This is a genomic window from Aeromonas sp. A600620, from assembly GCF_029479985.1.
GTDB lineage: Bacteria > Pseudomonadota > Gammaproteobacteria > Enterobacterales > Aeromonadaceae > Aeromonas > Aeromonas veronii_A.
Map to the genome: position 1 here is coordinate 1 of NZ_JAAKXB010000008.1, position 57,320 is coordinate 57,320.

At 57.9% G+C, this 57,320-nt stretch carries 52 protein-coding genes (1 of these 52 running past the window's edge); 35 read left to right on the forward strand and 17 right to left on the reverse strand.

Features of this window, described 5'->3' with window-relative positions; all coding sequences use genetic code 11:
• Positions 1-15 precede the first annotated feature (15 nt).
• The 3 genes from G5533_RS11505 to G5533_RS11515 all read left to right on the forward strand — a co-directional run bounded on the left by G5533_RS11505 (position 16) and on the right by G5533_RS11515 (position 5,010).
• Positions 16-3,591 (forward strand): VWA domain-containing protein, encoded by a 3,576-nt coding sequence (locus tag G5533_RS11505; protein ID WP_441254824.1) that lies wholly within the window; start codon positions 16-18, stop codon positions 3,589-3,591.
• Positions 3,592-3,676: 85 nt separating this feature from the next.
• Positions 3,677-4,237, forward strand: coding sequence for a hypothetical protein (locus G5533_RS11510; protein WP_042056172.1), 561 nt, complete (start codon positions 3,677-3,679; stop codon positions 4,235-4,237).
• Between the two features lie 56 nt (positions 4,238-4,293).
• Complete coding sequence (locus G5533_RS11515; RefSeq protein ID WP_005337338.1) at positions 4,294-5,010, forward strand: SIMPL domain-containing protein; 717 nt, start codon at positions 4,294-4,296, stop codon at positions 5,008-5,010.
• Positions 5,011-5,146: 136 nt separating this feature from the next.
• Here G5533_RS11515 and ahpF read toward each other — a convergent pair whose 3' ends face one another.
• From ahpF to G5533_RS11530, 3 genes are all read right to left on the reverse strand, one after another.
• Entirely contained in the window at positions 5,147-6,727 is a 1,581-nt protein-coding gene (ahpF, locus tag G5533_RS11520; RefSeq protein WP_441254825.1) for an alkyl hydroperoxide reductase subunit F, read from the reverse strand.
• A gap of 123 nt (positions 6,728-6,850) precedes the next feature.
• Positions 6,851-7,417 (reverse strand): alkyl hydroperoxide reductase subunit C, encoded by a 567-nt coding sequence (gene ahpC, locus G5533_RS11525; protein WP_005337335.1) that lies wholly within the window; start codon positions 7,415-7,417, stop codon positions 6,851-6,853.
• Between the two features lie 692 nt (positions 7,418-8,109).
• The gene (locus G5533_RS11530; protein WP_013723842.1) at positions 8,110-8,556 is read right to left on the reverse strand and encodes a CBS domain-containing protein; all 447 of its coding nucleotides are present in this window, start codon (positions 8,554-8,556) and stop codon (positions 8,110-8,112) included.
• Positions 8,557-8,768: 212 nt separating this feature from the next.
• On the opposite strand from G5533_RS11530, the gene queA reads away from it, so the two are divergent.
• The 8 genes from queA (at position 8,769) to G5533_RS11570 (ending at position 17,307) form a co-directional block, all read left to right on the forward strand.
• Positions 8,769-9,821, forward strand: coding sequence for a tRNA preQ1(34) S-adenosylmethionine ribosyltransferase-isomerase QueA (gene queA, locus G5533_RS11535; protein ID WP_005344678.1), 1,053 nt, complete (start codon positions 8,769-8,771; stop codon positions 9,819-9,821).
• A 74-nt stretch (positions 9,822-9,895) separates the two neighbouring features.
• Complete coding sequence (gene tgt, locus G5533_RS11540; protein ID WP_005337329.1) at positions 9,896-11,032, forward strand: tRNA guanosine(34) transglycosylase Tgt; 1,137 nt, start codon at positions 9,896-9,898, stop codon at positions 11,030-11,032.
• A gap of 52 nt (positions 11,033-11,084) precedes the next feature.
• On the forward strand, positions 11,085-11,420 hold the full coding sequence (yajC, locus tag G5533_RS11545; protein WP_005337327.1) for a preprotein translocase subunit YajC: 336 nt from the start codon (positions 11,085-11,087) through the stop codon (positions 11,418-11,420).
• Positions 11,421-11,438: 18 nt separating this feature from the next.
• Positions 11,439-13,292 (forward strand): protein translocase subunit SecD, encoded by a 1,854-nt coding sequence (gene secD / locus G5533_RS11550; protein WP_421258887.1) that lies wholly within the window; start codon positions 11,439-11,441, stop codon positions 13,290-13,292.
• 10 nt (positions 13,293-13,302) lie between these two features.
• Positions 13,303-14,250, forward strand: a complete 948-nt coding sequence (secF, locus tag G5533_RS11555) for a protein translocase subunit SecF (protein ID WP_421173000.1) — start codon at positions 13,303-13,305, stop codon at positions 14,248-14,250.
• Positions 14,251-14,334: 84 nt separating this feature from the next.
• On the forward strand, positions 14,335-14,703 hold the full coding sequence (locus G5533_RS11560) for a rhodanese-like domain-containing protein (protein ID WP_441254826.1): 369 nt from the start codon (positions 14,335-14,337) through the stop codon (positions 14,701-14,703).
• Between the two features lie 90 nt (positions 14,704-14,793).
• Entirely contained in the window at positions 14,794-15,729 is a 936-nt protein-coding gene (gene nlpI, locus G5533_RS11565; protein WP_005344691.1) for a lipoprotein NlpI, read from the forward strand.
• A gap of 600 nt (positions 15,730-16,329) precedes the next feature.
• Positions 16,330-17,307 (forward strand): helix-turn-helix domain-containing protein, encoded by a 978-nt coding sequence (locus tag G5533_RS11570; protein ID WP_441254857.1) that lies wholly within the window; start codon positions 16,330-16,332, stop codon positions 17,305-17,307.
• 95 nt (positions 17,308-17,402) lie between these two features.
• On the opposite strand, the gene G5533_RS11575 is transcribed toward G5533_RS11570, so the two are convergent.
• The 3 genes from G5533_RS11575 to asp form a co-directional block, all read right to left on the reverse strand.
• Complete coding sequence (locus tag G5533_RS11575; protein WP_441254827.1) at positions 17,403-19,784, reverse strand: beta-glucosidase family protein; 2,382 nt, start codon at positions 19,782-19,784, stop codon at positions 17,403-17,405.
• Between the two features lie 420 nt (positions 19,785-20,204).
• On the reverse strand, positions 20,205-20,666 hold the full coding sequence (locus tag G5533_RS11580) for a serine protease chaperone (protein ID WP_216980322.1): 462 nt from the start codon (positions 20,664-20,666) through the stop codon (positions 20,205-20,207).
• 15 nt (positions 20,667-20,681) lie between these two features.
• Positions 20,682-22,556: a serine protease Asp gene (gene asp, locus G5533_RS11585; protein WP_441254828.1), complete on the reverse strand. Its 1,875-nt coding sequence runs from the start codon at positions 22,554-22,556 to the stop codon at positions 20,682-20,684.
• 603 nt (positions 22,557-23,159) lie between these two features.
• On the opposite strand from asp, the gene G5533_RS11590 reads away from it, so the two are divergent.
• On the forward strand, positions 23,160-23,945 hold the full coding sequence (locus tag G5533_RS11590) for a MetQ/NlpA family ABC transporter substrate-binding protein (RefSeq protein ID WP_421249512.1): 786 nt from the start codon (positions 23,160-23,162) through the stop codon (positions 23,943-23,945).
• Between the two features lie 85 nt (positions 23,946-24,030).
• Here G5533_RS11590 and G5533_RS11595 read toward each other — a convergent pair whose 3' ends face one another.
• Together G5533_RS11595 and G5533_RS11600 are read right to left on the reverse strand one after the other, a co-directional pair.
• Positions 24,031-25,881 carry a DUF3413 domain-containing protein gene (locus G5533_RS11595; protein WP_441254829.1) on the reverse strand — a complete coding sequence of 617 codons (1,851 nt, stop codon included), beginning with the start codon at positions 25,879-25,881 and terminating at the stop codon, positions 24,031-24,033.
• 47 nt (positions 25,882-25,928) lie between these two features.
• Positions 25,929-26,156, reverse strand: a complete 228-nt coding sequence (locus tag G5533_RS11600; RefSeq protein WP_005333874.1) for a YejL family protein — start codon at positions 26,154-26,156, stop codon at positions 25,929-25,931.
• A gap of 73 nt (positions 26,157-26,229) precedes the next feature.
• Here G5533_RS11600 and yejK point away from each other — a divergent pair, with 73 nt between their 5' ends.
• From yejK to G5533_RS11625, 5 genes are all read left to right on the forward strand, one after another.
• Positions 26,230-27,279 (forward strand): nucleoid-associated protein YejK, encoded by a 1,050-nt coding sequence (gene yejK / locus G5533_RS11605; RefSeq protein WP_421252392.1) that lies wholly within the window; start codon positions 26,230-26,232, stop codon positions 27,277-27,279.
• Positions 27,280-27,674: 395 nt separating this feature from the next.
• Positions 27,675-28,856 (forward strand): maltose/maltodextrin ABC transporter substrate-binding protein MalE, encoded by a 1,182-nt coding sequence (gene malE / locus G5533_RS11610; RefSeq protein ID WP_005333871.1) that lies wholly within the window; start codon positions 27,675-27,677, stop codon positions 28,854-28,856.
• 75 nt (positions 28,857-28,931) lie between these two features.
• Positions 28,932-30,584 (forward strand): maltose ABC transporter permease MalF, encoded by a 1,653-nt coding sequence (malF, locus tag G5533_RS11615; RefSeq protein ID WP_005333870.1) that lies wholly within the window; start codon positions 28,932-28,934, stop codon positions 30,582-30,584.
• 12 nt (positions 30,585-30,596) lie between these two features.
• On the forward strand, positions 30,597-31,487 hold the full coding sequence (gene malG, locus G5533_RS11620; RefSeq protein ID WP_005333868.1) for a maltose ABC transporter permease MalG: 891 nt from the start codon (positions 30,597-30,599) through the stop codon (positions 31,485-31,487).
• 68 nt (positions 31,488-31,555) lie between these two features.
• On the forward strand, positions 31,556-32,692 hold the full coding sequence (locus G5533_RS11625) for an ABC transporter ATP-binding protein (RefSeq protein WP_005333867.1): 1,137 nt from the start codon (positions 31,556-31,558) through the stop codon (positions 32,690-32,692).
• Between the two features lie 112 nt (positions 32,693-32,804).
• Here the strand turns inward: G5533_RS11625 and ppk2 are convergent, their stop codons facing one another.
• Positions 32,805-33,620, reverse strand: coding sequence for a polyphosphate kinase 2 (gene ppk2 / locus G5533_RS11630; protein ID WP_421255189.1), 816 nt, complete (start codon positions 33,618-33,620; stop codon positions 32,805-32,807).
• A gap of 128 nt (positions 33,621-33,748) precedes the next feature.
• Here ppk2 and G5533_RS11635 point away from each other — a divergent pair, with 128 nt between their 5' ends.
• On the forward strand, positions 33,749-34,549 hold the full coding sequence (locus G5533_RS11635) for an alpha/beta fold hydrolase (protein ID WP_421255190.1): 801 nt from the start codon (positions 33,749-33,751) through the stop codon (positions 34,547-34,549).
• 111 nt (positions 34,550-34,660) lie between these two features.
• Here the strand turns inward: G5533_RS11635 and G5533_RS11640 are convergent, their stop codons facing one another.
• Genes G5533_RS11640 through G5533_RS11650 form a run of 3 tightly spaced genes read right to left on the reverse strand, consistent with a single transcriptional unit; the run spans position 34,661 to position 36,832 of the window.
• Positions 34,661-35,467 (reverse strand): MipA/OmpV family protein, encoded by an 807-nt coding sequence (locus tag G5533_RS11640; protein ID WP_441254830.1) that lies wholly within the window; start codon positions 35,465-35,467, stop codon positions 34,661-34,663.
• 35 nt (positions 35,468-35,502) lie between these two features.
• Positions 35,503-36,573, reverse strand: a complete 1,071-nt coding sequence (locus G5533_RS11645) for an AI-2E family transporter (protein ID WP_421255192.1) — start codon at positions 36,571-36,573, stop codon at positions 35,503-35,505.
• A 25-nt stretch (positions 36,574-36,598) separates the two neighbouring features.
• On the reverse strand, positions 36,599-36,832 hold the full coding sequence (locus G5533_RS11650; protein WP_236354567.1) for a sulfurtransferase TusA family protein: 234 nt from the start codon (positions 36,830-36,832) through the stop codon (positions 36,599-36,601).
• A 121-nt stretch (positions 36,833-36,953) separates the two neighbouring features.
• On the opposite strand from G5533_RS11650, the gene G5533_RS11655 reads away from it, so the two are divergent.
• Positions 36,954-38,408: a beta-barrel assembly-enhancing protease gene (locus G5533_RS11655; RefSeq protein WP_441254831.1), complete on the forward strand. Its 1,455-nt coding sequence runs from the start codon at positions 36,954-36,956 to the stop codon at positions 38,406-38,408.
• Between the two features lie 90 nt (positions 38,409-38,498).
• Here the strand turns inward: G5533_RS11655 and G5533_RS11660 are convergent, their stop codons facing one another.
• Complete coding sequence (locus G5533_RS11660; RefSeq protein WP_421255194.1) at positions 38,499-38,981, reverse strand: TlpA family protein disulfide reductase; 483 nt, start codon at positions 38,979-38,981, stop codon at positions 38,499-38,501.
• 60 nt (positions 38,982-39,041) lie between these two features.
• Between G5533_RS11660 and arsC the strand changes: the two genes are divergently transcribed.
• Entirely contained in the window at positions 39,042-39,392 is a 351-nt protein-coding gene (gene arsC / locus G5533_RS11665; RefSeq protein ID WP_108612511.1) for an arsenate reductase (glutaredoxin), read from the forward strand.
• A complete protein-coding gene (locus G5533_RS11670; protein ID WP_107684428.1) occupies positions 39,389-39,772 on the forward strand; it encodes a DUF2069 domain-containing protein in 384 nt (127 codons plus the stop codon). The genes arsC and G5533_RS11670 overlap by 4 nt, the downstream gene beginning before the upstream one ends.
• 56 nt (positions 39,773-39,828) lie before the next feature.
• On the opposite strand, the gene G5533_RS11675 is transcribed toward G5533_RS11670, so the two are convergent.
• The gene (locus G5533_RS11675) at positions 39,829-40,437 is read right to left on the reverse strand and encodes an acyl carrier protein phosphodiesterase (RefSeq protein ID WP_421255195.1); all 609 of its coding nucleotides are present in this window, start codon (positions 40,435-40,437) and stop codon (positions 39,829-39,831) included.
• Positions 40,438-40,520: 83 nt separating this feature from the next.
• On the reverse strand, positions 40,521-40,826 hold the full coding sequence (locus G5533_RS11680) for a hypothetical protein (RefSeq protein WP_421255196.1): 306 nt from the start codon (positions 40,824-40,826) through the stop codon (positions 40,521-40,523).
• Here G5533_RS11680 and G5533_RS11685 point away from each other — a divergent pair.
• Entirely contained in the window at positions 40,825-41,607 is a 783-nt protein-coding gene (locus tag G5533_RS11685) for an ABC transporter substrate-binding protein (protein ID WP_005344726.1), read from the forward strand. The genes G5533_RS11680 and G5533_RS11685 overlap by 2 nt on opposite strands.
• A gap of 66 nt (positions 41,608-41,673) precedes the next feature.
• Positions 41,674-42,804: a beta-aspartyl-peptidase gene (gene iadA, locus G5533_RS11690; protein WP_421206611.1), complete on the forward strand. Its 1,131-nt coding sequence runs from the start codon at positions 41,674-41,676 to the stop codon at positions 42,802-42,804.
• Between the two features lie 103 nt (positions 42,805-42,907).
• On the opposite strand, the gene G5533_RS11695 is transcribed toward iadA, so the two are convergent.
• Positions 42,908-43,810 (reverse strand): lysine exporter LysO family protein, encoded by a 903-nt coding sequence (locus tag G5533_RS11695; RefSeq protein WP_227343036.1) that lies wholly within the window; start codon positions 43,808-43,810, stop codon positions 42,908-42,910.
• A gap of 533 nt (positions 43,811-44,343) precedes the next feature.
• Here G5533_RS11695 and G5533_RS11700 point away from each other — a divergent pair.
• The 11 genes from G5533_RS11700 to G5533_RS11750 all read left to right on the forward strand — a co-directional run bounded on the left by G5533_RS11700 (position 44,344) and on the right by G5533_RS11750 (position 55,354).
• Positions 44,344-45,114: an ABC transporter ATP-binding protein gene (locus tag G5533_RS11700; protein WP_005337310.1), complete on the forward strand. Its 771-nt coding sequence runs from the start codon at positions 44,344-44,346 to the stop codon at positions 45,112-45,114.
• A 49-nt stretch (positions 45,115-45,163) separates the two neighbouring features.
• Complete coding sequence (locus tag G5533_RS11705) at positions 45,164-45,937, forward strand: ABC transporter substrate-binding protein (RefSeq protein WP_005337307.1); 774 nt, start codon at positions 45,164-45,166, stop codon at positions 45,935-45,937.
• A gap of 211 nt (positions 45,938-46,148) precedes the next feature.
• Entirely contained in the window at positions 46,149-46,889 is a 741-nt protein-coding gene (locus G5533_RS11710) for an ABC transporter permease (protein WP_005352911.1), read from the forward strand.
• A 3-nt stretch (positions 46,890-46,892) separates the two neighbouring features.
• The gene (locus G5533_RS11715) at positions 46,893-47,585 is read left to right on the forward strand and encodes an ABC transporter permease (RefSeq protein WP_005337302.1); all 693 of its coding nucleotides are present in this window, start codon (positions 46,893-46,895) and stop codon (positions 47,583-47,585) included.
• Positions 47,586-47,760: 175 nt separating this feature from the next.
• Positions 47,761-48,420, forward strand: a complete 660-nt coding sequence (locus G5533_RS11720; protein ID WP_106842986.1) for a TIGR01621 family pseudouridine synthase — start codon at positions 47,761-47,763, stop codon at positions 48,418-48,420.
• Positions 48,421-48,446: 26 nt separating this feature from the next.
• A complete protein-coding gene (locus G5533_RS11725) occupies positions 48,447-49,115 on the forward strand; it encodes an HAD family hydrolase (protein ID WP_441254832.1) in 669 nt (222 codons plus the stop codon).
• Positions 49,116-49,339: 224 nt separating this feature from the next.
• On the forward strand, positions 49,340-50,476 hold the full coding sequence (hppD, locus tag G5533_RS11730) for a 4-hydroxyphenylpyruvate dioxygenase (RefSeq protein WP_441254833.1): 1,137 nt from the start codon (positions 49,340-49,342) through the stop codon (positions 50,474-50,476).
• On the forward strand, positions 50,469-51,620 hold the full coding sequence (locus G5533_RS11735; protein ID WP_441254834.1) for a homogentisate 1,2-dioxygenase: 1,152 nt from the start codon (positions 50,469-50,471) through the stop codon (positions 51,618-51,620). The genes hppD and G5533_RS11735 overlap by 8 nt, the downstream gene beginning before the upstream one ends.
• Positions 51,621-51,630: 10 nt before the next feature.
• Positions 51,631-52,626, forward strand: a complete 996-nt coding sequence (locus G5533_RS11740; RefSeq protein WP_139411878.1) for a fumarylacetoacetate hydrolase family protein — start codon at positions 51,631-51,633, stop codon at positions 52,624-52,626.
• A 139-nt stretch (positions 52,627-52,765) separates the two neighbouring features.
• A complete protein-coding gene (maiA, locus tag G5533_RS11745) occupies positions 52,766-53,401 on the forward strand; it encodes a maleylacetoacetate isomerase (RefSeq protein WP_005361400.1) in 636 nt (211 codons plus the stop codon).
• A 456-nt stretch (positions 53,402-53,857) separates the two neighbouring features.
• Positions 53,858-55,354, forward strand: a complete 1,497-nt coding sequence (locus G5533_RS11750; protein ID WP_421323472.1) for a C69 family dipeptidase — start codon at positions 53,858-53,860, stop codon at positions 55,352-55,354.
• A gap of 171 nt (positions 55,355-55,525) precedes the next feature.
• On the opposite strand, the gene G5533_RS11755 is transcribed toward G5533_RS11750, so the two are convergent.
• Positions 55,526-56,050: an acyloxyacyl hydrolase gene (locus G5533_RS11755; RefSeq protein WP_216953357.1), complete on the reverse strand. Its 525-nt coding sequence runs from the start codon at positions 56,048-56,050 to the stop codon at positions 55,526-55,528.
• Positions 56,051-57,220: 1,170 nt separating this feature from the next.
• Between G5533_RS11755 and G5533_RS11760 the strand changes: the two genes are divergently transcribed.
• Positions 57,221-57,320 carry the start of a hypothetical protein gene (locus tag G5533_RS11760; RefSeq protein WP_201996467.1) on the forward strand. The gene runs 275 nt beyond the window's last position, so only the first 100 of its 375 coding nucleotides appear in the window; its start codon is at positions 57,221-57,223; its stop codon lies beyond the right edge, outside the window.

Genomic DNA, 57,320 nt, shown 5'->3' on the forward strand with positions numbered 1-57,320 from the left:
ATGGGGGCAGGCTGGGTGGCTGGCGCGGTGGCGGGCAGCTACAGCTGGAGCGGTGCGAGCACAGCGGGCGTACCTGGCTTTAGCTTGCCGGCGGACTGGAGCGGGGTCGTGAATGGCAATGTGGCGGGGACCACGGACGAGGGTGGGGCAGACAGCAAGCCCTTCACCGTGACCGTCACTGCAACTAATGATGCTCCCATGCTGACTGTCTCGGATCTGCGCATATCCGAGGAGGGATTACCGGGATCCAATCCAGACAATTCACCCAATCCCGGCGATATTACCGATAGCACCTCGACCCATGCGACGGCAAGTGTGACAGATATCGACAGCAATACCTTTACGTTCACTCTTTCTGCTCCATCTGGCCTGAGCTCTGGAGGGGTACCAGTTGTGTGGAGTGGTATAGGGTCTGCGACACTGGTGGGTTCAGCGGGAGGGATCCCAGTCATACAAGTATCTGTAGATCCGGTTGGTAAATATACCGTCACCTTGCTGGGGCCCATCGATCATGAATTTGGAGACAATAAGGAAGGACTGAAGACATTTACCTTCAACCTGTCAGCCAGTGATGGTGACTTGAGTGATACCAAGCAGGTCAGTGTTGTTATTGAAGACGATATGCCCGTGATCACAGGCATCGAAAGTCTGGAAGTGATGAATGTAGCCGACATCACTACCGGTGGATTGTTTGGCGTCTCTTTTGGTGCTGATGGCCCTCTGGGTACTGGTGGACTGAAACTGACTGGATGGCCTGATTTGGCAGGGATCACCGAAACCTTGTCGACTGATGGCAAGACTCTGGTAGCAACCATTGATGGTAGTGGGCAGCCACCTAAAGTGTTCTATACATTGACACTCAATGACGACAATACTTACAGCTTTGAACTGGTTACTCCCCAGCCAACCCAGACTTTCTCGATCGGGGCACAGTTCGGTGCTGGCGGGCCTGTTGAGACGATCGGAGTTACTGCTGGCGGGATTGGTGTACTGTTCGATGGTCTGCTGTTCAATGGCAGCGTCAATAATCCTCAGGATCTGCCGGGGAGTGATGCAGATAATCTCAACCCGAACAACAATGGTTTCGGGATTAAGAACGGCAACCTGGACAATAACGAAGGGTTCAAGGTATCCACGACTGCAGCCGTTGATGGGCTCTCTTTCAACGTCTACGGGGTTGGCAACACCAATACCAGCACCATACAGTGGGTGGCTTATGCTGCCGATGGCGTGACCGTCGTCGATTCCGGAGAGCTTGTTCTGTCAGGACTCAAAGGGTCGATGCAGTTGGCCAGCATAGAACCCGATGGGGAGTTCAGCCAGCTTTATGTCCGCTTTGTGCTGAATGGCAATGACTCGGTGAGGATCGAGAATTTCGGAGTGATCGACAAGATCACGCCTCCTGATATTGACCTTGATTTCAGTGCTACCTTGACTGATGCCGATGGAGATAAAGCCAGCGCCAACTTTACTGTATCGGTCAAGAGCAATGAGCCTCCCGTCGCGTCCAATATTCTGGTTGTGGGCAGCAACACCTCGGATACCCCCGACACTACCGGGACCCCCGGCACGGATGATGATCACAAGGTGCCCAACTCCAACGGTAGTGTGGATGGTCTGGTTGCAGGCGGTGCTGGTCACGATATTGTGGTGGGGGACATCGGCGGCACCAGTACCAATTTCATCCCGGGTGAGAATTACAATATTGCCCTGGTGGTCGATGTGTCTGGAAGTATGGCTGGAGCACGACTGAATATGCTCAAGGCCTCCCTGACCCATTTGGCCAACCAGTTGAAAGATCATGATGGTGAGATCAATGTCACCTTGATTGGTTTTGCGGCGAATGCCAGCGAGAGTGTGACAATAGTAGGGCTTGATGCCAGTAATGTGAGCAACCTGACCAATGCCATTGATGCACTGGTTGCCAATGGTGGCACCAACTATGAAGCCGCGTTCAATCAGGCCGTGCAGTGGTTCAATGATGGTAGCAAGGCTGCTCCCGGTTACCAGAACCTGACATTCTTTGTCACGGATGGTAACCCGACTTACTACCTCAATGACAGCAATCAGGTCGCCGGACCAGGCAACAGCACCACATTTGAGGTGATCAAGGAGTCGGTGGATGCTTTTGTTTCACTCAGTGCCATCAGCCAGGTCAATGCAATCGGGGTGACCAATGATGTTAACAAGGATTTGTTGAAGTTCTTTGATAACACGACTGAAACGGCAGATCAGTTTTACTCGGCAGGCAGCTTCCTTGACTTGGCCACATTTGGTAGTGGTAGCGGCATAAATGCCGCCTCGGGATGGGTGCTCAGTGGTGATGCTCAGGGATCGCATACTGTTACAAATGGAAGCTTGCGGATCCGGGATGATCGAACCGGTTCTGATTCTGACAGGACAATATTGGCGCTCGCCGTGGCCAATGCCATCCAGGTTTCTGCGGCACAAGCCGGAGCAAGTCTGCAGTTCCAGTATGCCTTGAATGGTGTTAATAGCAGCGACAGCTTCACCTGGAAGTTGGTGAAACTCGAGGGTGGCGTCTGGGATATGCTCAATCCAGTGCAAACGGGCACCATTACTGGCGTTAGTTCATCTGTTTTGACGGCTTACAGCACTATCACAACCGATGGACTGCCTGTCGGGCAATACGGGTTTGTGTTCGAACTGCTCGACAGCTCCAATGACCGGAATGCTGAGGTACGGATAGACAATATCCGGATCGAGCAGGGTTTCAATGCCCCGATCGGCGATGCCCAGATTGTGACCAGTGCCGAGCAGTTGACGGCAGCCCTGACCGAGGGGGATCAGATTACTGTGTTGCTGGGGGCCGGCAATGACGTGGCCGATGGTGGTGTTGGCAATGACATCCTGTTTGGCGATGTACTCAATACCGATACGCTGGCCAGCGAGTTGGGACTGGATCTGCCCCAAGGTTCTGGTTGGCTGGTATTTGAAACGCTGGAGTCCAGTCATGGGTGGACACGTGAACAGACGGTGGATTACATCCGGACCCATATTACTGAGCTGAGTGGGGAGAGTAGCCGCAGTGGTGGTAATGACACCCTATATGGTGGCAGTGGCAACGATATCCTTTTTGGCCAGGAAGGGAACGACACCCTTGTTGGAGGTGTCGGTGATGATTATCTGGATGGTGGTTCTGGTAGCGATATACTCACGGGCGACCTTGGTAAGGACATTCTGATCGGCGGCCTTGGCAGCGATACCATGACCGGTGGTGGGGAGAGTGACACCTTCAAGTGGCTGGCGGGGGATGCGGACGGCAGTATCGATACCATTACTGATTTCACTTTAGGTGATACCAACAATGGTGGAGATGTACTGGATCTCTCGGATCTGCTGGTCGGCGTACCTGCAGTGGGGAACAACGAGGATCTGGCAGCCGTGCTGGACAACTATCTGCAGTTCAACACAACGACCAAGACGTTGACGATAGATCCTGCCGGGGCCGGTGGGAGCCCGGAACTGACCATCCAGTTCCAGAACTCACTCGACCTCGCCTCACTGGGCTCCAATCAGGAGATCATCAAGCACTTGCTGGATGACGGTAACTTGAAGGTTGATCCGTAACCCTCTCTCGGGGCCGGGCTTGCCTGGCCCCTGTTTTTTCTTTAGGTGGATGGATAAGATAGCGGCCGTAGAAGAGAGGGTAATCATGCAGTCATTCAACTGGGTCGACATTGATGGCATCCGTTATAGCTGGGATGGACAGGGCAACATTACCTGCGCAGGTCAGTTTGGCTATCAGGCCTCGATCGCCGGTGATCGGCTGGATGGGATGGAGATAGAGAATGAGGCCGGTGATGTCGCGGGCTCGCTCTATGTTGACTTTGCTGCAGCCTCTATCACCTATGTGCCTGTTTTGGATACCGAGTCTGCCCATAACATGATTCTGGTTGGCCATGAGCAGGGTCAGCAGGAGTATCCACTGGTCAGTTTTCACCCTCCGTTGTTGCAAAATTTGCTTGGGCCGTCTGATACCATCCCTTGGTCTGCGATGGAGGAGGCAATTGGTGGCACCGATCTCGGACAGGCGGTGCAAGGACATGTTCTGTCGTGGGACTCGTTCCATTTCGATGATGAGGTGCAGGTCTGCGGTGCGACATCGTCACAAGATAAGGTAGAGCAGAGCCCAGATGTCTGCAGCGTGGTCACCATCAGTCTCGATCTGACCAATCAGATACTGGATCAGTTCCCCCCCTCGCATGATATATGAATCCCGTAACTGCACGGGCATAATGGCCTCAATCTTTCCGATTGAGGTTTTTTTCTATGTGGCGTCCCCTTCTTACTCTTTCCGCTCTGGTTGTCAGTGCTCCGCTGCTGGCGATTGAAGTGCCGCAAGCGCCCCATCTGGTGGTGAGCGGTTATGCCGAGCAGAAGACCGAACCCGATATGCTCACCCTCAATGTGGCGGTGAGTGCACTGGATAAGCAGGGCCTCAAGGCCAAGCAGCAGGTCGATACCAAGGTCGCAGCCTTTTTCAGCCAACTGGAAGGGTTGGGGATCAAGCGCAGCGATGTTGAGGCTGGCAACCTGATGGTCTCGCCGGAATATCAGTATGGCGAAAACAAGAAGCCTGTATTGTTGGGGTATCGTGCTCAGCGGCAATTGGCGGTGAAGCTCTATCAGCTCGACAAGTTGAGCCCCCTGATGGATACCGCACTCAAAGCCGGGCTGGAGTCCGTATCCCAGATTGAGTACGGGTTGAAATCGCCGCAGGTCATCAAGGAGCAGGCCCGTCTGAATGCCGTTGAGGATGCCAAAACCAAGGCTGAATCTCTGGCCAAGGCGTTCGGGATGAAGCTTGGCAAGGTCTACAGTGTGGAGTACCGCAATGCTTCGCCCATTACCGCCTACAGCCGCAACCTGAAAGTGGTGCAGGCCATGGCGATGGCTGCACCTGCGGCGGATATGGCGGACAACAGCTATCAACAACAGCAGATCACGGTAAGTGATAATATCGAGGCTGTTTTCTTGCTGGAGTGATGCCCGTCGTTTAAGTCCAGTCATGAACAACCCCGCCATTTGCTGCGGGGTTTTTATTGCGCATCGATGCAGATATAAAAAAGCCGACGCTCGTGTTTACTTAATCGAGCGTCGGCTTTTTGTTGCGCTGGGTTTATCAGGCGGTCACAGCATCAGCCTGGGTCGCTTCAGGAGCCGGGTTGCGGATGAGGTAATCAAACGCACCCAGTGCGGCGGTGGCGCCAGCACCCATGGAGATGATGATCTGCTTGAACGGTACCGTGGTGGCATCGCCAGCGGCGTAGACGCCGGGCAGGGAGGTCGCCCCTTTGGTATCGATCTCGATCTCGCCAAAGCGGGTCAGGGCAATCTCGCTACCTTTGAGGAACTCGGTATTCGGTACCAGACCGATCTGGACGAAGATGCCCGCTACCGCCAGGTGCTTGATCTCACCGGTGGTGCGATCTTCGTAATCCATACCGACCACCTTGCTGCCATCACCGATCACTTCGGTGGTGCGCGCGCTCATGATGATGTCGATATTGCCCATGGAGCGAGCCTTCTTCTGCAGTACTTCATCGGCACGCAGGGTGTCGGCGAACTCCACCACAGTCACATGCTCGACGATGCCAGCCAAGTCGATCGCTGCCTCGATGCCGGAGTTACCGCCACCGATCACAGCTACTCGCTTGCCCTTGAAGAAGGGACCATCGCAGTGCGGGCAGTAGGCCACGCCCTTGGTGCGGTACTCGATCTCACCCGGCACGTTCAGATCACGCCAGCGGGCACCGGTAGCCAGGATCACGGCACGGCTCTTCAAGGTGGCGCCAGAGGCGAGATCCACGTTCACATATCCATCTTTGCTGATGGCGGCGGCGCGCTGCTCGGTGATCACTTCCACGCCGTACTGTTTGACGTGCTGCTCCAGGCTGGCGGCCAGTTTGGGGCCTTCGGTGTAGGGCACGGAGATAAAGTTCTCGATACCGACGGTGTCCATCACCTGACCACCGAAACGCTCGGCAACGATGGCGGTGCGAATGCCTTTACGGGCGGCATAGATGGCCGCTGCGGCGCCAGCCGGGCCACCGCCCACCACCAGTACGTCGTAGGGATCTTTCTCATTCAGCTCGGCAGCCTTGCGCTCGGCGGCACCGGTGTCGAGTTTGGCGACGATCTCTTCGAGCGAAATACGGCCCTGGCTGAACGGTTGGCCGTTCAGGTAGACATTCGGCACCGCCATGATTTGACGCTCGGCAACCTCTTCCTGGAACAGGGCGCCGTCGATCATGGTGTGAGTTATGCCGGGGTTCAGGGTCGCCATCAGGTTGAGGGCCTGTACTACGTCCGGGCAGTTGTGGCAGGAGAGGGAGATATAGGTCTCGAAGTGGAACTCACCCTTGAGATTGCGGATCTGCTCCTGCACGGCCGCATCGGCCTTGGAGGGGTGGCCGCCGCTTTGCAGTAGGGCGAGCACCAGAGAGGTAAATTCATGACCCATGGGGATGCCGGCAAAGTGAACGCGCGGGGCTTGGCCCTGCGGCGCGACACTCATGGAAGGCTTGCGAGCGGCAGTGCCAGAGGTCTGGGTGATCTTGGGGGACATCTCGGCGATCTCGCTGGCCAGTGCCAGCAGCTCTGCAGATTTGTCGCTGTCGTTGCCGGACACGCTGATCTCGATGGGATTGACGATGTACTGCAGATAGGTGTTCAGCTGTTGTTTGAGGTTGGTATCCAACATGGTCGAATTCCTTCTTGTAATGGCGAGTTGGCATTAAATGTGAGTCGGTCTGCTTTCAGGCCTATTTGGCAATGCCGGAAAGCAGACCGGCCCTTATGCGGGCCGGTCTTGGAAGCGGGAGGCTTAGATCTTGCCTACCAGATCCAGGGACGGGGCCAGAGTGGCTTCGCCTTCTTTCCATTTAGCCGGGCACACTTCACCCGGGTGGGAGGCAACGTACTGGGCTGCTTTGACTTTGCGCAGCAGTTCCAGTGCGTCACGGCCGATGCCGCCAGCGTTGATCTCGACGATCTGGATGATGCCCTGCGGGTCAATCACGAAGGTACCGCGATCAGCCAGACCGGCTTCTTCGATCATCACGCCGAAGTTGCGGGTGATGGTACCAGTCGGGTCACCAATCATCGGGTACTGGATCTTCTGAATGGTGTCAGAAGTGTCGTGCCATGCTTTGTGAGTGAAGTGGGTATCGGTAGAGACAGAGTAGATCTCAACGCCCAGCTTCTGGAATTCAGCGTAGTTGTCAGCCAGGTCGCCCAGCTCGGTCGGGCAAACGAAGGTGAAGTCAGCCGGGTAGAAGAAGACCACGGACCACTTGCCTTTCAGGTCAGCGTCAGACACCTGAACGAATTTGCCATTGTGGTAGGCGGTAGCATTGAACGGCTTGATTTCAGTGTTGATGTAGGTAGACATGTAATTGCTCCTTGGTGATGTACATATGCCGGTCTGGTGTTGAAGAGTCTTGCCAGACGAGGCGCTTAACTTTCGATGGATTCATCTTAGGGGCTTCCGCTAATCGATAAAAGCCGCAATTTTGAATTGCTTAAATCTACTTATTAGATAACTCACTATGGCTGTACCTAACATGAATATCTCTGGCCTACTGAGATAACTCTTTGTCGTGGTTCAATATCTGTGCGCTACATCGCCTTTTCAAGGCATAAGAAGGGGTGTGCAGAGCCACGATGACGCGATGAGATAAACGGTGGTGCAAACAGGTGGCGCAGGAGGTTGAGGCAGCTGCTCGCAGCGATGGGGGATGTGCTGACAAGGGGGAGAGCAGAAAACGCGGATAAAAAAATCCCGGCGCTATCGCAACGACAGGGCCGGGTCATCAAACAAGGAATGGCTATATAAACAAATGCTTTACAGCAAAGACTAACTACGGGGTGTGCAAACTTGCAGACATATGAGAGGAAGATAATGGGTGCACAATCCCTCGTCTCCCCCTCGGCAACTATTGCATGGGAGGGATAATAGTGTGACGCAGATCACAAGGCAAGTGTTTGTTGTAATTTTTCAATCAAAATGAAAGTGTTTCATCATTTCAGCTTATTTAGACGGCTGAAAACGCTTTTATTGTAATTTAATTACAGCTTGATCTATCAAAAGTCGGTAGGTGGTTCCTGCTCTTCCATCAATTCCAGCAGGTTGATGGCCACGGCAATAAAGTCCGACTCGGTGACAATACCGATTAGCTTGCGTCCTTTGAGTACCGGCAGGCAGCCATATCTGTGGCGCTGCAGGTAAAGTGCTGCCTCCTTGATGCCGGCGTGAGGATCTACGCTCGCCACTTGCCGTGTCATGATCTCGTCGAGTTGCACGCTGTCGGTAAATTCGGCTTCCCGCTCTGGGCTGATGAGCAGCAGCTTGGATTCCCGGGTGGCCAGGATATCGGTGAGAGTTACCAACCCCAGCAGGTGATGCTGCTCGTCGACGATGGGAATGTGGCGGATCCGCTCCTGCTGCATCAGGTCCATCGCCTGTTTGACACTGTTTGACGGACCCAGAGTGAAGGGGTGTTCGGTCATGATTTCGGATAGGGTCATCATGGTGGGCCTCCTTGTGTATCTGCTTTCACCCTAGCCCAGTGCCCATTGGCAAAACATGATCAGGGTCAATACAGAACATTAAAGAATCATTAACCGGAGGTGTGTCTCAATATTGCTCGCTACCCCTTGTCTCTCTTGGGTTTTTGGTCTTTTGGGTTGCCTTGGAAGATGGGGATAACTAGACTAGCCGCCGATTCCCCCCGAGGTGAAAGATGCAAGTATCCGATTTTCATTTTGATCTGCCAGACGAGCTGATTGCCCGCTATCCGATGGCAGAGCGTACTGCCAGCCGCCTGTTGCAGCTCGATGGTCAAACTGGCGCCCTGCGCCACGGTCAATTTGTGGATGTGCTGGATCAGCTCAATCCGGGTGACCTGCTGGTATTCAATAACACCCGTGTCATTCCGGCGCGCATGTTTGGCCAGAAGGCCAGCGGTGGCAAGCTGGAGGTACTGGTCGAGCGCATTCTGGACGAGCACAGCGTGCTGGCCCATGTCCGTGCCTCCAAGGCGCCCAAGCCCGGAACCCGGATGATCATGGATGGTGGCGTTGAAGCCGAGATGCGCGCCCGCCACGACGCCCTGTTCGAGATCCACTTCCTCGACCCGCGTCCGGTGCTGGAGATTTTGGAGGCCATCGGCCACATGCCGCTGCCCCCCTATATCGACCGTCCCGACGAGGATGCCGACAAGGAGCGCTACCAGACCGTTTACAATCAAAAGCCGGGCGCCGTCGCGGCTCCGACCGCCGGTCTGCACTTTGATGAGCCGCTGCTTGAGAAAATTCGGGCCAAAGGGGTTGAAACGGCCTTTGTCACCCTGCATGTAGGGGCGGGGACCTTCCAGCCGGTGCGGGTAGAGAAAATTGAAGATCACCACATGCACTCCGAGTATGCGGAAGTGCCGCAAGAGGTGGTGGATGCCATCGCGGCCACCCGTGCCCGTGGTGGTCGGGTGATCGCGGTGGGGACCACGTCGGTCCGTTCGCTGGAGAGCGCGGCCAAGGTCACCCTGGCGCAGGGCAAACCGCTAGCGCCCTTCTTTAGTGACACCGATATCTTCATCTTCCCTGGTTACCAGTTCCAGATTGTCGATGCCATGGTCACCAACTTCCATCTGCCGGAGTCGACCCTGATCATGCTGGTCAGCGCCTTCGCCGGTTATGACAACGTGATGGCGGCCTATCAGGCAGCCGTGGCCGGACAGTACCGTTTCTTCAGCTACGGGGACGCCATGTTCGTCACCCGTCGCCAGGTTGAAGCATAAGCTTCAGCTTATTTACCGGGCCGTGAGCGGCCCTCCTATTGTCAGACTGTTTATCTGACGCAGCCGAGGTAGCAATGAAATTTGAACTGAAAACCACCGACGGCCGTGCCCGTCGCGGTCAACTGGTCTTCGAACGTGGTGTGGTACAAACGCCGGCCTTTATGCCGGTCGGGACGTACGGCACCGTCAAGGGGATGACTCCGGAAGAGGTGCGTGAAACCGGTGCCCAGATCCTGCTGGGTAACACCTTTCACCTTTGGCTGCGCCCGGGTCAGGAAGTGATGCGTGCCCACGGCGATCTGCACGATTTCATGAACTGGCAGGGCCCGATCCTGACCGACTCCGGTGGTTTCCAGGTGTTCAGCCTGGGCCATATTCGCAAGATCACCGAAGCGGGCGTCCACTTCCGTCACCCCATCAATGGCGAGAAGATCTTCCTCGACCCCGAGAAGTCCATGGAGATCCAGTACGATCTGGGCTCCGATATCGTGATGATCTTCGACGAGTGCACCCCGTACCCGGCCACTTATGAAGAAGCGCGCAAGTCCATGGAGATGTCCCTGCGCTGGGGCAAGCGTTCCCGCGACAAGTTTGATGCGCTGGGCAACAAGAATGCCCTGTTCGGCATCATTCAGGGCTCGGTCTACGAAGATTTACGTGATGTCTCCCTCAAGGGGCTGCTGGAGATCGGTTTCGACGGTTATGCGGTCGGTGGTCTGGCCGTAGGTGAACCCAAAGAGGACATGCACCGCATCCTCGAGCACGTCTGCCCGAAAATTCCGGCCGACAAGCCGCGCTACCTGATGGGTGTCGGCAAGCCGGAAGATCTGGTGGAAGGGGTGCGCCGTGGTATCGACATGTTCGACTGCGTCATGCCGACTCGCAACGCCCGCAACGGCCACCTGTTCACCACCGATGGCGTAGTGAAGATCCGCAACGCCCAGCACCGCAACGACACCAGCACCCTGGATGCCGAGTGCGATTGCTACACCTGCAAGAACTACAGCCGCAGCTACCTGCACCATCTGGACAAGTGCAACGAGATCCTCGGTGCCCGTCTGAATACGATTCATAACCTGCGTTATTACCAACGTGTGATGCAGGGTTTGCGGGACGCGATCGAGCAGGGTAAATTAGACGACTTTGTAACAGAGTTTTACCGTCGGCAAGGGAAGCCTGTGCCTCCGTTAGCTGAAAATGACGTTAAATAACAACAACATATAATTTTGTTTTTTTAAATCTACATCAATAAGAGGTTGTTAAATGAGCATTATCTCCAAGGCGTATGCAGAAGGCGCAGCACCGGGTGCACAGGGTGGTGGTATGGAAATGATCATCATGCTGGCCGTATTCGGCCTGATCTTCTACTTCATGATCTATCGTCCCCAGGCCAAACGTGCCAAGGATCACCGCAATCTGATGAGCTCCTTGTCAAAGGGTGATGAAGTGCTCACTTCCGGTGGCCTGGTTGGCAAAATTGCCAAAGTGGCTGCAGACAGCGATTACCTGGTGATCGCCCTGAACGACCAGACTCAAGTCACCATCAAAAAGGACTTCGTCTCTGCCGTTCTGCCCAAGGGTTCTATCCAGTCCCTTTAATCTCCCAAGGAGCACAGCGTGTTGAATCGCTATCCGCTGTGGAAATACCTGATGGTGATCCTGGTGATCGCCATCGGTTTTCTATATGCAGCCCCCAATCTTTACGGCGAAGATCCGGCTTTGCAGGTTTCTGCCAGCCGTGGTGCCGAAGTCAAGCTAGATACTCTTGATCTGGTGAAAGAGACCCTTGATGCGGCCAAGATCCCGGTCAAACATGCTGCATTCGAGCACGGTTTTATCCTGATCCGTTTCAAGAACACCGAAGACCAGCTGAAGGCGCGCGATATCGTTGCCAACAAGCTGGGCGATAACTTCATTACCGCACTCAACCTGGCACCTTCCACTCCCGCCTGGCTCGAAGCCATCGGTGCGGCGCCTCTGAAGCTGGGTCTTGATCTGCGCGGTGGTGTGCACTTCCTGATGGAAGTGGACATGGCCGAAGCACTGACCAAGCAGCAAGAGCAGATGGTGCAGGATTTCCGCTCCGAGCTGCGCACCCAGAAGATCCGTTACTCCGGTGTGCGCCGGGTCGGTGATCAGGTGCAGGTGATCTTCCGTGACGAAGCCGATCAGGAACGTGCCGTTTCTCATCTGCGTCGTCAGAACCCTGATTTGACTTTCACTACCGAGCAGAAAGGGGATGAGTTCATCCTGCTGGCTGGTCTGAGCGAAGCCAAGATCAAGGAAGTGAAGAAGTACGCCCTCGAGCAGAACATCACCATCATCCGTAACCGGGTCAACGAACTGGGCGTGGCCGAGCCGCTGGTACAACAGCAAGGCGCCGAGCGCATTGTCGTTGAACTGCCCGGTATTCAGGATACCGCCCGCGCCAAGGAGATCCTGGGTGCAACCGCGACCCTGGAATTCCACATGGTCGATGAGACTGCCGACATCCAGGCTGCGGCCGATGGCCGTGTCCCGCCCAGCTCCAAGGTCTACAACGATCGCAATGGTCGTCCCGTGGTGCTGCAAAAGCGGGTGATCCTGACCGGTGACCACATCGTGGGTGCCCAGTCCGGTTTCGACGAGTACAGCCGTCCCCAGGTCAACATCAAGCTGGATGGCCAGGGTGGCAACAAGATGGCCAACTTTACCAAGGACAACGTCGGTAAAGGGATGGCGACCGTCTTCATCGAGTACAAGCCGGTCGGTCAACCGGGTCCGGATGGCAAGCGCAAGTTCCGCAAGCAGGAGGAGGTGATCAACGTCGCCACCATCCAGTCGCGTCTTGGCAGCCAGTTCCGTATCACAGGTATCGACAATGCCAACGAAGCCCACAACCTGGCGCTGCTGCTGCGTGCCGGTGCCTTGATCGCCCCGATCCAGATCGTGGAAGAGCGCACCATTGGCCCGAGCCTGGGTCAACAGAACATCGACAGCGGTATGGAAGCCATCGGCTGGGCCATGCTGGTGATCGTGCTGTTCATGGGGATCTACTACCGCGCGTTCGGCTGGGTTGCCAACCTGGCGCTCTGTATGAACTTGGTGTTGATTGTCGGCATCATGTCGATGATCCCTGGGGCCACCATGACATTGCCGGGTATCGCCGGTATCGTCCTGACGCTGGGTATGGCGGTGGATGCCAACGTGCTGATCTACGAGCGTATTCGTGAAGAGATCCGCAACGGTCGTGGTGTTCAGCAAGCCATCCATCTGGGCTTTGATCGGGCATTCTCCACCATCGCCGACTCCAACGTGACCTCGCTGATCACCTGCGTGATCCTGTTCGGTATCGGTACTGGCGCCATTAAGGGCTTTGCCCTGACGCTGGGCATTGGTCTGACCGCCTCCATGTTTACTGCCATCACAGTTTCCCGTGCCATTATCAACCTGGCTTGGGGTGGACGGCGTATCGACAAGCTGCCCATCTGAGGATAGAGAAATGTTTCAGATTCTACATTTTGAAAAACCGATCCCGTTTATGCGCTATGCCAAGCCGGGTGTGGTTTTCTCTTCCGTGCTGATGGTGGTAGCCCTGTTCTTCCTGTTTGATCGGGGGCTGAACTGGGGTCTGGACTTTACTGGTGGTACCACCATCGAGGTGGGATTCCAGCAGTCGGTGAGCCTGGACAAGATCCACGACGTTCTGGAAGAGCAGAAGATTGAAGGGGCCACCCTGCAACACTTTGGCTCCAGCCGTGACGTGCTGTTCCGTTTGGCGCCGAAAGAGGGGGTCAAGGTCGAGCAGCAGGGTAACGAGGTGCTGGCAGCGGCCAAGCTGCTCGATGAGGGCGCTGTACTCAAACGCGTCGAATTCGTCGGCCCTTCAGTCGGTGACGAGCTGGCTACTGACGGGGCGTTGGCGATGCTGGCCTCCATCATCTGTATCCTGATCTACGTGGCGGTGCGCTTTGAATGGCGTCTGGCCATGGGCGGCATCCTCTCGCTGGTGCATGACGTGGTGATCACCCTGGGCGTCTTTGCCTACTTCCAGTACGAGTTCGACCTGACCGTGCTGGCGGCATTGATGACCCTGGTGGGTTACTCCCTGAACGATACCATAGTGGTGTTCGACCGCTTGCGGGAGAACTTCCGCAAGGTGCGCAAAGGGGATACCGACTACATTCTCGATCTCTCCATGACCGAGACCCTGAGCCGTACCATTATCACCTCCGGGCTCACCTTCGTGGTGGTGCTGGCGCTGCTGCTCAAGGGCGGCGCGCTGATCCACGGTTTTGCCGTGGCCATGGTGATCGGTGTGGCGTTCGGTACCTACTCCTCCATCTATGTGGCGAGTGCGTTTGCCATGTTCCTCGGCGTCAAGCGCGAGCACATGCTGCCCACCCAGGTAGAGAAAGAGGGTGCGGACCAACAGGAAATCCTGCCGTAACAGTGAAGAGCGCCTCATGGCGCTCTTTTCTTATCTCTGCGTGTCGTTTGCTGACGCAGATGATTTCAACAAAAGGAGCTTGCCATGCAACACAATCCCCGTTTTTTGGCGCTGGTTGACGGGATCCGCTCCCGCATCACCGAAACCGATGTTCACCAGATCAAGCGCTGGCAGGACGAAGGGCGCACGTTTCACCTGATCGACGTGCGGGAAGAGAGCGAGTGGGCCAAAGGCCATCTGCCCGGAGCCCAATATCTGGGTCGTGGAGTGATTGAGCGGGATATCGAGACCCTGTTCCCGGATCCCGAGACCGAGCTCTACCTCTATTGTGGTGGCGGTTTTCGCTCCGTACTGGCGGCCGACAATTTGCAACAGATGGGTTATCGCAACGTAATCAGTGTTGACGGCGGTTTTCGCGGCTGGCTGGAGGCCGGATACCCTGTCGAATCCTGATTTATTTGATGGAGAGGGGCTCAGCTACATGACAAAGTGGCGGCTGACCTTTACCATATGCGGGGTCAAGCGTAAGCGTCGGAGTGTTCATTGAACGTCAGGAAAGGGATTGGATACCTCCTTGGTATCCTGTTGCTGCTACCCATGTGGGGTTGCAGCAGTAGCAGTCATGTCAACACCCCTAAGGTTCCCAAGGCGCAGCCTGCTTCACTGGTATTGGCGACCCCCCTGCAGGTCTCCTACCAAAGCGAGTTGGCGCTCGCCCGACTCGGGCAGATGCTGAGTGAAATGGAGTTGACCACGGAGCAACGGGCCGAGTTGTTCTATGAACGTGCCGTGGTGTTTGATCGCGTCGGCTTGCGTTCCCTCGCTCGTCTCGATTTCAACAGGGCCCTGCGGGAGAAACCGGATTTCGCTGAAGCCTACAACTTCATCGGTGTCTATTTGGTACAGCAGCAGAACTACGACGAAGCCTATGAGGCATTCGACTCAGCCCTCGAGCTGGCACCCGATTATGACTATGCCTACCTTAACCGCGGTATTGCCCTCTATTACGGTAATCGTCCCGAGCTGGCAGCGGCCGATATGAAGCGTTTCTACGAAGCGCAGCCGGAAGACCCTTATCGGGTGATCTGGCTCTATCTGGCCGAGCAGAAGCTCAATCCCGCTGCGGCCATGAGCCGGATGCGCGAGCGCCTCAACAAGTACGATGACGACGCCTGGAACTGGGATCTGGTTCGCCTCTATACCGGCGAGATCAACGCGTCCCAGCTGATGGGCAACGTGGTGAAAGGGGTGAAGGATAACCGGGAGCTGGCCGAGCGCCTGTGTGAAACCTATTTCTATCTGGGCAAGTTCGAGTTGGGCAAAGGCAACCGCAAGGAAGCCATCAGCTACTTCAAGCTGGCGCTCTCCAACAACGTCTATGACTTCATCGAGCACCGCTATGCTCTGCTCGAACTGGAGTTGATGGCGCGCAAACCCTTGCCGCCGGGTGCCCAGAGCAAAGGCGAACAGCCCTCCTGAATGGAGATGGCGATTACCCGGTGATAAAAAACCTCGGTATGAGGCTAATGCCAGTCAGTAAAGCCTGACTGGCATTGTTTTTATCTGCTTTTTCACACCCACTCCCGTGGCTTGGCTCCATGTCACAGTGAGCTTCGTGTCGCTAATCCACACAACCCTACCAGTTTTTCCAACTCTGCCGCCCGCCTCTGAATAATGAACGGGCACATCTGATCCATGCAGCTCAACAGATGGATGGGGCCGGCTCCGTGTGAAACCCGGTCGGCTCGTCGTATGCCTCCTGATATGGGTGATTCTCTTCCCTATCGCGGTGGGCGGCTGGTTGACTATCGCTGCTCTTGTCCGATTCCTGCCGGACTGCCTCTCTCATAATGGGTGAGGCTGACGATAGGGAGTAAATATGCGTGCTGGCCCGTGCTTTTACACTCCGTTACATCTGCTCGTCCTGTGACCGCCCCATAATGGTCCCTGGTCTCCTAACCCTGTTCGATGGGAGGTGGATCAGTAGTCGATAAAGTGGAGATCACGAGCAATTTCCTGTCAGCACGGAGGCCAGGACGGCAGATGTCACAGAGCGTATCAAGCCAGGTGATCAGACGAATGCTGGGAGCCTGCCAGCAGCAGGGGGGCGATCCCGATGCCATTCTAATGGCGGGCGGTCTCACGTCGTTCGACATCGAGCGGGAACAGGGACGGTTGCCGGCCCACAGCCACTACCGGATGCTGCAACTGATGCAGCCCTATCTGGCCAGTTTTCACGAAACCATTCTCTCCTACGACATCGGGCAGCTCTACCAGCACTATCCACCCCTTATCAGCCTGTGCCTGAATCAGCCCTCGCCGCGGGCTGCGCTTGAGGTGCTGCTGGCCTATCGCCCCATCATCGGCAGTTGTGACGAGCTGCGGGTGCTGCGGGGGGCGCAGGCCAGCCAATACCTGTATGTCAATCAGGGGCCCGCCAGCCTGGGGGCGAGTCAGGCTATCCCCAACTTCATCATGCTCTACCGAATTTTGCGAGTCTATCTGGCGGATCCCCGGGTCTCGGTGGGCTTCACGGGGCGGCCGCCACCGCGCCATCAGTTGCTGGACCAGTTCTTCGCCACCCGCTGCCGCTGGGAGCAGGGGGAAAACACCCTGACCATCGACAACGCCCAACTCGACTGTCCCAGCCAGTGCTACAACGAGCCGCTGGGTCATCTGCAATTGGCTCAGCTGGCGCAGATCTGTGCCGACATCGCCGAGCGGGCCCCCTTTGCCTGTCTGGTGGGGGAGCGGATCCGCCACAAGATCCGGGAAGGGGGGCTGGAGAGCGACGAGAGCCTGCTCAAGGAGGTGTGCACGGCCATGAATGTCAGCCGCTGGACCCTGAATCGCAAATTGCAGGGGGAGGGACGCAGCTTCTCCACCCTGCTCAGGGAGGCGAGGGTGAGCGAAGCCTGCCGCTTGCTGGGGGAGGGTGATCAACCGCTACAGAACATCAGCGATCGGGTCGGCTTCTCGTCCCAGAGCGCCTTCAACCGCTTCTTCAAGGCCAACACCCGGATGACGCCGCTGGCCTATCGCAACGCCCGCCAATAAAAACGGGACCGGCGCAAGGCCGATCCCGTGGTCGGGTCATTGCAGGGCCATTGTCGGGCAAGGCCGGGCTGGGGGCCCGGCCGTGCCTGCCTTTGTTAGCGGGTGATGGTGGTGACGCTGGCGGGATCCACCCCGGTCGGCAGTGACAGTGCCCCCGGCGTGGTGTTGCTCACCACGATCTCCTTGCTCACCGTGAAGCTGACCGGCGTGCTGGCGGAGACATCCGATGAGGGGCTGATGTAGGCGCTGTAGCGGCCCGGCTCCACGATCCACTGGTTGCTGGCCTCATCGAAGCTGGCGAGGATGCTGGCCGGAATGGTGAAGCTCAGCTGTTCGCTGGCCCCCGGTGCCAGCTGCGCCGTCTTGGCAAAGGCCTTGAGCTCGATGAGCGGTTTCTTCAGCTTGACCTCGGGGGCGGTCACATAGACCTGGGCCGCCTCCTTGCCTGCCATGGCGCCGGTATTGGTGATGGTGGCGGTCAGCACCAGGTTGCCGGCGCTGCCGTCCGCTAGGGTATTGCTGGCGATGGCGGGGCTGGTGTAGCTGAAGCTGGTGTAGGAGAGACCGAAGCCGAACGGGTAGGAGACCGCCTGCTCGAAGGTGCTGTAGTAGCGATAGCCCACGTAGATCCCTTCGTTGTAGTAGAGATCGTCCGGTTCGCCGTCCCCGTCGGTGTCCTCGCCCGGGAAGGTGCCGGCGGAGGGTACGCTGGCGTAGCTGTGCGGGAAGCTCTGGGCCAGTTTGCCGCTCGGGTTGACCGCGCCGGAGAGCACGTCCGCCACCGCGTGGCCGGTCTCCTGGCCAGCCATGTAGGCCAGCAGGATGCCATCCACCTTGTCGCTCCACTGGGCGGTATCGATGACGCCGTTGACGTTGAGCACCACCACCACCTTCTTGCCCTGGGCGTGGAAGGCGCTGCTCACCGCGTCGATGAGGGCGCGCTCGTCATCGCCGAGCAGATAGTCCCCCTTGCCACTGCTGCGATCCGCCCCTTCTCCGGCCTGGCGGCCAATGCTGATGACGGCGGCTTGCTGGGTGGCGGCCGCATTGGCGATCAGCGCCGCCAGCTCGCCGCTGATCGGCGCCTCGGCGCAGGTGTAGTAGCCCTTGGCGCCAAATTGCCCCTCGTGATAGACCTTGTTGTTCTCGTAAAAATCGCGGTAGTAGCTCTGCAACGCCTCGTTGACCGGGAAGCGTGCTGCCAGTCCCTGCGCGATGGTGGTGGTGCTGGCGGCGTTCACATCCCCGCTGCCGGTGCCGCCCTTGTAGGTGTTGATCTGATTGATGCCGAAGCTGGCCAGGGTGCTGCTTGCCGCCAGCGGCAGGGCCGCGGCCTCGTTGCGCAGCAGCACCATGCTCTCGGCGCCGGCCTGACGGGCCAGTTTGGCATGGGCGGTCAGATCCGGGCTGTTGCTGATGGCCAACTGGCTGTAAGAGGGGCTCTTCATCACCAGGGTCAGGATGTGGATGGCGGCCTCGTTCACCTTGGCCTCGTCGAGATCGCCGTGCGCGATGGATTGCTGCAACTGCTCCTTGACGTTGCCCGGCTCGATCAAATCTTGCCCCGCCAGCACCTGCTTGTAGGCGTTGTTGGCCACGTCGCCGGCAAACCAGTCGGACATGACTAGGCCGTCAAACTTCCACTCGCCGCGCAGAAGGTCGGTCACCGCATCCTTGCGCTCGTTGACATAGGTGCCGTTGACCTTGTTGTAGGAGGTCATCACCGCCCAGGGCTGGGCCTCGTCTACCGCTATCTGGAAGCCGCGCAGGTAGATCTCGCGGAAGGTTCTCGGTTCGCCGATGTCGTTGATTTGGTTGCGGTTGGTCTCGGAGTTGTTGCCGAAGTAGTGCTTGATGGTGGTGCCCACCCCGTTGCTCTCCACCCCGTTGACCATGGCGGCGCCGATTTTGCCGGTCAGCAGGGGATCTTCCGAGTAGTACTCGAAGTTGCGGCCATTGAGCGGGTTGCGCTGGATGTTCATGCCCGGAGCCAGCAGGATGTCGACCCCGTACTGGCGCACCTCGTCCCCCATGGCTTCGCCGACGGCCTTGACCAGCTTGACGTCCCAGCTGGAGGCGAGCAGCGAGCCGATGGGCCAGGCGGTAGCGTAGTAGCTGGCGCTGTCACCGTCGCGGTTGGCGTTGATCCGCACCCCGGCCGGCCCGTCCGCCAGTTTGAGGGCCGGAATGTCGATGCCGTCCGCGCTGCGCAGCACGCCGTTGATGTAACCCGCCACGCCGGGCACGTCCTGCTTGACGTTGATGGCGCCGTTGGCACTGCCGTAACCGGGGCCGGAGAGCAGGTCCAGCTTCTCGCTCAGGGTCAGCTTGGCCACCATGGCCTCGGCCTGGCCGCGGTAATAGGCATCGTCCTTGACCAGGGGATCCGAGTCATTCTGGTTGCAACCGACCAGCAGGCCGGCCAGCGCCAGGCTGACACCCAGTGAAACCGCTTTCAATTTTGTGGTGATAGGCATGAAGACGTCCTCGTAACTGTCTGAATAAAAATACAAAGGAGATATCGACACCGGGCGCAAGGCATCCGCCCGGGCTGGGCCGCTCTGCTGGCGGCTGCCATTGGATATCGCAAGGAAGGCCGAACGGGCCGGTGGGCCGGCGTTTGGCTGCAGGCAGGTTAACAAGCCGGGCGATGGCTGCCTTGCCCCGAGGGAGCGAGAAATGTGCCGGCGGGAGCAAGGGGGCCGAGTTGTGAGCAAGGTCGCATCGAAAGGCGGTGCCAAAGCAAAGGTGGGGGTGGCAAGAGGGGAAAGGGCAGGGGAGAAGGAGGGAAAACGGATGGCCTGACGGCCAATGAGGATGGCTGCGATCAACACGCGAGGGGGCCGGCGGCCCCCTCGAAGATCAGCTGATATGCCCGGGCAATGGCCCGGGACGGCTCACTTGGGCTGTTTGAGGGCCCCGGCGAGTTCAATCTGTACCTTGACCCCCTCCTGCTTGAGCGCCGTGGCGACGGCGTTCAGATCGGTGCCCGGCTTGGCTTCCAGCAGGGCGATGCCGCCGCTGCTCTGCTTGAAGCGCAGGCCGTGCCGGCTGGCCAGCGCGCTGGCCTGGTTGTCATCGGCTTCCACCAGCAGGGTGCCGCTGACGGTGAGCTCGGGGCTGGCGGCCCCCTGCATCAGCACATCGCCACGGTGCAGGGTCTGCAGCGGTTCCTTGCCATCGAGACTGCGGGTGGTTCGCGACTTGCTGCCATGGTCGGGGATGAGGTAAGTCTGGCCATTTACCTCTATAGTGCGGTACTGCTTGCCCTCCAGAGTCACGGCTTCTGCCGCCACAGCATTAAGGGCGAGGGGGGCCAACAGGCTGGCCAGCAGTAAGGTAACCGGTTTGTTCATGATAAAACTCCTCGCTTGTTAGCTGTGGTTGGCGTCGTGACCCAGGATCCGCAAGGACCACTCGATCAGCTTGCCTGGCTGGCGGTTGTTGCGCTCGGTCAGGGTGGTGCGCTCACGGGTCTCGCGATTGAGCAGAGAGACCTGACGGGTACCGTTGGCAACGTCGGTTACCTCCAGTCGCCATGTGCCTTGCGCCGATTCGCCGTAGAACTTGTTGGATAGCATCCGCATGTCGCGCAATCCCTTGGTACGCACATAACCCAGCTTTTGCAGATCGAGCGACTGGCCAACCAGGCTGTTGAGCGGGTTCAGCAGTATGCTGCGGGTACCGGCGGGGGAAACCAGTTCGATCAGCAGATCGGGCAGGCGCTGATGATCCAGACTCACCATCACCTGAACCGCTTCTACCGTCAATGGTGTGGCAATGCGGGTTGTCGAGCTGGTCGGGCTGTTGCCTACATCCGGGATAGTGGCGGCACTGCCGGTGACATTGATCTTCTGCCATGGCAGCTGTACCAGCGGGGGGAGGGGCTGGTGATTGGCTGCCAGCTCAAGGGCCTTGTTGACGTCGATCAGACCAAAACCGTAAGTCGGGCTGAACCACATGCCGGCGGCATTGCGCTCCCACCCTTCCAGCCCTTTCATATCACGCACCTTGCCGGTGCTGCTGGTGTAGCTGACCATCACAGGTTTCTGTGTGGCATCGACCCGGGTTGCGCTGCGCGCCAGCAGATCCCGCAGGTCACGTACCGACAGATCCGGGTAGGCGGACATCAGCAGCGCCATGGCGCCGGAGGTGCTGGGGGTGGCGGAGGAGGTGCCGTTCATCACACCGTTGTAGTCGCAGCTGGCATCCAGTTGCGGGTTGCCGTGCAGCCGGTTGGTGCTGGGATCGTCGGTGCGGTTGTAACCCATGTCGCAACCGGGTAGATCCGTGGTGACCATGGCGGGGGAGTCGGTGCCATATTCGCCACCGGTGGCGCTCAGGAAGACGTTGCTGCCGACGCTGGAGTAGGAGGATCTGACACCATCTGCGTTGAGCGCACTTACCACCAGGTTCCAGAAGTTACTGTTCGAGGGGTCGATATTGCTGTTTTCAAACGGCAATTTGGGGCCGCTGCCGGTGCGGTTCAGCACATAGCCACCTGCCGCTATTCTGTTGAAGCCGTTGCCGGCAGCCTTGATATAGGCCGCCCCTTGCCGCTTGAGGGTCTGTTGTTCGAACAGACGATCGAGTTGCACCTGATCGAGATCGTTGGCCGGACGGGGATCCACTAGGCTCATGCCGTAGCTCTGGTTGAAGACCCGATTGTCGCTGCTGGCCTCGCTGTCGCCAAGGGCGTAGAGCCAATCCTGCTGCAGCTGTTCACTCTCGTCATCAAGCAGATTGAATCCCTGCAACTGGGCGCGGGGGGCGATCCCCTTGGTGCCTATGGTGTTGTCCACCGCGGCGATAATGCCCGCCACCGAGGTGCCATGGGCGGTATCCGGATTGGTCGGGGTCGGGTCATCGCTGCCGGTTACCACATTTTTTGAACCCGGACGCACGTTGTCCGCCAAATCCGGGTGGCCGATGGCCAAGCCATCATCCACTACCGCGATATTTATACCCTGTCCCAGCACGCCGGTACGGTGTGCCCACCAGAGGTTGAGGTCATTGCCTGCGATTCCTGCCCTGGCACTGAATCCATCCTGGCCGCTGTTGAGCAGATACCACTGTTGCTCCTGCAGGGGATTGGCACCTGGCAGGCAGCGCTCGGTGCTGCTGCGTCCGATATCCATGCCGCTCTCCTTGCCGGTGAGCGGCGCACAACCTTCATTTGCCTGAACGAGCGCACTGGGCAGGGTCGACAGCAGTGCTGTGATCGCCAGTGCTAACGATGTTTGCTTCATTATTTTTTTAACTCCATCTTGGATCGCACCATCCTGAGTGCGACGGAAATCTATACACGGGTGGAGGGGGTTCAAAAAGAGCCATTTTCAAAAAACGCAATGAGGTTCAAAGAAATCCGATCTGGTTTATGGTAGGTATTCCAATGACGCTGGTTATGTGTTTTATTGAGAATGGTTCTCACCGCCCACTACTGATCTTTTTATCTGTAATTCACTCCTCTCGCGACTCTCCTTCGCCGCAGCCATCTCGATTCGGGGCAATCCCGAGGGGAGCTCGTGCGCTCTTGGAAATAAACGGCATGGTGGTGTGTGCCAATGTGAGTGCTGGTATGCGTTCGGGTGAGCCTGCAAGGGTGATGAGGTGGGACCAGAGGTTTATTGCTTGGCGGTAGTGGATGGCTCTGTTATGGTAATTTAAATAGCCGTTTGGATGGCTGGATTGCTGCGGTTTAAGGGGCTTAATCTCTGAGAGCCACCCCGCCGCAGTCCCATAGCTTGATGCGTACCTGACAGGGAGTCCCTATGCCGTTTCGTTCCTTCTTATCTTCTCCTTTGACTGCTTCCTTGCGCGCCACTGCTGGCGCCAGCACCTTTATTGCCGCGATGGCGGTCGGGAGCCTCTCTTTTTCCGCGGTTGCCGCCGATGCGCCCTTGCCGACCAAACAGGAGATCGTGATTGGTACTACGGTGGGGGATTTCGCCGACATGGTAACCGACTCCATCAAGCCGCAGCTGGAGGCCAAGGGGTACAAGGTCAAGCTGGTGGAGTTCACCGACTATGTGACCCCCAATATTGCTCTGGCTGACGGATCACTGGATGTGAACTGCTTCCAGCACAAACCCTATCTGGAGAGTTTTGCCAAAGATCGCGACTTGTCGCTGGCGCCCATTACCCAGGTGCCAACCGGCCCTATGGGGCTCTATTCCGGCAAGCTGGCGGCACTCGACAAGGTGAAAAAGGGGAGCACGGTGGCCATCCCCAACGATCCCACCAATCAGGCCAGGGCGCTGTTGATGCTGCAGGATCTTGGTTGGCTCACTCTCAAGGAGGGGATAAACCCGCTCAAGGCGAGCGAGTTTGATGTGGTGAACAATCCGCACAATCTCAAGCTGGTGTTGCTGGAGGCGGCGCAACTGCCACGCTCGCGCGAGGATGTGGATTTCTCGGTGATCAACGGTAATTTTGCCGCCTCCAGCGGTATCCCGTTTAGTGAAGGACTGTTTCTGGAGCGCAGCTACGATTTCATCAACTGGGTGGTGGTGAAAAGCGCAGATGCGGATCAGCCGTTTGCCAAAGATGTGGCGGCGGCCTACAACTCGGCGGCTTTCAAAGCCTATGCAGCCAAGCGTTTCGTCGGCTACAAGTACCCGCAAGGGTGGGGCGGCTAACTGTCGTGAACGTGGCCCGGCTATACAACGAAAAACGCCCCGAATTCGGGGCGTTTTTTATGGTATCAAGCCATTAACGGGCGCTTCACTGGTTGCGATAGAAGCGGTTCAGCTCGTTCATCACCTGGATCATGGCGCCCATATCCGGGGTGCCGTGCTTGATCGGGCGATAGCTGTTGCGCTCCAGCAGTTCGAAGTCACCCTGCTTGTTGAAGTGGGTGATGGTGTCCCCTTCATAGATGGCGAAGTCGTTCTGATCCCCGGCCAGCAGCCAGTTGCGCGGGCTGGTATCAAACAGCGAGCGGCCAACGCTGTAATCGCGCGTCGGATTGCGCACGCCCAGCATCCCCTGCATCAGGGTCGGCGCCAGATCGAAATGGCTGCTCGGTTGTTCCCGAACGTCACTGCCGCGCCCCGGCCAGGCCAGTACCAGCGGTACCTGCACCTGATAGGGTGAGTAGTTGCTGCCTGCGCCCCAGCTGTTGCTGCGGGTGTCGTTGAACTCCTGACCGTGGTTGGAGGTGATGACGACGATGGTGTTGCTGTCCATCCCCTGCGACTGCAATTTGGTCAGCATCTGCTCAAGCAACTGGTCGGTATAGAAGACCGAGTTCTTGTAGCGGTTCTCCAGTTTTTGCAGGTTCTCCGCCCGATAGGCGGTCGCCGGATTGAAGTTGGCGAGCTCCGGTTGGAACGGCCCCTTCATGGTGGCGGGCAATTGGTAGTCGCCGGGGCTCGAGAGATAGACCAGCGAGAACCAGGGACGCTCGGGAGAGCGCTTCTCCAGCCACTGTTGCCAGTCGGTCAGCAGCTTGCCGTCGTCACTCTGTTCGGAGACAAACACCTGTTTGCGTAGACCGGCGAGGATGCTCTTGCGATACTTCTGGGCATCTTCCATCGCGCCGAACAGCCCGAACTGGTAATCCTGGCGCAGCATCTCGTCGAACAGCACCGGCGGACGCTTGTCGCTGCTGATGTCCTTGTAGTAGTGACCGGGCAACCCGTAGAAGAGGCTGAACATGCCCATCAGGTCGTCGTTGCCGCCACTCAGGTGATTGCGGAACGTCAGATGCTGATCCGCATAGCGCTGCAGATTGGGCATGTTGATGTTGTTGAGCATGTCAAAGCGCAGCGAATCGACCACCACAATCAGCAGATTGTTGTGAGTCAGGGGGGCGTTGACGTTGAGCGGGCGCAGCGGATAGTGCATCCGGCTGTCGCTGTTATCCCCCTGGGAAGCAGCCTGCTTCTCGTACTGATCCAGATCCAGCCAGCCATGTTTGGCCAGGAAGGAGCGGGCCGTCATAGGGTAGGAGAGGGGGAAGTTGGCTCTCTGCATGGTGATCGGCTGATAGAGGGTCGCATCGGCCCAGCTGTTGACCACGTGGGTCAGAATAAAGCAGATCAGCAGGGCCAGTCCCACCTGATTGCCGTACTGGCGGCGCTTGCGCTTGTTGATCTTGCGCCAGACATAGGCCGACAGCAGCAGTTGCAGCAGGAAGATGGTGGGCACGGCAACGAAGATGATGCTCCAGATTGAGCCCTCTTCGGTTTGCGCCTGATCCAGCAGCAACTGCCATACCTGACTGTTGAGGTGGAACTTGAACAGCCGGAATACCTGGGTGTCGATTAGCAGCAGCACCAGCGCCAGGGTGGCGATGATGGCCGAGATGAACCGCAGCGGTTTCTCTTTGGGCAGCACGAAGCTGAGCGGGAAGATCGTCAACAGGTAGGTGACAAAACTCAGAAACGAGAAGTGGCCAATCCAGCTTACAACGAGATAGATCACGCCAAGCGTGGTCGATGGCCAGCTGATGGCACCCAGATAACGGGTGGCGATGAGCATGGCCAGAATAATGTTGAAGAAGGAGAACCAATGCCCCCAGGTGATCAGGCGAGAGACATTATCACGATAGGGGTTACCGGTTTCGACCATAGTGATCCATCTGCGTTGAGAAACGTCAAATCAACAGAGTCGGGGACTCAGTGTGCGTCGTGGCGATTATCGACCGATGCGGTCAGGGCCTGGACAAACTTTTCAGTGATGGCCTGGCGCTGGGCCGGTGCCATACCGTTGATGATATTGGTGGTCAGATTGCCAAGCACCATAAGGCTGAGATCCACCGGCGCTTTATGCTTTTCCAGCGCGGTGATCAGGTCGTTCATCAGGGCGTCAAATTGCTCGTTATTGTACTTTGATACGATAGGCATAATCTTCAGTTCATCTCGGTTCAAAGCGCCTTATAATACTTCACCCTTTCGGCTAACACTATGGCTTTGTGACATGAGTCTCGATATTGACAAGATCATTCTTCACTCCTTGCGCCAGGGCGGCGATGGTCAACCCCACGCCGATACCCGCAGCCAGACCCTGCCCCCTGATGAGGCGGTACAGGGACTGATGGCGGAACTGCATCGGATCTACAACGGCAAGGGCGGCAAGGGCTTTGGCTTCTTTGCCGACCCCGAGGCCGCCGTCGCCGAGCTGGCCGACGGTGAAGAGGCTCCCAAGCAGCCTTCACCCGCGTTTCGTATCGCCCTCGAACAGCTGCTCGACGAGCAGACCGAATTCGTTCCCTTCTCGGTCACCGTGACCCAGATGCTGGTCAAGCAGCTGGTGGAGCACGCCCTCGATGAGCAAGGGGTGCTGCTGTTTGCCAAGTACAACTATGTGGGGGTTGATTACCTGATGATCGCTCTGTTGGAAGGCAAGGAGAGCGTCACCGTCAGCGAAGCGCTGGAATTGCGCCACATCCAGTATCTGGATATCGGCAAACTCAATCTGGTGGCTCGCATCGATTTGACCGAATGGAAAACCCAACCGGATTCGCGCCGCTATATCACCTTCAGCAAGGGGCGTATCGGTCGCAAACTGGGCGACTTCTTTATGGATCTGCTGGGGGCCCGCGAGGGGATGGATGCCAAGGTGCAAAATAAAGGCTTGCTGCAGGCGGTAGAAGATTATTGCGACAGTCGCCAGCTCGAACCGACCGAGCGCAATGACTATAAAAAGCAGGTCTTCAAATATTGCACCGAACAGGCGAGTGCCGGTGAAGAGATCGAAATCAAGGAGCTGTCTGCAGAATTGCCCGGCGACGGTGACCTCGATTTTTACAGCTTTATCGGTCAGGAGTATGAGCTGGAAGAGCGTTTCCCGGCGGATCGCTCTACCCTGCGTGGTTTGACCAAGTTTGTTGGCTCCGGCGGCGGTCTGACTCTGAGTTTTGAGCAGAAGCTGTTGAACAGCCGGATCTTTTACGATCCCCAGACCGACACCCTGACCATCAAGGGTGTGCCGCCCAATCTCAAGGATCAGCTGCTGCGCCAGTCATAATGTGATCCGGCCTTCATTTTTGGCAAAAAGACACCGCAGTTCGCTGCGGTGTCTTTTTATTTAATGGGGCAGGGGGTAGCGAAAGCAACTCGGTGCTTTGTTAACAAATTAAACAGAATTATCCATGTGAAAGGGTTTTCAATGAGGTGAAAACCCTTTCATTCATGTCTTTTTATTTCTATTTGGTAATTAAATTTCTTGTGTTGGCGAGAAATATGCCAATAAATGGCGCTAACCCCCTGAAATAAGAAAATGTTTTCAAAACTTTCTGGAAGGAAATACGTAATTGCATTTCAAAAATGCGAGTTGCGTCATGTGAGCCGTTTGCCGCTTGGGATAATATTCATCTCGCACACAATGCTCTTACAGCGCGGAACTAATACAAGGAAAGGCTCATGAAAAAGAAATTGCTGTCATCCCTGATCGGTCTGGCCACTCTTGGCGTCGCTTGCTCTGCTACTGCTGCCATCGATGAAGGCCAGCTGACCATCTGGATCAACGGTGACAAGGGATACAACGGTCTGGCTGAAGTGGGTAAGAAGTTTGAAGCAGAAACCGGCATCAAGGTTACTGTGGCTCACCCGGATCAGGTTGAAGTGAAATTCCAGCAAGCCGCCGCCACTGGCAACGGCCCGGACATCTTCTTCTGGGCTCACGACCGTTACGGTGAGTGGGTCAAAGCCGGTTTGCTGGTTCCGGTAACGCCGAACGCTGCCACCAAAGGCAAATTTGAACAGCTGGCATGGGATGCCATGACTGTTGATGGCAAAACCTATGGCTACCCGGTTGCCATGGAAGCAGTCAGCCTGATCTATAACAAGGACCTGCTGCCCGAGCCGCCGAAAACCTTCGAAGAGATCGCCAAGATTGACGAGACTCTGAAGAAAAACGGCAAGCGCGCCATCATGTGGGCTTATGACACCCCGTACTTTAGCTATCCGCTGGTGGCTGCCAACGGTGGTTACGCCTTCAAGAAAACCGCTACCGGTTATGACGTCAAAGATACCGGCGTGAACAACGCAGGTGCCAAGATGGGCGTGGGCTACATCTCCGAGATGATCAAGTCCGGTCACCTGGAAAAAGGCATCGACTACGGTGTGATGGACGCCAAGTTCAACAAGGGCGAAGTGGCCATGATGATCAATGGTCCCTGGGCCTGGAGCAACCTGGACAAGAGCGGCATCAAGTACGGCGTAGCGCCGCTGCCGACCCTGAACGGCAAGCCGGCCAAAGCCTTCGTTGGCGTACTGGGTGCCACCATCAACGCTGCCAGCCCGAACAAGGATCTGGCTATCGAGTTCCTGGAAAACTACCTGCTGACCGATGCCGGTCTGGCGCCGGTTAACGCCGACAAGCCGCTGGGTGCTGTTGCGCTGAAATCCTTCCAGAAGACCCTGGAATCCGATCCGCACATCAAGGCCACCATGCTGAACGCCCAGGCTGGCGAGCCGATGCCATCCGTTCCCGAGATGAGCCGTTTCTGGTCTTCCTTCGAAACTGCCCTCAAGAACGTGACCTCCGGTCGTCAGGGTGTTGACGAAGCACTGGATACCGCTGCCAAGCGTATCGTTCAGTAAGCACGCACTACCCGGGAGGCCGTCATGGCCTCCCACTCTCTCAAATCTCTCTTGGCGTTATAAAGGTTAATTGGCATGGAAGTAGTACCTTCTGTTGAGTCCTATGCCGGTCCGAAGGATAAGCACACCTGGCTTAAGTGGACCATAGCGGCCCTGGTTGCCATCCTCAACGGCTACGCAGCCGTGATGATGTACGCCAGTGGCGAGTGGGTATTCGCGCTGCTGGATCTGGTGGTGGTTTCCGTCGGTCTGTATGTCTTCATGAACAAGAAGACCTATGCCCATCGCTACATCTTTCCGGGTGTTGCGGGCATGGTTGTGTTTATCATCTTCCCTCTTGCCTACACCATTGGCATTGCCTTCACCAACTATTCGGGGTCCAACTTGCTCTCCGTGGAGCAGGCGCGGGACTACCACCTGAAGAAAACCTACAAGGTGGCGGGCGGTGAATTCGATTTTACCCTGCTGGGTGGCGACAATGGCCAGTTCCAGCTGCTGCTGACACAGGATGATCAATCCTTTATCAGCCAACCTGTTTCCCTGATGACCAACAAGGCCCGTGAGCTGGCGTCCCGCGAGGGCCGTGTGCAGAACACCCAGCAAGTGGTCGAGCTGCAGCCCTTCACTGGCGAAGCGGCCAGCAAGGCCGCACCGATCCGCGCCATTGTTGAGCATCGTACTCACCTGAGTGACCTTGACCTGGTGCTGCCGGATGGCGGTACCCACCTGACCCTGAGCAGTCTGCGCAAGTTTGCCGCCCAGAAGCAGCACTACACCCGTCTGATGGATGGTGCCGTGCTCAAGTCCGGCGTGGTGATCAAAGACAGCAACCTGCTGCGTGATACCCAGAATGGCGAGCTGATGCTGCCCAATGGCGAGACCGGCTTCTATCAGTACATCGACGAACAGGGTCAGTTTGTCGGCAAGGGTATTGCTCCGGGCTTTGTGGTGAGCGTCGGTTGGAAGAACTTCGCGCGCATCGTCACCGATCCGGGCATCCAGTCACCCTTCCTGCAGATCTTCATCTGGACCGTGATCTTCTCAACCTGCTCCGTCGCTTTCACCTTGGCTATCGGCATGGTGCTGGCCTGTCTGGTGCAGTGGGAAGAGCTCAAGGGGCGCGGTTTCTATCGGGTCATGTTGATCCTGCCCTACGCGATTCCGGCGTTTATCTCCATCCTGGTGTTCAAGGGGTTGTTCAACCAGAACTTCGGTGAGATCAACATGTTCCTGGAAGCGGCGTTTGGCATCAAGCCGGACTGGTATACCAACCCCTTCCTGGCCAAGGTGATGATCCTGATTGTCAACACCTGGCTCGGCTACCCCTACATGATGATCCTCTGCATGGGCCTGCTCAAAGCCATTCCGGAAGATCTCTATGAAGCGTCCGCCATGGACGGTGCCGGCCCGGTACAGAACTTCTTCAAGATCACCGTGCCGCTGCTGATGAAGCCGCTGACACCGCTGTTGATTGCCTCGTTCGCCTTCAACTTCAACAACTTCGTGCTTATCCAGTTGTTGACCAACGGTGCGCCCGACATCATCGGCGCCAGCACCCCGGCCGGTACCACCGACTTGCTGGTGAGTTATACCTACCGGATTGCGTTCCAGGGATCGGGTGGTCAGGACTACGGTCTGGCCAGTGCCATCGCCACAGCTATCTTCCTCATCGTGGGTGCGCTGGCGCTGCTCAACCTGAAATTGTCCAAAGCCGACAAGCAGCTGTAAGGAGGCTTCAACATGGCAATCGTACAACCCAAATCAGTCAAATACCGGGTGTGGGCAACCCACCTGGTCATGTGGGGCTTCCTGGCGCTGATCATCTTCCCGTTGATCATGGTTATCGCCATCTCGTTCCGTAACGGTAACTTCGCGGTAGGGGAGATCATCCCCTCCAATCCGACGCTGGATCACTGGAAGCTGGCGCTGGGCATGTCCATCACCAACGCCGACGGCAGCATCACGCCGCCGCCGTTCCCGGTGCTGACCTGGTTGTGGAACTCCATCAAGATCGCCGGCATCACTGCCCTGATGATCGTGACGCTCTCCACCACCTGTGCTTACGCCTTTGCCCGCCTGCGTTTTCGTGGCAAGTCCACCATCCTGCAGGGCATGCTGATTTTCCAGATGTTCCCGGCGGTGCTGGCACTGGTAGCCATCTACGCGCTCTTTAACAAGATTGGTGACTACATCCCCTGGCTCGGTCTCAACACCCACGGTGGCCTGATCCTGGCGTACATGGGTGGTATCGCCCTGCACGTCTGGACCATCAAGGGCTACTTCGAGACCATCGACTCCTCTCTGGAGGAGGCGGCGGCCATCGACGGGGCGACCCCGTGGCAGGCATTCCGTCTGATCCTGTTGCCTCTGTCGGTGCCCATCCTGGCGGTAGTGTTTATTCTGGCCTTTATCGGTTCCATTACCGAGGTGCCCATGGCCTCCATCCTGCTGCAGGATGTGAACAATCTGACCCTGGCGGTCGGGGCTCAGCAGTACCTCTATCCGCAGAACTATCTGTGGGGTGATTTCGCGGCGGCCGCAGTGCTCTCCGGTTTCCCCATCACTGTGGTGTTCCTGCTGGCACAGCGCTGGTTGGTTGGCGGTCTGACTGCTGGTGGTGTGAAAGGTTAAGTTTATGGCCGGGGGAGCTGACTCCCCCCGCTATCACGATTTGCAAAGATTCAAGAGCGGAGCTCGTCATGGCTGAAGTAGTACTCAACAACGTTCGCAAAAATTACGATCCGGCTGTTCACAAGGACACCCTGCGCAACATCAACCTCTCCATCAAGGAAGGGGAGTTCATTGTCTTCGTCGGCCCGTCCGGCTGTGGCAAATCCACCCTGCTGCGGATGATCGCGGGTCTGGAAGACATCACCAGCGGTGAGCTGACCATCGGCGGTCGCTACATGAACGATGTGCCGCCGGTAGAGCGCAACGTCGGCATGGTGTTCCAGTCCTACGCCCTCTATCCCCACATGAACATCTACGAGAACATGGCCTTTGGTCTGAAGCTCAAGAAGATGGACAAAGAGAATATCCACAAGCGGGTGATGCGCGCCGCCGAGATCCTGGGTCTTGAGCCGCTGCTGGACAGAAAGCCCAAGGCGCTCTCCGGTGGTCAGCGTCAGCGTGTCGCCATCGGTCGCTCCATCGTGCAGCAGCCGCAGGTGTTCCTGTTTGACGAGCCGCTCTCCAACCTGGATGCCGCGCTGCGGGTCAAGATGCGGATCGAGATCGCCAAGCTGCACAAGGAGCTTAACTCCACCATCATCTACGTGACCCACGATCAGGTGGAAGCGATGACTCTGGCCGACAAGATTGTTGTGCTGAGCCCGCTCAAGGCCGAAGCTGCCACCAACCTGGAACAGTTCGGTTCACCGCTGGATCTCTACCACAACCCGGACAACAAGTTCGTGGCGGGCTTTATCGGCTCTCCCAAGATGAACTTCCTGGCGGGCGAGTTGCTGGAGATTGGCGAGCAGGAGTGCCTGGTCAAGTTGACCTCTGGCGATACCGTGCGTGCCCGGGTCGATGCCCGCAGTGGCGCTGTGGGTGACAAGGTGGAGCTGGGCATTCGCCCCGAGCACCTGATGCCGCTGGATCACCCCCATGCACACAGCAAGGTGAGCGGGATCGTGCAGGTGGCCGAGCACCTGGGTGCCGAGTCCTTCGTTTATATGGATGTGGATGGTCACGACTTTACCGTCAAGGCCACCTCGGATGTGGATGTGGCGACCGGTCAAACCTACAGCGTGGGTATCCCGGCCGAAGCCTGCTACCTGTTCGATGCCAAGGAGCAGGCGTTCCCCCGTACTGCCAAATATATCCGTACCTGATTTTTTGTTGTGCCGGTTTTCCTTTCTTAATAATCAATGCCTTTTTGCCGGTCGTCAGACCGGCTTTTTATTGCCTGCGATTTGAACATGCAGATAGGCAAGGTAACCCGGTTCAAGCCTCGAGTTCGGCGGTAATATCGGGCACAAAGGTCTGGCTGGCCAGCGGCGGGCGCTCATACCCTTCGGTCTTGATGGGGGGGAGCTTGATAGGCTCGTAGTGGATCGCCTCGTAGGGCACCTTGCTCAGCAGATGTGCAATGCAGTTGAGGCGAGCACGGCGTTTGTCGTCCGCCTCCACCACGAACCAGGGGCAATCCTCGGTGTCGGTGTAGGTGAACATGTCATCCTTGGCGCGGGAGTACTCCACCCAGCGCGAGCGGGACTGCAAATCCATCAGGCTGAACTTCCAGCGCTTGATGGGGGTGTTGATCCGCTCCTTGAAGCGCTTCTCCTGCTCCTCGTCGCTGACCGAGAACCAGTATTTGATCAAGGTGATGCCGGAGCGGATCAGCATCCGCTCAAACTCGGGGCAGGCGCGCAGAAACTCGCGATACTCGGCGTCGCTGCAAAATCCCATCACTCGCTCGACTCCGGCCCGGTTGTACCAGGATCGGTCAAACAGCACCATCTCGCCAGCGGCGGGCAGGTGGGCCACATAACGCTGAAAGTACCACTGGGAGCGCTCTCGATCGGAGGGGGCGGGCAGCGCCGTGACCCGGCAGACCCGGGGGTTGAGCGGTTCGGTGATCGCCTTGATGACGCCCCCTTTACCGGCGGCGTCCCGTCCTTCGAACAGTACCACTACCTTTAACCCCTCCTGCTTGACCCACTCCTGCAGCTTGACCAGCTCCTCCTGCAGATGGGCAAGGTGGTGCTCGTAGCACTTCTTGTCCAGACGTGGCCGCTTCTTGCTCTTCTCCTTCGCCATGGGCTTCTCCTTTTGGCATCCTTTCATGGGTGACTTCTTTGAGTCACTGCCAGCTTGCACCAGGGAGGCGTCACCTGCCAAGGGGGACGTGATACACTGCCCGCCCATCGCTGGCAACAGGAGATAACATGAAGCATTTTATGGAGATAGCGGGCCGCCGGATGGCCTATCTGGATGAAGGGCAAGGGCCGGTACTGCTGTTTGGCCACAGCTATCTGTGGGACAGCGCCATGTGGGCGCCGCAAATCGAGGCGCTCAAGGGCAGCTATCGCTGCATCGTTCCCGAGCTGTGGGGCCACGGTGATTCTGATCTGCTCCCCGAAGGTGCCTGCACGCTGGCAACCCTGGCGCGGGATCACCTGGCGCTGCTCGATGCCCTCGGCATTGAGGAGTTCGTGTTGGTGGGCCTCTCCATCGGTGGCATGTGGGGTGTGGAGCTGGCGCGCATGGTGCCAAACCGCCTCAAGGGTCTGGTGCTGATGGATAGTTTTGTCGGCCTCGAGCCGCAGATCACTTGCGAGCGCTACCTTGGCATGCTGGCGATGATCGAGCAGCTCGGCACCGTGCCGGCGCCCATCATCGAACAGGTGGCGCCGATCTTCTTTGCCAACCAGCCCGATGCCGACTTGCTGGCCGATTTCAAGGCGCGTCTGGCCGCTTGGCCAAATGAGAAGATCGCCGCCATGGTGGCGGTGGGCCGCAGCTTTGTGACCCGCGAAGATCGCATCGAATGGCTGGAGGAGATCACCACTCCCGCCTTGGTTATGACCGGCTGCGAGGACAAGGCGCGTCCGGTGCTGGAGGGCTATCTGATGGCCGAGATGCTGGGTTGCCCGTTCAGGGAGATCCCGATGGCTGGCCACATCTCGTCGCTGGAAAATCCGGCCTTCGTCAATCAGCAACTGACCGAGTTTCTGGCGGCGCTGTAAGCCTGAATTGGCAGCTTGAGCAGGCTGTACTACCAGCCTGATGGTCGTGAAAAAGGGAGCCGAGGGCTCCCTTTTGTTTGGTCGTGTCTCACGGTTCAAGACTCATAACCGTTACCAGATATAGCCCAGCGCAAAACCCGCATAGAGCTCGCCATCGTGCTGGACGATGGGGCTGTTTTTGATGTCCCGATCATACCATTCGTAGTTCATGGCAAACATGCCAATCCAGTTGGGGCTGAAGCGGTAGCTGGTGATGAGGGCCGCCATCGGGGATAGGGTGGTACCGGTATCCCAAGCGGGCCGCTGGGCAGTCGCCTCGCTCTCGGAGATGCCGCCGAAGTAGTAGTTGGCCATCTTGTCGCTGCGCAGCATCAGCCCCATCCCCGGCATGATCAGCAGGTTGTCGCGCAGGATGGGGAAGTCGGCCCACAGCAGCAGCTCCTGCCCCTTGCTGCGGCCGGTGACATCGCTGTTGGCCCGCACGGTCAGCAGGGCATAGGGGGTGATGATGTTGCCACCGATCCCGCCTTCCAGCTGCCATTTTCGCTGCTCCATGCCGCTGAAGGCGGGCGAATCCTCGGGATCCAGATTGCCAAAACGGACCCGGCCATAGCCGTAGAGGGCCACGTTCTCATCCTTGTGGAAGTAGTAGCGAGCCCGATCCCCCAGAAACATAAAGTCGTCGCCGAAGTAGATAAAGCCCGGGATGGCGTAGAGGCTGTTATCTTGTGCTTCATAACGGGCCTGCCCCCCGATGAGCGCCGCACCGGCGACAAAGCCTTGTGGCACCGGACTGGTTGGGCTGTCGCTGGTGAGCAGATCCATGGCGCCAAGATCGATATCGGCACGCGCTGGGAGGGCTGCAGCGAGGAGCAGGGCCGTCAGCCCTGCCGCTCTGATTTGACGAAAAAAGGTCATGGACACTCCGTTGTCACGATTGCAGGGGAAGCAGGTTATTTTACGGCACTGGACATCTCTTCACGTTTTGGCCAGGCATTGATCACCGCCTTGACCAAGGTGGCGAGGGGAATGGCGAAGAAGACTCCCCAGAATCCCCACAAGCCGCCGAAGACCAGCACGGCGATGATGATGGCCACCGGATGGAGGTTGACCGCTTCCGAGAAAAGCACCGGCACCAGCAGGTTGCCATCGAGAGCCTGAATGACCAGATAGGCCACCATCAGCCAGGCGAACTCGGGGGTGAGCCCCCACTGGAACAGGGCCACCATGGCGACCGGTACCGTCACCACGGCAGCGCCGATATAAGGGATCAGCACCGAGAAGCCGACCGCGACCGCCAGCAGCACAGAGTAGCGCAGTCCCATCAGGGCGAAGGGAACATAGGTGGTGATGCCTACGATGAGGATCTCGATCACCTTGCCGCGGATGTAGTTGATGATCTGGTTGTTCATCTCCACCCACACCCGGTTGACCAGGGTGCGGTTGCGCGGCAGGAAGCGGCGCAGGCTGCCCATCAGTACCCGCTTGTCTTTGAGCATAAAGAAGACCATCAGCGGTACCAGAATGAGGTAGATCATGATGGCGACCACGTTGACCAGCGAACTGAGGGAGGCGCTCACCAGATGCTCGCCGCCACTGAGGATGCGCTGGCGAATATTGTCGATGACGGTCTCCACCAGACTGACGTCGATGAGCTCGGGGTATTTGTCAGGCAGGGTGCGCACATAATCCTGAGCGTGGGTCAGCATGGCCGGCGCCTCTTTGGCCAGATTGATCCCCTGACTGACCAGCGTCGGGATAAGACCCAGCAAGGAGGCGACTGCTACCGCAATAAAGAGGATCAGAATGACGCTGGTGGCCAGGGTGCGCGACAGCCCCGCTTTTTGCAGCCGGGCGACCGGCCACTCCAGCAGATAGGCCATTACCAGCGCCACCAGCAGGGGGGCCAGCAGATCGCCAAACAGCCAGATGATGGTGAAGCAGAACACCAGCAACAGGAAAAGGGTAACGGCATCGGGATCGGAAAAACGGGTCTGATACCAGCGCTTCAATACTTCTAACATGACGGCATCCTTACATCACTGGGGCTCAAGATGGTTGTTTCGCCCCGACAACCAACTGCAAAGAGAGGGTATTGTCCGGTTGTTGCTGCATCTCGACATAGTGGCCCTGACGGTGCAGATAGGCCGGAATATCCTGCCGGGAGCCCGCATCGGCCAGCCGGATGGTGACGGTTTGACCGCTTTTGGCCCCCCTTAACCAGAGCTTGAGCCGGATCAGCGGCTCGGGGCAACGCCAGGGGGTCAGGTCGAGAATTTCCATGGGGGCTCCATCAGGCAGGTGGCCGCTATTATGGCCGTGATAAGAGCATGAAACAACGCTTGTAGCCCTTGATGGGCAAGGGTATTCTGCCGAGGCCCTTTCTGATGGAGATAGAGATAACGTGGCACGTTTTTCCCCCCTGATGGCATCGCTTCCCCTGCTGGCTTCCCTGATGGGCGCCACGTTTCATGCCGAGGCCAACAATCAGCTTCCCGACATCGGCACGGCCGGGGTTGCTGCCCTGCCCATCGAGCAGGAAGTGCGTTACGGCAACGCCTTTATGCGCTTTGCCCGTGCGGGTTTGCCGATCATCGATGATCCGGTGCTGAGCCAGTACATTGACGATCTGGGTCAGCGACTGCTGACCAACGCCGATGGGGTACGTTTCCCGTTTACCTTCTTCCTCATCAATGATCCCAGCATCAACGCGGCCGCCTTCCTCGGCGGGCGAGTCAAGGTACACACAGGCCTCTTCCTCTACGCCGACAGCGAGAGCGAGCTGGCCTCGGTACTGGCCCACGAAATAACCCACGTGACCCAGCGCCACATCGCCCGTTATATGGAGGCGCAGGCGAGCAGCTCGGCGGTGACCCTGGCCGGTCTGGTGGGCTCCATCGCGCTGGCGGTGATCAACCCGACTGCCGGTATCGCCGCGCTGCAGACCACGCTGGGTCTCTCCATGCAGTCGGCCATCAACTACACCCGCGACAACGAATATGAAGCGGATCGCATCGGCATGAAGACCCTCTATGATGCCGGTTTCGATCCCATGGGGATGGCCAACTTCTTCCAGAAACTGGCTGCCGAATACCGTTACGCCAGCAAGCCGCCGGAGATGCTGCTCACTCACCCGCTGCCGGAGACCCGGATCAGCGAGGCCCGCGCTCGGGCGGGCAGCTATGGCCGCCGCGACTTGCCGCCCAGCCTCGACTTCTGGCTGGCCAAGGTGCGGATTCAGGTGCGTTTTGGTACCGATACCCCGCAGGGGCTGCTGAGCTACTTCGATAGCCGGATCCAGAAGGGGGATTACCCGCTCAAGGATGCCGCCATCTATGGCAAGGCGCTGGCGCTGATCCAGCTCAAGCGCACCGACGAGGCGGATACCCTGATGCAGGAGCTGGCGGCCCGTCATCCGGAAGATCTCTTTATCGTCGATGCCCAGATCGATATCGATCTGGCCAAGGGGCGCAGTGCTCAGGCCATCGCGCGCCTCGAGAAGTTCCGCAGCCGGATGCCGGATAACGAAGTGGTGGTGGTCAACCTCGGCAACGCCTACCTCGAGAGCGGCAACTACAAGAAGTCCATCGCCATCCTCGACCCCTATGCCCGTGCGCATGAGGAGAACAATCTAGCCTGGAACCTGCTGGCCGATGCCTATCGCAAGGCGGGCAGAATGACCGAGCTGCATATGGCGCGGGCCGAAATGCTCGCACTGCGCGGGGATTATCAGGCGGCCATCGACGAGCTGATCGTGGCGCGCGGTACCACCAGCGACCGGATGACCCTGGCTCGTCTGGAGGCGCGCATCACCGAGCTGGAGCGGGCCAAGAAGGATCTCGACAGCCTCAAGGGCTAACGAAGCATATCAAACAAGGGCGCACTATGGTGCGCCCTTGTTGTTTATGGCGGTGGCGTTGATGTGGGGGACGGTGATAGCAGCGATGGGCTAGTGACTCATGCTGCTGGCGGTCGCCTTGAGCACCTCGATCTGCTGCTGGTCGAGCTCGCCGACCAGCGTCTGCTTGAGCTTGCCCTCGCTATCGAGCAGATAGCTGGTGGGCAGGCCGCTTGGGCGAGGGAAGGGGAGCCTGGCATCTTCATTGGCAATAAGGAGCGGCACCTTGATGTGATACTGCGCAGCCAGCTTGTCCAGCGCTGCTGGCGTGGTCGGGTCGTAGTTGATGGCCACCACTGTGATCTGGCCTTCTGCCGCCAGCGCGTTGAGGCGCGGCATCTCCCGCAGGCAGGGGGCGCACCAGGGGGCGAAGTAGTTGACCAGCAGCGGCTTGCCGGCAAAGTGGCGCAGGCTGACCGACTGCCCTGTTGCATCGGTAAATTCGGGGACGGGTGTGCAGGCGCCCAGCAGGCCCGCCACAATCAGCCAACAAATTCGTTTCAATTCCTTTCCACTGCCGCTTACCCTGACCATCACTTTCCCCTACAATAGCGCCGTTTCTAGTCCCATCTTGCGATTAATCAGGGAGTTACCATGAGCGAGACCCAAATCTACCACAATCCGCGCTGCTCCAAGAGTCGCGAAACCCTGGCTCTGCTGGAACAGCACGGGATCGCCCCTGATGTGGTGCTCTATCTGGAGCAGGCCCCGAGCGAAGATGAGATCCGCAACCTGCTCTCTCTGCTCGGTTTTAGCGATCCCCGCCAGCTGATGCGCACCAAGGAGGATCTCTACAAGGAGCTGGGCCTCAGCGAAGTGAACGGCGACGCCCTTATTCGTGCCATGCACCAGCATCCCAAGCTGATCGAGCGCCCCATTGTCATCAAGAATGGTCAGGCCCGCATTGGTCGCCCGCCGGAGCAGGTGCTGGAGATCCTCAAGTGAGCACCCGCTTCGCACGTTGGCTGACTCTGGTCGGCTTCTTCGGCCTGCTGGGCTGGGTCATCCTCTGGCATCTGTGGCTGTCACCCCACCCGGACCTCAACCCCTGGCTGCTGCCGGTGATCTGGACGGTGCCGCTGCTCTTTCCCCTCAAGGGGATAGTGCAGGGCAATCCCTACACCCACGCCTGGGGCAACTTCGTGTTGATGCCCTATTTCCTCCACGCCCTCACCCTGATCACCACGGATGAGGGGGAGCGGTGGCTGGCGGTGGTGGAATTGCTGTTCACCACTCTCGCTTTTGTCGGCACCATCTATTACGCCCGACTGCGTGGTCGCGAACTTGGCTTAAGCATTCGCAAAAAGAAAGACGAAGCCAACTGATGACAAATGCCCCGCAAGGGGCGTTTTTTATGGGGAAGCAGGCCTATCCAGAGGGATCACTGTGCCCCTTGCGCTGCCCGATATTGGGCCAGCTGCTGCTGGCTAAAGTCCATCAGCTGGGGATAGAAGCGCAGAAATCCCGCCTCGCATGTTTGCCACTGCGACTCATCGAGGGTCAGCAGCGCCTCTCCCAGTTGTACCGGGCGGCGCAGTCGGCGGCCGATGCCATTCAGCGCTTGCCCCAGCCCCTCCCTGTGGCGGTAGGAGGCGATCCAGTTCTGCTCGGCCATCCGTTTGAGGGGGAGTGGCAGTCCGTCCGGCAGGCGTAGGTGATCCGCCAATAGCTGCTCATAACTGCGTTGCAGGAAGCGGGGCAGGGGCTCGGTACTGAACAGCTCCCAGTGCTGGCTCAGCCAGTGGTCGTAGATCATATCCACCACTATGCCGCCAAAGCGGCGCCAGGGGGCCTCGAAACAGGCGACGGCCGCCTTGTGCTCGGGGTGGCTGTCGGTGAAAGCGTCAATTTTGCGGTGTAGCCAGATCCCCTCATCGAAGTGGGCGGCAAGCCCCGTGGGCAGCGTGCCTTTGACGAAATCGCCGAGCAGATTGCCGGTGAGGGAGCTTCGGGTGTGGGCAGCCAGATGGAGATGGGCCAGAAAATTCATCGGTCGCTGTGGGTCTGTTATGGGATGGCAAGATGCTTCGAGCCTAACGGATCCCGCCCGCCTTGACCATGATCGGGATTTTGCTACTGCTCTGCGGCTGCCTCTTGCCGGGCAAAATTCAGGCGTGCTAAGGTGATTGCCATCTTTGTCACAGGACGCGACAAACCACCATGATGCGCAAAGCCAGAGGCTTTTTTCTGGCCTTCTACTTCAAGCCTTTCTATCTCTCTGAGTGGTTCGACGAATAGATCGAACCTCTGGAGCAGTTCACTGACGTCCGCTCGGGCGTGATCTCGCTCATCCAGATTTTGCCGCTTTTGGTCATCGCATGCATTCGCCTGCGGTGCCTTGTCCGCGCCTGTGCGCTTTTTATGTAATGGAGTACTCATGATGAAGATCAGACTGACCCTCTCAGCCCTGTTTGTTGCCAGCCTGCTGGCCACCCCCGCCATGGCCAAGGAGTGGAAAACCGTGCGCTTCGGGGTGGAGGGGGCCTACCCGCCCTTCTCCTGGACCGATGCGTCGGGCGAGATCAAGGGGTTTGATATTGATCTCGCCAACGCCCTGTGTCAGCAGATGGCGGTCAAGTGCGAGCTGGTGGCGCAGGATTGGGACGGCATGATCCCGGCCCTGCTGTCGCGCAAATACGACGCCATCATCGCCGCCATGTCGATCACCGACGAGCGGCGCCAGAAGGTCGATTTCACCGAGAAATATGCCCATATTCCCAATCGCTTTGTGGCGGCCAAGGGGACCGAGCTGACGCTGACCCCGGAAGGCATGGCGGGCAAGCGCATCGGGGTGCAGCGGGCCACCACCCACGACAAGTACCTGACCGACAATTTTGGCTCGAGTGTTACCATAGTCCGTTACGGCAATGCCGATGAGGCCTATCTCGATCTGAAAGCGGGTCGGGTGCTGGCCCTGCTGGCCGATGCCTCTGCCATTGAGCAGGGGCTCCTTGGCAAAGAGGGGGGCGACAAGTTCGATTATGTAGGGCCCGCCCTGACCGATCGCCAGTGGTTTGGTGATGGCATGGGGATCGCCGTGCGCAAGAGCGATAAGGAGCTCAAGGGCAAGCTGGACGAGGCGATCAAGGCCCTGCGTGCCAATGGCACCTATCAGCAGATCAACCAGAAGTACTTCAAGTACGATATATATGGTGGTTGACGGGGGGAGGGAGCTTGCTCCCTCTCTTTTCATTGGGCAAGCGACTATCGTGCAAGGAGGATCGCCATGTTGACCCTGATCGAGGGGGCCGAGATCTTCAGCCCCACCCACCTTGGCCAGCAGGATCTGCTGGTGGCTGATGGCCGTATCGCCTGGATGGGCAAGGGGTTGACGGTGCCTGCAAACTGGCCGCTGCATCGGGTCGATGGTCGTGGCCGCTATCTGGTACCCGGGTTGGTGGATCCGCTGGCCCATATCACGGGCGGCGGCGGTGAGGGGGGCTTTGCCTTTCGCACCCCTGAACTGGCGGCGAGCGAGGCGCTCAAGGCCGGCGTCACCACCCTGGTGGCGGCGCTTGGCACCGACAGCCTGACCCGCACTCCCGCGCAGGTGCTCGGCAAGGTGCGCGAGTTTCGTGCCGCCGGGGTGAGCGCCTTTATGTATACCGGCTCCTACCATCTGCCGGTCAAGACCCTGACCGGCACGGTGGAGTCGGACATCATCCTGATCCCAGAGGTATTGGGGGTGGGGGAGGTGGCCATCAGTGACCACAGATCCAGTGCGCCGACCCACGACGAGCTGGCCAGGCTTGCCAGCGAGGCGCGGGTGGCCGGGCTGCTTGCGGGCAAGAGCGGGGTCAGCTTCTTCCATGTCGGGGATGGCAAGGGGGCATTGGCCCCCCTTCGGGCCCTGCGCGATGAGACCGATATTCCGCTGCGCCAGCTCTATCCCACCCACTGCAACCGCAATCCCTGGCTCTTTGCCGAGGCCATCGAGTGGGGCAAGGCAGGAGGTTGGGTCGACCTCACCACCTCGAGCTTTCCCGATCTGCTGGAGGATGGCGAGCGGCTTGCCGCCGATGCGCTCGTCGAGCTGCTGGCCGCCAATGTGCCTGCCGAGCGCATCACCTTCAGCTCGGATGCCAACGCCAGCCTGCCGCGCTTTGATGGCGAAGGGCGGCTAATCGAGATGCGCTGCGGCCAGATTGCCAGCCTGTGGCAGCAGTGCGTGCGCGCGACCCGGCTCGGTGTCTCGCTGGAGAAGGCATTGGCCGTGGTGACGAGCAATCCGGCGCAGGCGCTGGGGCTTGGCAGCAAGGGGCGTATCGGGGTTGGGCAGGATGCGGATCTGCTGCTGGTGCACGACCGGACGTTTGCTATCGAGCGAGTGATGAGTGGCGGCCAGTGGCGCGAATAAGGCTGCGGGCAATATCGCAGCCAGTGCGAGTGCGTGGTTGCTCCAAACAGCAAAAGCCCGACAACAAGGTCGGGCTTTTTTATCTGCAATGTGGGAATCAGGCTTAGAGCGCCAGAAACCCGAGGATCAGGATGGGGCCGAGCAGGCTCAGGATAAAGCCGGAGACAATGGCCACCGGCACCACCTGAATACCCCCTGATTTCTGGATGACCGGCAGGGTGAAGTCCAGCGCTGTGGCGCCGCCGTAACCAATGGCCGCCGAGGGGTGGCGACGCATCAGGACCGGGATGATCAGGATGGCGATAAGCTCACGCCCAAGATCGTTGATAAAGGCAGCAGAACCGAGCACCGGCCCCAGTTTGTCGGCCACCAGAATACCGGAGAGCGAATACCAGCCGAAGCTCGAGCTCATCGCCAGACCATGGGCAAAGGGCATCCCCAGCAACTGGGCCGCCAGCAGGCTGCCCAGCCAGCTGCTGAGGATGACGGTGGCGGCGATTTTCATTCCCCAGGGGTTGAGCAGGATCTGGCGCAGCCGCATGCCGGAGTTGCGCATCTGCACCCCGATGAGAAACAGCAGCAGCATCAGGGCCCACTCGCTCCACTTGTCGATGGGCAGGGCGCGCAGATCCACCAGTAGACCCAGCAGCACACCGCCGAGCACCACAAAGCAGAGCTGCAGGGATTCCCACAGCAGGTGCAACTTGCCCGGCATCTTGGCATCGCTCGCCTCGTGGGTCGGCGGCGTGCGCTTGTCGAGCCACCAGAGGGCCAGCAGGTTGCAGACCGTGATCGCGGTGAGCATCACCCCGGCGACCTTGAAGATCACCGCAAGATTGCTGCCCAGGTTCTCCACATAGGCAAGCCCGAGCCCCATCAGAAACAGAATGAGGTAGACCATCTTGCCCAGACTCTGGTTGACCAGCTTGATCAGTCGGGCAGAGGAGAGGGGAACCAGATAGCCGATTGCCAGTGGCAACAGGATCAGCAACACATTGAGCAGCATCGAGGCCTCGATCACAAAAACTGATAAAAACACCACCTTATCATTACTTATTGGCTCTGTGTCACATATCTCTCGCTTTCATGGCCGAAAACAGCCCTTTTGGGGGCAGATTGTTACTTTTTTGCCACAACCTCTCTGTTTGATAAGGTTCTGTGCGAGCCCGAGTGCACCAATGAAATCAAGTTGATCCGATCGGGTGGCCGATATTTCGCTCGGCAAGGGGGTGCATAAAGCCATTTTGGTGCCGGTTTGGCACACATCACGCTTTTCTCTTGCCACTGATATGATTGGGGTATAAAAAGGCGGTATCGGAATAGCCATTGAAACGGCTGTTTATGCAAACAAAGTGCTGAAAAATACGCAAAGAGCGAATAAAAATAGAGCGAATCCCCTGAAGACCCTCGTTCTGTATTGTTTTTTCACTATCCTGGTGATATTTTCGCTGAAGGTTGCCATCGGTTAACTTTTTGTTAAATGGACGATGGTTGAGTCACGCCCCCTGCGGCGTCTAGGGACAGACAAGGTTGTAATGGATGAGCGACGTTGCCGCACTGGAAGTACGTGATCTGCACAAATATTTTGGCACCCACGAAGTGCTCAAGGGCATCGACATGACCGCCCACAAGGGTGATGTGATCTCCCTTATCGGCTCCTCCGGTTCGGGGAAGTCGACCTTTCTTCGCTGTATCAATCTGCTCGAAACCCCCTCATCCGGCACCGTCTCGCTCCATGGCGAGCTGATCCGGATGAAAACCAGCCGCGCCGGCGAGCGGTTGCCGGAAGATATGCGTCAGGTTGAGCGGATCCGCAGCCGACTGGCCATGGTGTTTCAAAGTTTCAATCTCTGGTCACACATGACCATCATGCAGAACATCATCGAAGTGCCAATCCAGGTGCTCAAGGTGCCTCGCGCCGAAGCACTGGCCAAGGCAGAGCAACTGCTCAACCGGGTTGGACTCTGGGAGCGGCGTGACTATTATCCCGGCCACCTCTCCGGTGGTCAGCAGCAGCGGGCCGCCATCGCCCGTGCGCTGGCGGTAGAGCCCGAGGTGATGTTGTTTGACGAACCCACCTCGGCGCTGGATCCCGAGCTGGTGGGGGAGGTGCTCGGCCTGATGCGCGAGCTGGCTGAAGAGGGGCGCACCATGCTGGTGGTGACCCACGAGATGTCGTTTGCCCGGGATGTATCGAACAAGGTGATGTTTCTGCATCAGGGGCGGGTGGAAGAGGAGGGCAACCCCAAGGAGATTTTCGCCCATCCCAAATCCGAGCGGTTCAAGCAATTCATCTCCTCCATCTACTGATGGCGGGATGCCTGGTTACCCAATCAACTGTTTTATCAAGGAGAGATACATGAACAAGCTGATGCTGGCGACAGCCGTAGTTACTGCCCTCGCGTCCGGTAGCCTGATGGCCAAGGAGTGGAAAGAGGTCCGGATCGGGGTTGAGGGTGCCTATCCCCCCTTCTCCTGGACCGAGCCCAGTGGCGAGGTGAAAGGTTTTGATATCGACATCGCCAACGCCCTGTGCGAAGAGATGAAAGTGAAGTGCACCCTGGTCAAGCAGGACTGGGACGGCATCATTCCGGCGCTGCTGTCGCGCAAGTTTGACGCCATCATCGCTACCATGGACATCACCGAAGAGCGCAAGAAGAAAGTGGACTTCACCCAGAAGTACCAGCACATTCCGGCCCGCTTTGCCGCCAAGAAAGGCACTGATGTGCAGCTCGACAAAGCCTTTATGGAAGGCAAGTCCGTCGCGGTGCAGCGTGCAACCTCCATGGATACCTTTATTACCGACAACTTCCCCAACGCCACCATCAAGCGTTACGGCACCGCCGATGAAGCTTATCTCGATCTGAAATCCGGTCGTGTGGACTATGTGCTGGCCGACTCTGCCGCCATCACCGACGGTCTGCTGAAGAAAGAGGGCGGTGATGCCTTTGAATTCGTCGGCCCGAAACTGACCGATCCCAAGTGGTTTGGCGAGGGTGCCGGTATTGCGGTGCGCAAGGCTGACAAGGATCTGAAAGAGAAATTCAACGCCGCCATTCTGGCGCTGCGTGCCAACGGCAAGTACAAGGAAATCAACGACAAGTACTTCGAGTTCGACGTTTACGGAGAGTAAAACAAAGAGACGTTTACGGCGAGTAAGTCCAAAGACGTCTACGGCAAGTAACGACAGGTTGATCCCGTCAGTAGTCATCGGGCCCGTCACCTCCCTGAGGGAGTTTACGGGCCCGCATTGATTGCAATGGAACTGCACATATTTCATTCGGACTGCTATGGAGCCTTCTGGTTAGCAGGTGCGTGAAGATTCAGTGGCGATGGAGCTGCATATGTTTGATTTGAAAGGATACGAAGCCTCGCTGCTGGAGGGCGCCTGGGTCACCCTGGAAGTGGCGCTGGCCTCCTTGCTGCTGGCGTTGCTGCTGGGGATGCTGGGGGCGCTGGCCAAACTCTCTCCCTACAAGTGGGCCAGGGCCATCGCCACCGGCTACACCACCATCATTCGCGGCATCCCCGATCTGGTGCTGATGATGCTGCTCTTCTTTGGCGGCCAGGTGCTGATCAACGGTATCTGCACTTGGGTCAACGAGACTTACAACAGCTGGTTACTGGAGAGCAATCCCAATCAGGAGTGGGTCTCCCTGCTTCCGGACTATATCGACATCAGCCCCTTTGTGGCCGGTGTCGCGACCATCGGCTTTATCTTCGGCGCCTACATGACCGAGACCTTTCGCGGCGCGATTCTGGCAGTGGACAAAGGCGAACTGGAGGCCGCACGGGCCTTTGGCATGCGGGCAACCCAGGTGTTTGTGCGGATCCTCTTCCCCCAGATGATGCGCCACGCTTTGCCGGGGTTTGGCAACAACTGGCTGGTGCTGCTGAAAACCACCGCGCTGGTCTCCATCATCGGCCTTGATGACATGGTGCGCAAAGCCTCGCTGGCGGCGGGCTCGACCCAGCAACCCTTCACCTTCTACATGGCGGTGGCGTTGATCTTCCTGATCTTCACCGCAGTCTCCACCTCGGCGCTCAAGTGGGCCGAGCGTCATTACGCCATCAAGACGAGGTAAGCCATGGATTTCTCAATCATTCTCAAAGAGTGGCCCACCTACTGGGAGGGGCTCTATACCACCGTCTGGCTGGTGGCCCTCTCTCTGATCCTTGGGTTGATGCTGGCGGTGCCCATGGGCATCCTGCGCAATAGCCGCAACTGGCTGATCAAGGGGCCAATCTGGGCCTATATCTACTTCTTTCGCGGCACCCCGCTGCTGGTGCAGCTCTTTATCATCTACTACGGCGCCGCCCAGTGGGAGTGGCTGAAGAACAGTGCCGCCTGGTCGCTCTTCTCCGAAGCCTGGTTCTGTGCGCTGCTGGCCTTCACCCTCAATACCGCCGCCTATACCGCCGAGATCGTGCGCGGGGCGGTACACAATATGCCGCGCGGCCAGATTGAGGCTGCCAACGCCTTTGGCATGACCCGCTGGCAGACCCTGACCCGGATCATTTTGCCCAACTCGTTTCGTCGGGCACTGCCGGCTTACAGCAACGAGGTGATCTTCATGCTGCAGGGTTCGGCGGTGGCGGGCATCATCACCATCGTCGATCTGACCGGCGCGGCTCGGATCATCAACTCTCGCTACTACAGTCCGTTCGAGGCGTTTTTGACCGCAGGGCTGCTCTATATGCTGCTCACCTTTGTCATCGTCTGGCTGTTCAAGAAGTGGGAAGCGCGCTGGCACGCCCACCTGCGCCCGCGCAATGTGTAAGGGTTGAGCTGCCAAGATGAGCGAAAATGGCTCCGCCTGTTGCAGGCGGGGCCATTTTTTATCTTCATCGTCTGCCGCCCGGTTTGCCAAATGGCGGACGAGCAGGGAGAATGCAGCACTCCCGAGCGCCGCCAGCCGCTGGCTGTGAGCCTTATTCCCCAGTTCCCGAGGTTTTATGTACCGGATATTGTTTGAGCATCCCGCTTTCCTGGTTATCGACAAGCAGCCCGGCATCGGCATGCATGACGAGAAGGGCGACGGGGAGGCGGTCAATCCGGGGCTGGTCAATCGCGTGAAGGCCGATACCGGGCTCACCCTCTATCCGGTACACCGGCTCGACAAGATGACCTCCGGGCTGGTGCTGCTGGCTCGCACCACAGAGGCTAACCGTGAGCTGAGCATGGCTTTTGCGGCCCGCGAGGTGAGTAAACAGTATCTGGCGCTCTCCGATCGTAAACCGAAGAAGAAGCAGGGTTGGGTGAAGGGGGATATGCAAAAGGGGCGCGGCGGCAGCTGGATGCTGGCGCGCACGCTGGATAACCCCGCCATCAGCTGGTTTGATTCGGTGTCGGTGCGCGAGGGGCTGCGGCTCTATCGCATCAAGCCCCAGACCGGCAAGACCCACCAGATCCGGGTTGCCCTCAAAAGCATCGGTGCCCCCATTCTCGGGGATGAGCGCTATGGCGGTACGTCAGCCGATCGCGGCTATCTGCACGCTTGGCGGCTCAATTTCACCCTGGCGGGCGAGCCTTTCGACTTTGTCTGTCCGCCCGATGTGGGGAGTGAATTTGTCACTCCCGAGCTCACGGCAGCCATCGCAGCCCTTGCGCCCTGATGCTGATGCGCCCAGCGTCTGACACCATGATCCATTCAGCGAAAGAGCGTGATCCTGACGGACGTGCGCCGCGCTGGATCCTGGCCGACTTTGACGACACATTGGCCCCCGGCGACAGCCACGCCGGTCTGCTGCGCTATATCCTGCGCCGCCGGATCTGGCCGCTGCTGCTGTTGCCGGTGATTGCGCTGGGTGGCTTGGTCTATTTGTTGCCAAGCCAGCGGCGGCGCGGTATCTCCCTTATCTGGTGGGCCATCACGTTGGGGCTTTCCCCTTTGGGCTGGCGCAAGCTGGTGCGTGCCTATTGCAGCACCAGGCCGGGGTTGTATCGTCAGGCTCGCGAATTGCTGCAAAGCGAGGGGGCGCGCTGCTGGGTGATCTCCGCCAGTCCCTGCGCGCTGGTGCGCGCCCAGCTCTATCAGCAACTGCCCAGCCAGTTGCCCCACCGGATCATTGGCTCGCAGATGCACTACCGTTTTGGCGGCCTGATGCCGCGCTTCTATTGCCACGGCCATCACAAGCTGCTGCCGGAGATTTGCGCCCTCGATGCCGAGCTGGCCTTGAGCGACAGCCTGCACGATCTGCCGCTGCTGGGGTTGGGGAAAGAGGCGTGGTTGATCAATCCGACGCCTGTGCGACTGCAAAAGGCCCGGGCCTGCTTGCCCCATCTGATGGTCAAAAACTGGCAACTGTAATGCAAAGCTGACAGCCATGCGGGTCGTCACCGTTTGATCCGCAAGGCCGCAGCTTGAATGTCACAATCCATTTACATTCTTTGCTGCCAGCTGCGAAAAACTATCTGCAACCCGCCTCTTCTCTTCCTGCTACGCCCTGCTTCTAATGAAACAAGTTGTTAACACTTGCCGCACCGCTGGGTGCCGCAATCCGTTTTAACCGAATCAAGAGCAAGGAGCGCCCGATGAATGCCACCTCTTCCGCCACCCATACCATCAATCCGTTAGGCACAGACGGTTTCGAGTTTGTCGAGTACACAGCCCCCGATGCCAAGGGGATTGCCGCCCTCAAGAGCCTGTTTGTTTCGCTCGGGTTTGCCGAGGCCGCCAAGCACAAACACAAGCAGTGCTGGCTCTACCGGCAGGGGGATATCAATTTTGTGGTCAATGCCGAGCCTCACTCCCAGGCGGAGCAGTTTGCCAGCCTGCACGGGCCGAGCGTTTGCGGCATGGCATTTCGGGTGAGCGATGCGGGCAAGGCCCAGCAGTTCGCCATTGCCAAGGGGGCCAAGCCCTTTGTCGGCAAGATTGGCCCGATGGAGCTCAATATTCCCGCCATCTACGGTATTGGCGAGAGCACCCTCTCCTTTGTCGACCGCTATGGCGACAAGGGCTCCATCTATGACGTGGATTTTGTTTTCTACCCCGACTGGCAGGCCCGGATGGCAGAGGTGGATGCTGGTCTCATCGAAATCGATCACCTGACCCATAACGTGCATCGCGGCAATATGGATGTCTGGTCCAATTTCTACGAGCGGATCGGCAACTTCCGCGAAATTCGCTACTTCGATATCGAGGGCAAGCTGACCGGGCTGCATTCACGCGCCATGACCGCTCCCTGCGGCAAGATCCGCATCCCCATCAACGAGTCGGCGGATGACAAGTCCCAGATCGAGGAGTACCTGCGTCAGTACAAGGGGGAGGGGATCCAGCACATCGCCATGGCCTCCAGCGATATCTACCACACCATCCGCACCCTGCGCAGCCGCGGTACCGGCTTTATGCCGACGCCCGATACCTACTACGAGAAGGTGAACAGTCGGGTCGAGGGGCATCAGGAGGATCTGGCGGCCCTCAAAGAGCTGCGCATCCTCATCGACGGCTCCCCTACCAAAGATGGCATCCTGCTGCAGATCTTCACCGATACCGTGATTGGCCCGGTCTTCTTCGAGATCATCCAGCGCAAGGGCAACGAAGGGTTTGGCGAGGGCAATTTCAAGGCGCTGTTTGAATCGATCGAGCTGGACCAGATCCGCCGCGGCGTGCTGGATGGCGGCGAGGATGAGAAGGGGGCACGTAAAGAGGGAGCGAACAATGCGTAACTGGATTAACCTCCCCCATCGGGAGGGGACTCACTCTCGGCAGGCCCATGCCGACCTGCCGGAACAGGCCATTTATGAGCGCGAACTGGGGCGCAGCGGCTTTTTCGGCCCGGCTACCCACATGCATCACAAGCATGCTCCCACCGACTGGAGCAGTTGGGAGGGACCGCTGCGGCCACGGCTGTTTGACCTCAATGCCCTGCAAGAGGAGGTGAGCTCACTCTCCCCCTGGGTGGCTCCCGACATTCTCAGCAACCCTCACTGCCGCTACCGAGTCTGGCGGCTATCCGAGGCGATGCCGTTTCTGGTGCGCAACGCCGACGGTGACGAGCTGCTCTTTATCCACGAGGGAGGCGGTGAGTTCTTCTGCGACTACGGCCACCTGAGCCTGCGGGACGGCGACTATGTGGTGATCCCCCGCGGCACTATGTGGCGCATCGAGCCGACAGCGCCCCTGTTCATCCTGATGATCGAGGCGACCAACGACAGCTACCAGCTGCCGGATAAGGGGCTGGTGGGCAATCACGCCATCTTCGACCCAGCGGCGCTGGATGTGCCCGCCATCAACGAGCGCTTTTTGGCCCAGCAGGATGAGAATCCCTGGTCGCTGCAGGTGAAGCGCCACGATCAGGTATCGGTCATCACTTGGCCCTTCAACCCGCTGGATGCACAAGGGTGGCACGGGGATTTGTGCGTGGTGCGCCTCAACTGGCGGGATATCCGCCCGCTGATGAGCCATCGCTACCATCTGCCGCCGTCGGCTCATTCGACCTTTGTGGCGAGCCGCTTCGTGATCTGTACCTTCGTGCCGCGCCCCATCGAGAGCGATCCCGGCGCCCTCAAGGTGCCCTTCTATCACAGCAATGACGATTACGACGAGGTGCTCTTCTACCACGCCGGGGACTTCTTTAGCCGGGACAATATCGAGCGGGGCATGGTCACCTTCCATCCTGCCGGTTTCACCCACGGCCCCCATCCCAAGGCGTTTGCGGCAGGGCAGGCCTATGCCAAGAAGTTCACCGACGAGGTGGCAGTGATGCTCGATACCCGCGATGCGCTGAACGTCGGCAGTCTGTGCGAAGGGATCGAGAACACCCGGTATGTCTCCAGCTGGCAGCGACCGGACGCTGCTGCCGGCAAATAAGGAATCGCTTATGAAATTGGCAACATTGAACAATGGCAAGCGCGATGGCGCTTTGGTGGTTGTGAGCAGGGATCTGGCCCGGGCGGTGCGGGTGAGCGAGATTGCCCCGACTTTGCAGGCCGCCCTCGATGAGTGGGCCGAGGTTGCCCCCAGGCTGGAGGCTGTCTATCAGCAGCTTAACGAGGGCCGTGCGGTAGAGGCGTTCCCCTTTGATGAAGCGTCTTGCCTCTCTCCGCTGCCGCGTGCCTATCAGTGGGCCGATGGCAGCGCCTACGTCAACCATGTGGAGCTGGTGCGCAAGGCCCGCGGCGCCGAGATGCCGGAAAGCTTCTGGCACGATCCGCTGATGTATCAGGGGGGCTCTGACAGCTTTTTGGCTCCCCGTGGGCCGATTGTGATGGGTTCGGAGGAGTGGGGGATCGATTTCGAGTCGGAGGTAGCCATCATCACCGACGATGTGCCTATGGGGGTGAGTGCGCAGGGGGCCACCAGCCACGTCAAATTGCTGATGCTGGTCAACGATGTGAGCCTGCGCAACCTGATCCCGGGGGAGCTGGCCAAGGGCTTTGGCTTCTTCCAGTCCAAACCGTCCAGCGCCTTCTCGCCGGTGGCCATCACTCCAGATGAACTCGGCGATGACTGGCGTGATGGCAAAGTGCATCTGCCGCTTCTGACTCACCTCAACGGTGCCCTGTTTGGTGCGCCAGAAGCCGGGGTGGACATGACCTTCAGCTTCTTCGAGCTGATTGCCCATGCCGCCAAGACCCGTCCCCTTGGCGCTGGCTGCATCATTGGCTCGGGTACCGTCTCCAACTACGATCGCAGCGCCGGTTCATCCTGTATCGCCGAGCGCCGCATGCTGGAAATTCTTGATTGTGATCAAGCTATAACCCCCTATTTGCAGTTTGGTGATAGAGTGTCGATCGCGATGGAGGATCGCTCTGGCCAAAACCTGTTTGGCACCATCTCTCAACAGGTGGTGCCAGCGAGCGGTCAGGGAGGTTGATGACCAGCGCCGGTTGGCGGCAAGGGTATTCGGGATATGTCCGGATCACGACGAGCCCTCAACCGGTGCAGGATACACACGGAGGCAGGTGGCGAGCACCTGCCGGGCTGCAGGCCCAGATAAGATGCAGGGACAGATTATGTTGCAGTTGTTTGGCTATTGGCGTTCGTCGGCAAGTTTTCGGGTGCGGATCGTGTTGCAGCTCAAGGGGCTCGCCTACGAGCAGCATCCCATCAATTTGCGGCAAGGCGAGCAGAGCGAGAAGGCCTATCGCCGGATCAACCCCCAAGGGCTGGTGCCGTTTCTGGTGGATGGCGATGTGCAGATCGGTCAGTCGGTCGCCATCATGGAGTACCTTGACGAGACCTATCCCGCCTATTCTCTGATGCCCTCTTCCCCCGACGCGCGGGCCCGGGTGCGCCAGATCGTCAACATGATCGCCTGCGATATCCACCCGCTCAATAATCTGCGGGTGCTCAACTATCTGGAAGAACACTTCAGGGCCAACAACGAGCAGGAGGCTCGCTGGTATCGCCACTGGATTGACGAGACCTTCACCGCCCTCGAACAGCTGTTGATGACCACCGCCGGTGTCTACTGCGTCGGCAACGAAGTGACCCTGGCCGATTGCATGCTGGTGCCCCAGGTCTACAACGCTCGTCGCTACGACATGACCCTGGACGATTACCCCACTATCCGCCGCATCGTCGCCAATTGCGAACAGTTGCAAGCCTTTATCAAAGCCGCCCCCGCAAACCAGCCGGACGCGCAGTGACCTACTGACTTGAATCGCGGGATGGCGTCAACACGCCATCCCACGCGTCACATCTCCTCATCTCTTTATTCCCCTCTCTGTGCGCTTTGTGTTCTTCGTGTTGACGGCTGAATGTCGCCAATAATCCTTCTTTTGTCACACCTATCAACATTTTGCATTGACTTAGTCTTTATTGTTGGTGTTTTGGGCTGTCAGTCACACTCAAGTCAGTTGATTGGGCCTAGTATCGCCACGCCAGCGGGACAGCGGAAAGCAGAAATGCGCACAGGTCGCCTATCAGGGGGCCTGGCTACCTCCCTGGTTTCCATGGTTTATTCGCACTGCTCTTTTTCGTGTTTACGGTTTGATGGCCCGCACTGTCCGGCCCGTGTCACCGCGCAGATCCCTTGTGACAGCGGCAGGTTGACTGGCGCGCCACCGCTTATTTGCAACCACTCTGTGCAACAAGGAGATCTCATGTATTCCTTCAAAAAGTGCGTCGTCGCACTCTCCATCAACCTTGCTCTCTTCTCGTCGGCGTTCGCCTGTACCACCTTGCTGGTCGGCAGTGAAGCCAGCGCCGATGGCTCCATGATGGTGGCCCGCAGCGCCGACAGCGATGCCCTGAAAGCCCAGCATTTCGTAATCCATCCGGCCAAGCAGGGGCAGAGCGGTATGCACAGCTCCAAGGCTCACAACGGTGCCAATGATTTCAGCTACCCCTTGCCGAAAAACTCCCTGCGCTATACCACGGTACCGAACTGGAAGACCCAGATGCACGGCGCCACCGGGTTCAATGAGAAGGGGGTAGGGGTGAGCGGCACCGAGTCCATTTTTGCCTCACCCGACGCGCTCGCCTTCGATCCCTATGTGGAAGATAAGGGGATTACCGAAGACGACATTCCCGATGTGCTGCTCTCCCGCGCTACGTCGGCCCGCGAGGCAATCGCCTTGCTTGGTAACATCATCGAGACCATTGGTGCTGGGGAGGGATTTGGCGTCGCCGTGGTGGATGATAACGAGCTCTGGTATCTGGAGACCGCCACCGGCCACCACTGGATGGCGCAGCGACTGCCGAAAAATCACTATTTCGCTACCGGCAATCAGGGCCGCTTGCAGCAGTACGATCCCGCCAGTGCCGATACGATGGGATCGAAGAATCTGATCGAATTTGCCACCGAGAAGGGGCTCTACCATCCGCAAAAGGATGGGGCGTTCAACTTCTCGAAAGCCTATACCCGCGATGACGAGCGGGACCGCACCTATAACGATCCGCGGGTCTGGACCATCCAGCAGATGTTCAACCCCTCGCTCAAGCAGGCGGTGGATGCCGGTCGTCAGTTCCCGGTCACCCTCGCCCCCGAGAAGAAGATGACGCTGGAGGAGGTCAAGGCGGTGCTGCGCAATCACTATGACGGCACCGAGCACGATCCCTACAGCAAGGGGTTGAACGGTCAGGAGCCGTGGCGCCCCGTCAGTGTGTTCCGCACTTACGAGTCTCACGTGATGCAGGTTCGCCCCTGGATGCCGCGTGAGGTGGGGGAGGTGACCTATCTGGGCCTCGGCATGGCGGATCTGACCGCCTTCGTTCCCTACTACAGCGGTCTGGAAGCCTATCCGGCGCACTATGCCATGGGCAGTGACAAGGCCGACAGCGACTCCATCTACTGGAAATATCGCAAACTGCAGACCCTGGTGATGACCGATTACCCCAAATTGGCCCCCATAGTGAAGCAGGCGTACCAGAGCTGGGAGGCGAAGATCGCCAAAGAGCAGAAAGAGATGGAAGCCAGCTACCTGAAAACGGTCAAAACCGACAAGGCCGCCGCCAACAGCATGCTCAACGACTTCAATCTGCGGGTGATGAAGGAGGCGGAAACGCTGACCGACGATCTCACCAACCAGATCTTCACTGTACGCACCCAGGATATTCAGGCCGATATCTTCTTCGCCAACAAGGCGAAAAAGGACTGATTGCCCCCATGATGTGGTAAGGCGGCAGAGCGTGTCGTCATCCATGTCTTGAGTATGGTGATCTTCTCACTGTCACCTTTGTTATCAGAAGACGACATAACGAAAAGCCTTCACGGGAGTGAAGGCTTTTTTGCAGAGTGTGTTCAGATGAGCACGACGAAGTCTGTCTGGCTAAAAACGGTACTCGATATGGAGGGTATGGCTGTCCAGCCCCGGGTTCTTGTCATACATATAGGCGTTGGACATGTGCTCATACTGATAGCCGATCAGCCAATTCTTGGTGATGGCGTAACCGAGGCCGATACCCAGAGCGAACTGCAAGGGACCGCCGTAATCCTTGTAGCCGTGGCCGCGGGTGCCAAATTGATACTGATCGAGCCAGACCATTTCGCCGGGGATCCAGGTCACCCAGTTACCCCATTGGCATTCGATACGGGCACCGCCTCCCAGTCTTGCTGTCTCTTCATCTTCTACCTTGAGGGTACCGCCACGCACTCCCAATCCAAATTGACAGGCCGAGTCTCCCCAGCGCCAGAACATGTGGTGAAACTTGGCATCGGCGATCTTGATGTCAAGCTTTTCATTGCTGAACGCCTTGCCCAGCTGCAGGGCAAGAATATTGTCATTGGCCACGGCCCCTGTGCTGGTGAGCAGTGAAACCAGCAGGCCAATCCTTGATAGAGTGTTAGCGTCCATGCCCCCTCCAATGTCGTTGAGACCCTGTGGTGCCGATTCAATCGGACACATATCAGGCATAGTCAACAGGCAATAACCCTGTCAATCACGGCCAGAAAAACTAAAAAAAACCATGTTGGCGAATAAATGGTCTATCACTTTTATGTTCTCAATAACGGGGGAAAAACGGAGTCTGGCTGAACGTTATTTGAACAGTTTGTTATGTGTGATGTTAATGGCGGTCACTTTTCAGGCAATGGCTGAGTGGATTGATGGGGATATCAGAGAGGTTGCCGAACTCGAATAAAGTATTGCCAACCATATTTTAATTGAAAGTTCAATGGATGCGACTCACAAAAATTAATTTCTTTTTGGAGGAGCGAGGGATAATTAAGAAATTTCTAAATTAATCTTGCTTGTCGTCAAAAATATTTACACCGTACGAATACATTTATTACCAATGCTGCTTTGAGTGTAAATCTTTTAAAAACAGAGTCTTGTGTCCCTCTTTGTCGTGTGAAGAATGCAGGTGAGTTTTTTGAGTGTTGACCCAATTGTGGCTAATTGATAGCATTCGAAAAAAATGAGAATAAACATGATATACGTCACATTGTGACGTTCTCATGCACGGGGTGGGTGCTTACATTGCAATCAATTTCTGTCTGCTTTTTGAGCTAGCAGGCATCGTTATTTTCCCTCCTGTTTTAGTTTTACATCCATTTTGTCTGTTTTTTGTCCGGGAAGATGTCATTGCCGTGCGGTAGCTATGGCAAAAAAACAGTGTTTCGCATCAACATCGCTACATCTTTACAGCAATTGAGCAGCATTGCTCATTTTAGAGCTCATGCCTACTTCTGATGAGACTATTGCTGTTCTGTCTGAGATCCATCATATATCGTGTCTTGCTCGATTCACTCAGAACATTCTGAAATGTGTGCTGTAAATGGTAATTTTTTGAGCAAAGCCCTCTTGTTCAGACTGCCTGGTATCGCTTCGCAGTCTCGGCAGATTGTCTGTTGATGAGGAACTCAAAACCCGCTTTTGCAGTTGCAGGGCTGGGGATGAACAGCCACATGTCAGTTCGTTTTTTGGTCATGAAAGATAATGAGTCGATCGGCAATAGCGTTGCCAGACCATAAGGCGACCTGGCTTTAACAGATCAACACTTGACTCCATGGGAAATATTGACACATGAATTTTGCAACCCGGTTATTGGCCATATCGTTAGCCATACAAGTTGGTGGCTGTGCATATGAGCCAAAGCAGGTAGAAGCGTCTCGTCCTCTCGTCA

Excerpts from the sequence above, each read along its gene's own strand:
- malG (WP_005333868.1), top strand. The coding sequence starts at position 30,597 with ATGGCAATCGTACAACCCAAATCAGTCAAATACCGGGTGTGGGCAACC.
- G5533_RS11590 (WP_421249512.1), top strand. The coding sequence starts at position 23,160 with ATGGCGGTCGGGAGCCTCTCTTTTTCCGCGGTTGCCGCCGATGCGCCC.
- yajC (WP_005337327.1), top strand. The coding sequence starts at position 11,085 with ATGAGCATTATCTCCAAGGCGTATGCAGAAGGCGCAGCACCGGGTGCA.
- G5533_RS11680 (WP_421255196.1), bottom strand. The coding sequence starts at position 40,826 with ATGAGTACTCCATTACATAAAAAGCGCACAGGCGCGGACAAGGCACCG.
- G5533_RS11750 (WP_421323472.1), top strand. The coding sequence starts at position 53,858 with ATGTATTCCTTCAAAAAGTGCGTCGTCGCACTCTCCATCAACCTTGCT.
- G5533_RS11530 (WP_013723842.1), bottom strand. The coding sequence starts at position 8,556 with ATGATGACCCTATCCGAAATCATGACCGAACACCCCTTCACTCTGGGT.
- G5533_RS11720 (WP_106842986.1), top strand. The coding sequence starts at position 47,761 with ATGTACCGGATATTGTTTGAGCATCCCGCTTTCCTGGTTATCGACAAG.
- G5533_RS11515 (WP_005337338.1), top strand. The coding sequence starts at position 4,294 with ATGTGGCGTCCCCTTCTTACTCTTTCCGCTCTGGTTGTCAGTGCTCCG.
- G5533_RS11560 (WP_441254826.1), top strand. The coding sequence starts at position 14,335 with ATGCAACACAATCCCCGTTTTTTGGCGCTGGTTGACGGGATCCGCTCC.
- iadA (WP_421206611.1), top strand. The coding sequence starts at position 41,674 with ATGTTGACCCTGATCGAGGGGGCCGAGATCTTCAGCCCCACCCACCTT.
- tgt (WP_005337329.1), top strand. The coding sequence starts at position 9,896 with ATGAAATTTGAACTGAAAACCACCGACGGCCGTGCCCGTCGCGGTCAA.
- hppD (WP_441254833.1), top strand. The coding sequence starts at position 49,340 with ATGAATGCCACCTCTTCCGCCACCCATACCATCAATCCGTTAGGCACA.
- G5533_RS11645 (WP_421255192.1), bottom strand. The coding sequence starts at position 36,573 with ATGTTAGAAGTATTGAAGCGCTGGTATCAGACCCGTTTTTCCGATCCC.
- ppk2 (WP_421255189.1), bottom strand. The coding sequence starts at position 33,620 with ATGGCGAAGGAGAAGAGCAAGAAGCGGCCACGTCTGGACAAGAAGTGC.
- G5533_RS11695 (WP_227343036.1), bottom strand. The coding sequence starts at position 43,810 with ATGCTGCTCAATGTGTTGCTGATCCTGTTGCCACTGGCAATCGGCTAT.
- G5533_RS11660 (WP_421255194.1), bottom strand. The coding sequence starts at position 38,981 with ATGGTCAGGGTAAGCGGCAGTGGAAAGGAATTGAAACGAATTTGTTGG.
- arsC (WP_108612511.1), top strand. The coding sequence starts at position 39,042 with ATGAGCGAGACCCAAATCTACCACAATCCGCGCTGCTCCAAGAGTCGC.
- malE (WP_005333871.1), top strand. The coding sequence starts at position 27,675 with ATGAAAAAGAAATTGCTGTCATCCCTGATCGGTCTGGCCACTCTTGGC.
- malF (WP_005333870.1), top strand. The coding sequence starts at position 28,932 with ATGGAAGTAGTACCTTCTGTTGAGTCCTATGCCGGTCCGAAGGATAAG.
- G5533_RS11685 (WP_005344726.1), top strand. The coding sequence starts at position 40,825 with ATGATGAAGATCAGACTGACCCTCTCAGCCCTGTTTGTTGCCAGCCTG.
- G5533_RS11640 (WP_441254830.1), bottom strand. The coding sequence starts at position 35,467 with ATGACCTTTTTTCGTCAAATCAGAGCGGCAGGGCTGACGGCCCTGCTC.
- G5533_RS11595 (WP_441254829.1), bottom strand. The coding sequence starts at position 25,881 with ATGGTCGAAACCGGTAACCCCTATCGTGATAATGTCTCTCGCCTGATC.
- G5533_RS11740 (WP_139411878.1), top strand. The coding sequence starts at position 51,631 with ATGAAATTGGCAACATTGAACAATGGCAAGCGCGATGGCGCTTTGGTG.
- G5533_RS11735 (WP_441254834.1), top strand. The coding sequence starts at position 50,469 with ATGCGTAACTGGATTAACCTCCCCCATCGGGAGGGGACTCACTCTCGG.
- G5533_RS11725 (WP_441254832.1), top strand. The coding sequence starts at position 48,447 with ATGATCCATTCAGCGAAAGAGCGTGATCCTGACGGACGTGCGCCGCGC.
- G5533_RS11600 (WP_005333874.1), bottom strand. The coding sequence starts at position 26,156 with ATGCCTATCGTATCAAAGTACAATAACGAGCAATTTGACGCCCTGATG.
- G5533_RS11650 (WP_236354567.1), bottom strand. The coding sequence starts at position 36,832 with ATGGAAATTCTCGACCTGACCCCCTGGCGTTGCCCCGAGCCGCTGATC.
- G5533_RS11715 (WP_005337302.1), top strand. The coding sequence starts at position 46,893 with ATGGATTTCTCAATCATTCTCAAAGAGTGGCCCACCTACTGGGAGGGG.
- yejK (WP_421252392.1), top strand. The coding sequence starts at position 26,230 with ATGAGTCTCGATATTGACAAGATCATTCTTCACTCCTTGCGCCAGGGC.
- G5533_RS11575 (WP_441254827.1), bottom strand. The coding sequence starts at position 19,784 with ATGCCTATCACCACAAAATTGAAAGCGGTTTCACTGGGTGTCAGCCTG.
- G5533_RS11710 (WP_005352911.1), top strand. The coding sequence starts at position 46,149 with ATGTTTGATTTGAAAGGATACGAAGCCTCGCTGCTGGAGGGCGCCTGG.
- G5533_RS11675 (WP_421255195.1), bottom strand. The coding sequence starts at position 40,437 with ATGAATTTTCTGGCCCATCTCCATCTGGCTGCCCACACCCGAAGCTCC.
- queA (WP_005344678.1), top strand. The coding sequence starts at position 8,769 with ATGCAAGTATCCGATTTTCATTTTGATCTGCCAGACGAGCTGATTGCC.
- maiA (WP_005361400.1), top strand. The coding sequence starts at position 52,766 with ATGTTGCAGTTGTTTGGCTATTGGCGTTCGTCGGCAAGTTTTCGGGTG.
- asp (WP_441254828.1), bottom strand. The coding sequence starts at position 22,556 with ATGAAGCAAACATCGTTAGCACTGGCGATCACAGCACTGCTGTCGACC.
- G5533_RS11570 (WP_441254857.1), top strand. The coding sequence starts at position 16,330 with ATGCTGGGAGCCTGCCAGCAGCAGGGGGGCGATCCCGATGCCATTCTA.
- G5533_RS11755 (WP_216953357.1), bottom strand. The coding sequence starts at position 56,050 with ATGGACGCTAACACTCTATCAAGGATTGGCCTGCTGGTTTCACTGCTC.
- secF (WP_421173000.1), top strand. The coding sequence starts at position 13,303 with ATGTTTCAGATTCTACATTTTGAAAAACCGATCCCGTTTATGCGCTAT.
- G5533_RS11510 (WP_042056172.1), top strand. The coding sequence starts at position 3,677 with ATGCAGTCATTCAACTGGGTCGACATTGATGGCATCCGTTATAGCTGG.
- ahpC (WP_005337335.1), bottom strand. The coding sequence starts at position 7,417 with ATGTCTACCTACATCAACACTGAAATCAAGCCGTTCAATGCTACCGCC.
- G5533_RS11625 (WP_005333867.1), top strand. The coding sequence starts at position 31,556 with ATGGCTGAAGTAGTACTCAACAACGTTCGCAAAAATTACGATCCGGCT.
- ahpF (WP_441254825.1), bottom strand. The coding sequence starts at position 6,727 with ATGTTGGATACCAACCTCAAACAACAGCTGAACACCTATCTGCAGTAC.
- G5533_RS11705 (WP_005337307.1), top strand. The coding sequence starts at position 45,164 with ATGAACAAGCTGATGCTGGCGACAGCCGTAGTTACTGCCCTCGCGTCC.
- G5533_RS11700 (WP_005337310.1), top strand. The coding sequence starts at position 44,344 with ATGAGCGACGTTGCCGCACTGGAAGTACGTGATCTGCACAAATATTTT.
- G5533_RS11635 (WP_421255190.1), top strand. The coding sequence starts at position 33,749 with ATGAAGCATTTTATGGAGATAGCGGGCCGCCGGATGGCCTATCTGGAT.